Below are 56,330 nucleotides of genomic sequence, written 5' to 3'. Positions count from 1 at the left end.
CCACCAGGGTAAAACCTTCGATCTTGGCGGGATCGAGTCGAATATCACCTGCGGCGCGACCAACCACTTGCACCGAACGGATGTCCTCGCGAACCGCCGTAATCGGCACCCCCGTGAGCAGGAACTGCAACTGCTGGGCGACGGCATTCGAGGTCAGGCCCACCGCCTGCAAACGATCTTGATCAAGACTGAAATGCAGCGTCGGCGTCAGTGGCCCCCAGTCGGTATTGACGGTCCGCATCATCGGGCTCGCCTGCATGACGTCCTGTACCCGACCGGCGATCTCGCGCAACGTTGATGGGTCGGACCCCATGACCCGGTAGGCCACGGGGAATGGCGAATACGGACCAAACACCAGTTGAGTCACCCGCACCCGCGCCTCCGGGGCGAGCCCTTCGGCGACCGCTTCGCGAAGACGGAACTTGAGGGTTTCACGGGTCTCCTGGCTGCTCGTCAGCACCACAATCTTGGCGAAGGACGGGTCAGGAAGCTCCGGCGCCATCGCCAGGTAGAAGCGCGGCGCACCTTGACCGATATAGGCGGTGACGATTTTCGCCTCATCCTGTTTTTGCAACCAGGCCTCGACCTTGGCCGTGGCGGCGCTGGTCTGCTCGATGGAGGTTCCATAGGGCATCTGCACCTCGACCATCACCTCGGGACGGTCTGAGGTCGGGAAGAATTGCTTCTTGACCAGGCCCATGCCGAGAATCGCCACGACAAATGTCGCGACCACGGTGCCGGCCACCCACCATTTGCGCGCGATGACGCGGGTCAGGACCTGGCGAAAGCGATTGTAATGGCGGGTGTTGTAGATAGCCGCGTGACCGCCCTCGACCGGCTTGATGTCCGGCAATAGCTTCACCCCAAGATAAGGGGTAAAAGCCACCGCGACGACCCAGGAGGCGATCAGGGCGATGCCGACGATCCAGAACATGTTGCTGGTGTATTCGCCGGCGGTCGATTGCGCAAAGCCGTTGGGCATGAAGCCAATCGCCGTCACCAGGGTACCGGACAGCATCGGCGCGGCGGTGTGGCTCCAGGCATACGCGGAGGCTTTGATCCGGTCGTAGCCCTCCTCCATTTTTACCACCATCATTTCGATCGCGATGATCGCGTCGTCCACCAACAGCCCAAGCGCCAGGATCAGCGAACCCAGGGTAATCCGGTCGAAGTTCTTTCCGGTGGCCGCCATCACCACAAACACTATCGCCAGTGTCAACGGTACGGCGGCTGCGACCACAACGCCCACACGCCAGCCCATGCTGAGAAAGCAAACGAGCATGACAACCAGCAGCGCGACAAAAAACTTGACCATGAACTCACCGACGGCCGAGTCGATGTTCACGGCTTGATCGGTGACCTTGGTCAACGTCATGCCCAGTGGCATGCCTTCATTGATCTTGGTCGTCTCGGCGTCCAGTGCCTTGCCCAGGTCCAGGCCGTTCCAGCCCTCGCGCATTATGATCCCCAGCAGCAGCGCCTCTTCGCCGTTATTGCGAACCAGGAAAGTGGCCGGATCTTCATATCCGCGCTCGACTGTCGCGACGTCCGAGAGCTTCAGCGTGCGCCCCTGGATCGCAAGCGGTGTGTCGCGAATTTTCGCCAATTTATCGAAGGCACCGTCCACCCGCAGGACGACTTGCGGCCCTTTGGTTTCGATCGAGCCGGCAGGCGTGAGCAGATTCTGGCTGTTCAGCGCGGCGAAGATATCCTGGGGCGAGACGCCCAAGGTCGCCAGTCGATCATGGGAGAACGACACAAAGATTCGCTCGGGCTGCTCACCGATGATGTTGACCTTCTTCACGCCCGCCACATGCAACAGGCGCTGGCGCAACGCTTCGGCATCTCGCACCAGCAGGCGCTGCGGTTCGCCTTTGGCCTTCAGGGCGAACAGCGCGAAGGTAACGTCCGAATACTCGTCATTGACCATCGGCCCAATGACGCCCGCCGGCAGCCGAGTGGCCTCATCGTCGAGTTTCTTGCGCGCCTGATAGAACTCCTCCTGCACTTGCGAGGGTGGCGTGCGATCGACCAGCGAGACCATGGTGAAAGCCAGACCTGGACGGGTGTAGGTTTCCGTGCGGTCGTACCATTTCAGTTCTTGCAGGCGCTTTTCCAGCGGCTCGGCGACTTGGTCCTGCATCTCCTGGGCAGTCGCGCCCGGCCATGCAGTGATGACGGTCAACTGCTTGACCGTAAACGGCGGGTCCTCGGCACGCCCCAACTGGAAGAACGCCAAGGTACCCGCGACGGCAATCAGAAAGATCAGGAACACGGTAATGGAGCGCTCGCGAACGGCGAGTGCCGATAAATTGAGACTCATTGACGGCCCCCGGCAACCTTCACGTCACCCTGTGGGCTCAGTCGCACTTCCTCGCCATCGCGCAGTAGATGCGCGCCCAGCGCGACAATGCGCTCGCCAACCTTGAGCTCACCTGCAACTCGGGCAGCGTCGTCACTCAAGCCCAGGACCTGAACAGGCCGCCAGCTGACTTTCGCCGGTTCGCCGGCAATGACCCACACACCGGTTCCCTTGCCTGGGTCATAGAGGGCAGCGATCGGAACTTGCAGGACCGGCCCTTGCGCGGCGTCTTCGGCGATCCGAAGGGTGACGGTCGAACCCAGCGGCGCATTGGCCAGCCCGCCCGCCAATACATACCGCGCCTCAAAGGTGCGTGTCACAGGGTCAGCCGAATCCGACAGCAGCCTCAGCTTGGCAGTGACAGCAGCCGAGGTGTTGCCGTAAAGCGTCGCCTGCGCGGTGGACCCTGCGGCCGGACGCAAGGTTTCTGGCAATTGCACGATGGCTTCGCGCTGACCGGCCCGTGCCAGTCGAACCACCGGCTGCCCAGGGCTGACCACCTGCCCGGGTTCGGCGAGCGTCTCCATGACCACGCCATCGGCGTCTGCCAGCAGTACGGCATAGCCCGACGCATTCCGGGCCACGTCAGCCTGAGCTTGCGCGGCGCTGAGTTGTGCCTTCGCGGTATCGGCTGCGGCTTTGATCTGATCGTAACCCGATGCGGAAATGGCGCCCGCAGCCACCAGATCACGATAACGAGCCTCGTCATCTGCGGTCTGTTTGGCTCGGGCTTTGGCGGCAGCGACAGCTTCTTGCTGCGCTCGTGCTTGCAAGCCTAAGTCGATGGGATCCAGACGCATGAGCGGCTGACCACGCTTAACGCTCTGACCGGTATCGACCAGACGCTCAAGCACCTTGCCCGACACTCGGAAACCCAGGTCACTCTGGACGCGAGCCGCCACGACTCCGGTGAATGAACGCCAGAGGCCAGACGAATCCTGAACTTCGGAGACCCTCACCAAAGGGGCGAGCGTGCGCGGATCTTGGGCGGTGGAAGAGTCGCCACACGCCGTCAGGACGAGAGGCAACAAGCAAGCGGCAAGGGTGACAGGTCGAAGCCGGCGCATAGATTCCCTACTTGAAGAATAGAAACAGGTGTCACATTCTCTGGCGTGTGACCAATACTGTCAATGGTCACAACCATTGCGACCAAAGCCCGTATTGCAGTTTTCTCAGCACCTATTGCGACCAAAGCCTCCACGGATAGCACCCACCGATAAGGCGTTCATTGACAGGAAGTGACCAATATATAATATGGTCACACATCAGTCTCCACTTCAGGAATCTCCATGTCGCCACTGCACCCCGCTGCTCTGATACTGAGTGCCAGTTTGATGGCAGGCTGCGCCGTTGGTCCGGACTATCACCGTCCGGACACTGCGCTATCGGACCGTTTCCTCGGTCAGCCCTCTGTCGAACAGCGGCCCGCGACGATGCCGGCCAGTCTCGTAGCTTGGTGGGAAGGCTTTGATGACCCCGCGCTGACCGAATTCGTCGCCAAGGCACTTGAGCAGAACCTGGACCTGGCGCAGGCCTCGGCGCGCGTCGCGCAGGCGCGGGCCGGCCTGGGTGCGGCCAATGCCGCTTTGCTGCCCTCGGGCAATATCAGCGGCCAGGCCGCGCGCGCCTATCAGTCAGTCGAAACCCCACTCGGCCAGGTGCTGAATTCAACGCCTGGCTATGATCGGTATGGAAGCACTTACGAACTCAACCTCGGGGCCAGCTGGGAGGTCGATTTGTTTGGCAGCCTGCGCCGGTCACGCGAGGCCGCCCTGACCGAATACCAGGCGTCCGCAGCGGGCGCCACGGCCACCCGCCTGGCCGTCGCTGCGCAGACCGCCGACATCTACATCACTGTCCGCGGATTGCAGACCCGTTTGGGCATTGCGAACCAACAGGTCAAAACGCAACAGGAACTGCTGGAGAAGGTCCAACTGCTCTACAGCAAGGGCCTCGCCGCCAGCTATCAGGTTCGCCAGACCGAGGGCGCCTTGGCACAGGTCCAAGCGACAGTGCCGGTCCTGCAAATTGGCCTGGATGCTGCGATGAACGCACTGGACATCATGCTCGGCACGCCGCCCGGCACGCATCGCACACAACTGGCCAATGCGCGGAGCATTCCTCTGGCACCCCAGATAACCGCCATGGGAACGCCTGCCGATCTGCTGCGCCGCCGGCCCGATCTCATCGTGGCCGAGCGCCGTCTAGCGGCCTCCAATGCACGCATCGCAGAGGCCGTTGCTGAGTACTATCCAAAATTCTCCCTCAGCGCGCTGCTCGGTAGCGCCACAGCCGTATCCGCCGGCAACCTTTTTACCGGCGGCGCCAGTCAGTCGGCGGGTGTATTGGGACTGCGCTGGAGGCTCTTCGACTTTGGCCGTATCAACGCACAAATCGATCAAGCCAAAGGACAGGAAGCCGAGGCCCTGGCCGCTTATCGCCAGTCCGCGCTGCGTGCCAGCGAGGATGTCGAGAATGCGTTCTCCTCCTTGGTCAATCGCGAAGCCCAGGCAACCACCCTCACCGCAGCAGAGACGGCCCTGACTCAGGCTCGTCAATCCTCGTTCATTGCCTATGAGAAAGGCACCGCCAGCCTCATCGACGTCCTGCAAGCCGACGAAACACTGCTGCGAGCTTCCGATGCCCGAGCGCAAGCGCGAACCGAATCGGCACGAGCGGCGGTCGCCGCGTTCAGGGCACTGGGTGGTGGCTGGCAGCCTTCTCACGCCGAGCCTGTGGCAAGTCGATGACGTAACCAGGTGACGTGGCACCACCTGCGCGCCCTCCTCCTTCAGCTAAAACCAGCAGAGAACAGCAATATGAAAACGAACGATAACTCTTGGGTGCTCATCACGGGCGCGTCGAGCGGATTTGGCGAGGAATTTGCCCGGCAGTACGCAGCACAAGGGAAATCGCTGGTCCTGGTAGCACGCCGATTGGATAAACTTCAGGCGCTGTCGGCGCAGTTGCGCGAACGCTTCGGCGTTGAGGTGCTCGTCGAGCAAGTCGACCTGTCCTCGATTCCGGCGATCATCGAACTGCATCAGCGACTGAGCGAGCGTGGTGTCGTGATCGATGTGCTCATCAACAATGCCGGTCATGGCTTGCAAGGGCCCTTTCTGGATCAATCCGTAGAACAATCCCTGGCCATGATCGATTTGGACATTGCCAGCCTGACAGCATTGACGCGCCTTTTCGCGACTGACATGCGGGCCCGAAAACGCGGACATATCCTGATGGTTGCCAGCCTGCTGGCCTTCCAGGGCGTGAAGAATTTCGCCGTTTACTCTGCCGCGAAGGCCTATGTGCTTCGCTTCTCTGACGCGCTTCATCGTGAACTCAAAACCGACGGCGTCGTCGTGACCGCACTTTGCCCCGGGATGTCGGACACCGGATTTGCACAAAGCGCCAGGCAAAAGCTCACACCGGCCCTGAAAATGGTGATGATGCAGCCCCAGCCCGTTGTCGCTGCGGGAATCCGTGCGCTGCAAGCCGGACGCATGAGTGTCGTGCCAGGCTTTGGCAACAAAGCGATTACGGTCTTGACCTGGGCCACGCCTCGCCGGTTTCACCAAGGCATCATGGCGCACGTCATGGGCGTCTGAGTGGGCGATGTGAAGGCCTTCCCGAAGGGAAAGGAATGCCTACAAAAAGGCCGGAGGCAACCTGTGCCCCCGGCCTTTTCGTTATCGTAAAGCGGCAATCAATCAGAAACGATAGCTGACAGAAGCACCGAGGCCGCTGGCACTGTTCTTATACGTGGAGCTGTAGGCGCCCCGGGTCGCTGAGGTGTGATTGACCTGCACGCTCTCTTCCCACAGATAAGAATAGGCAACGTCGATCGTGACATCGTCCACCGGCGTCCAGCCTGCACCGAAGCTGATCACCGTCCGGTCGCCCGTAGGAATACGTGGCCCGCGGTCGGTGTTGTTGGCGGGCGACTGGTCGACTGACAAGCCTGCGCGAAGCACCCACTGGTTGTTCAACCGGTACGCCGTACCGATGGCGTGGGCCCACGTGTCATGCCAGTTCTGCTCTTCGGCAACGGTGCCCAGCGAGCCACTGAGCAAAGGAGGCAAACCCGAGTTCTGGATGACCAACTCCTTGAAGCGACTCCAGCGTGTCCAGGTGCTCCCCGCATAAAGCGTCCAGTCATCGTTGAGCTGATGAGTCACCGAAAAGTCCACCGACTCCGGTGTATCCACATCCAGCGAAGCGTCATAGCTCTGGCCGCTGACGCCCAGCAAGCTGAAGACTCCACCAGTAACCTTAGTCTTGGCGTCCAAGTGGTAACTGACTTTGGAGTGGTACGTCAGACCCAAGCGGGTTCGGTCAGTAGCCTGCACCAGGATCCCCGCGTTGAAACCCAGGGCCGTGTCGTCGCCGGTGCTTTTGAGTTTTCCATCATTGCGCCCAGGGCTGAGTGGATTGGGCACCATCCCGGACAACTCACCGCTGATACGGTTGATGGTAGGACCGAACCCGATCGACACTTTGTCGTTAAAGGCATAGCTGATAGTGGGCTGGAACGTGAGGGTCGTGACCTCGCTTTTGTTGGCGTAATAACGCCCGGCGAAACCGCTGCCATAGTCGGTAATCAGGCCGAAAGGAACATAAAAACCAACACCGAACGCCCAGTGCTCATCAATGGGTTTGACGTAGTAACCCATCGGCACCGTGGTCGTTGGCACCATATCGCCGTCCTGCTGGCCACCGAAGGTGCTGCGAGTCTGGCTGATGTCGGACTTGGCGAAAAGCGTCGCCGCCCCCAGACTGACCTGCTCCCTCTTCAAGCGAGACATGCCCGCCGGATTGCCAAAAACGGTGCTCGCATCTTCAGCAGAAGACGAGCGACCGGCAAACCCGGATCCCATCCCACTGATGCTTTGCTCATTGAGCGCGAAACCGCTCGCCAGCACATGAGAAGTGGCGAGCGCAACAGCGAGACCTAGCGGGGTCTTGAGCCATATTTTTTTCATTATTAGAACTCTTACAGCAGTAGCTGAGGTGAATGAAGCGGGTGGTTGTGTTATGTGAAAATTGCCACGGTCTGACGCGCCCAAAGCACTCGTCGACCGCTTTCGTCCCAGATTTCCATATCTTGCAATGAGTAACCTTCCAGAGCCTGCTGGCTGAAAGAACTGATGAGAAACCATTCACCAGCACCGGCCGGCTGCGGTAGATCAATCATCCAGGACGCAGAGCTGATGGCGGCGGGCTCGGTGAAGCAGGTCATGGCGGCTGGCGGCAAACTGTCAGCGAGCGCAACCAAGGCGACGGCGGGGTCCACGCCCTGTGCATCCAGGTGGCGCACCCACATCAACAGTTCGGGATTTTCTGCGCCAGATACTGGCAATGAACCGCCCGCCACGCGCATCTCGAAGTTATGGGCGCAGGCCGGTGCGACGTTGCTATCCAGAACCAGCGTGGAGTATTTGGATGGCCCCTCTACAAGCGGTCTTCCCCAGGAGTTGTGGCTGATTTTGCTTTCGCGCGGCTGAGCGAATAACAGCGTGGTGCGCAGCGCCAGGTCATCGCCCGACATACAGTCGACCGCTACCGAGGTGACTGACCGCCCTTGACGCAACACGCTGGTTTCGAATGTCTGGGCCTGTGTGACAGGGCCAATGAACGACACCTGGGCTGACCTGAACGGCGGAAAATCTGTCGGACACTCACGCAAAACCGCTTGCAGCGACAGCGCCGCAGACAGGCCCCCAAAGACCGTGCGCCCCTGTAGCCAGTTGGGTGGTGCAATAAAAGGTGAGTCTGGATCGAATTGCTGCAGCATCTGGGCAAAGCTGGTCATATCAACGCTCCCCTGAACTGACCGGTCGTGATCCCCACCAAGCAGCACGCAGGCGTCGCCCTCTCCCAATCGAAACGGTGGATGGAATCGGTGAAGACCTAAGCTGAAGGCGGCGCTGGATCATGGCGATCTCTTGAGAACAGATGCGCCATACTTATTCATGTGACCATTTGTGTCAACAGTCACAATCCAGACAAATAGACACCTTCATCAGAAGGTAAAATCGCAGGGACCACGGGGATAGGTTGCAACGGCAATGCGGCCCTCAGCCGAAGCTCAGGGCATGAGGCTACGCAGGATGAGATTGGAGGTGAGCGTCGGGGCATCCTCGATGCGATCGAGGTTGTACTGCAACAGCAAAGGATTGACGAAAGGCTGGAGCGCCAGATGTATCGCGTCTACCGTCTCGTCCAGTGGCGTCCTGCGCTCGAACTCACCGAGTTCTCGCCCCTCTCGTACGATCTGCAGAACAAAGTCTTTGATCCGGGCATTATAAACCTGCGAGCTTGGCCAACGCTCCGAGGCCGAGAACGCGGCGATGTCATAAAGCTTGCGGTCGTTGAAGAACAGGTCCGCGCCCGTGACCATCAGTGTTTTGACCATGCGTCTAAAGCGCTCCGTAGGTGAGAGGCCTTCCACGTTGATGGCCTGCTCCACGGCGGCAACGATTTGCGCCAGACAATTTTTGCAAATGGCTTCGCCGATTGCCTGCTTGGAATCAAAGAACTTGTAGATGTAAGCCTTGGAAAACCCGATGGCCTTGGCCAGGTCGGACACCGTGGTCTTGCCGTAACCGTATTGACTGAAATGCTCATTGGCCGCCGCGACAATCTGGTCTCGGATGTCATGGTCGACTGGGCCACGGACGCTGGGGGATATTGGCTGGTTCATGCGGTCAGCTTACTCACCTCAAAGGCGGTTGACAACTTGTGACCACATTGTAATTAAGTCACATATCTGGCGATTTGGCTGGATAGCCGTTTGCATGTCAGGAGCTGCCATCGGCGCAACTGCCCTGCTGTACCGGGCGTATCTGGGACTCGCCTCCAATGCTTTTCCTCATCGCTGCGCAAGCTGACGTAGCACCGGGTGCTAACGTCAATTACGATAATCCGCACCGCCCGCCCCCCCCCAAAAAAATAGTTGGAAGGTCAATCTGTGCATCTGAACCGTTGGAGTTACACCCTATTGGCCTGTCTGCTGCCGCAGTTGAGCTCGGCCAGCACACTGCACATAGACCCTCGAGCCGAGAGCCTTTACCAAAAAGCTGTCCCCTACCTACTACAAGCGAATTCCAAGCTCGAAGCAGTGACCGCTGATACTCCAGCTACAAGCGAAGAGGAGCGGCAGCGCTCCCTGACCTTAGCGGAAGAAGGAGGACTATTACTCAAGCCCGCGTTTGCTCTTCTTGAACAAGCAGCGGTCCTTGATCATCCCGTAGCTCAATATCGTCTCGGACTGATCTACGTGATGCTGTCTCCAAGCGAAGTGATCAAAGAGAAAGCTTGTCCCTTGTTTGAACGAAGCCTCGCCCAAGGCTTTGCTCCACCGGCACTTGAAATTGCCTACTGGTGCTTGGCATTCACCGATACGCCCGAGTACCAAAAAGCCTTGAAGGCCACAGAAACCAGCATGCCACTTTACGAAAAATATTTTCCTCAGCCTGTTGTCAGGCTTGAGTGCAGGCGTGAAGAACCTGTGGGCTTCGCCATGCAGTGGGGCGATGGTCGGGATTACCAGGCAGAAATCTACCGGCTACAAGGCGATAGCAATCGCGCACAGCGCTTGGAGTATTACCAGAAAGCTATCGATATCAATGACTGTTACAGGGCAAAAAAACGCATGGAATATCTTAAATAGTCTTTCGTACGCAACTGTGCCGGTTCGGTGTTCATCACTTAATCTGCGGAGCATCAAGGGGAACATCAAGGATGAAGGTTGCGCCCTGTCCAGCCCCGTCGCTGTACACGGTCAAGCTGCCCCCCATTTCCTGCGCGGCCAGCGCGCAGCTGTGCAGGCCGAAACCGTGACCGTCTTTGCGAGTAGTGAAGCCATGGGAAAAGAGCCGCGCCAGATGCTCTGGTGCAATCCCATTGCCGTTGTCGGTCACGGTGATACGCAATGCTGGCCCGTCAGCCAGGAAGGCGCTGAACGTGATGCACGGGCTGCGATCGATCACGCCGTTCATTGCTTGTTTGGCATTGCGGATCAGGTTCACCAGAATCAGCAGCATCCGGTGCCGGTCCAGCGGCAGCAAGGGCAAGTCGGCAATGTCCTTGACCACCGTCACCTCCTGGCGCGCCAGTGATCCAGCACTCATGCGCAAGGCATCATCGATCAACTCCGGGACCGGTACTGTCTCGACGATACTGACAGCAACGGCATAGGACTGCTGGGCAGCGACAATGGTTTTGATGTGGTCAATGCCCTTGGTGAGTTGCCCGAGCTCTTCGATGATGCCCTGTTGCTCTATCGCCACCACCTCCGCCAGCTTGAGCAGGTAGCCGGGCAGCATCTTTCCTTTGTGGTCTGTGGTGAGAAAATCGCTCAAGTCATGGACGTGTTCGTTCATCATCTGAGCCACCTTGCCCAGCCCCTGGGCTTTGGAGGTGCGCATCAGGCTGCTGACCAGTTCTGCCGATACGTTCACGCTGTTAAGGACGTTGCCGACGTTGTGCAGCACAGTCGTGGCGATTTCGGCCATGCCCGCCTGACGGGATTTTGCATGCAGTTCGGTTTGCACGTGACTCATGCGGAGCGCCGCGCGCACGCGAGCCATGAGCTCCAGCGGCGAGAAGGGTTTGGCGATATAGTCATCGGCGCCACTCTCCAGCCCGGAGACGCAGGCCTCGCTACCGCCACGGGCGGTCACCAGGATCACCGGTAAATGGGCAAAGCCGGCGCTGGCTTTGATTCTGGCTGTCAGGCCAAATCCATCGAGTTTCGGCATCATTACATCCGAAACGACCACATCGATGGGTCGACGCTGCAGGAGTGCCCAGGCCTGCTCGCCATCAACTGCGGTGGCGACGATGTAATCGTTTTGCAAAAGTTCTCTGAGATAGCTGAGCATTTCCGGGCTGTCGTCGACCACCAGCACTCTGGATCGCAAGGCGTGTTCCGGGTGCTGCGCGTCGCCTGCGCCTTGCGTCGCGACTTGGTCGTTGCGACTGCCTTGGTGGCCGTCGTCGAAACGCAAGTGGCGCTGCTCAATAGTGCTTGTTGTGCTCGATGACGATCGCTCCTGCATATTGCTGGCTTCGCTCGGCACGGTGTTTTGCTCGGCCCCCAGCGGAAGTCGAACAAAGAAGCACGAACCCCGTCCAGGCTCGCTGTTCACGCCCACTTCGCCCCCCATCAGTTCGGCCAGATCCTTGACCAGGGCCAGACCGATGCCTGTGCCGCTGTAGTGGCGCGTGGCGGAATTGTCGATCTGGGAAAAACGCTGGAACAGCAACGGCAGTTTGTCAGGCGCAATGCCGATCCCCGAGTCTTGCACCGCGAGTTCAAAACGCTCGCCATCAATCAGCGTCACTGCCAGGTGCACGGTGCCGCCAGCGGACGTGAACTTGATGGCATTGCTCACCAAGTTGAGAAGAATCTTCTCGAAGTGTCGGGGGTCCAGGAACACCGTGCCGAGCGCAGGATCGATGCTGCTGGTCAGGGTGCAGCCTTTTCCCTCGGCCACCATGGCGGCATCCTCGGCCAGCACACCCACCATCTTGTTCAAGTCAATTGGCGCCGGACACACCTCAAACTTGCCCGCTTCGGCTTTGGAGAAATCGAGAATATCATTCACCCGGTTCATCAAGCGCAGTGCGTTGCGTTGGGCGCGGTCGATTTGCACATGCCAGTCCGCCGGCGGGATGGTCGCCGCCGAGAGCTGCTCCAGGGGGGCGAGAATGAGGGTCAGGGGGGTGCGCAGTTCGTGGCTGACGGTGGCGACGAAATCGCTCTTTGCCTGGTTGGCCGTCTCGGCCTGGTTGCGCGCCTGAATGAGCTCGACGGCCTGCGCCTCCAGCACCTCGGTCTGTTGATGCAGCGTGTCGGTCCGTTCGGCGACCATTCTCTCCAAGGAGGCCTGCACTTGCTGTCGTTCGGCTTCAGCCTCAGCCTCCAGCACCCGGATGCGCAGGGCATTCTCCTGGAACACCCGTACGGCGCGGGTCATGATTCCAATCTCGTCACCGCGTCCGGCACTGGCGATCTCGGCGTTCAGGTCGCCGGCCGCAAGCCTGCGCATGACCGAGGCCAGGGCCACGATGGGCTGTGCGATAAATCGCGACGTGCTCCAGGCGATGGCGCCGGCTAGCAGGATGGCGACGGTACCTGCAATTATCGTCGCAAGCATGCCGCGATCATTGTGGACCAAGGCGTCGGAACGCGCTTGACCCGCGAAGCGCGCAACCAACTGGCCGGCGCTGCGAGCCTCGTCGCGAACCTGATCGCGTGCATCGCTCAAAGCGTTGCTCGCCTGATGGAACCTGGCGAACGCCGCCCGGTAGCCGGCAATCTGATCGCTGACCGTCAGGGGCGTAGCCTTGGCTTGTAGCCCCACGGACGAAGGCAGAACGCGCGCGAGACGGGAAAGTTCATCAAGGATGTGGCCGACAGAGCTGGCGACCTCCGCTGACGGTGACAGGCGAAACGACAGGGTCTGCGCCTCCAGGGTGGCAACACGCTCGGCGAAACGCTTGGACAACGCGGCGGCATTGTGCAGCAAGCCGGTGGCAGCCTGAATGTCGCTTGCATCATGAGCAACGCGCCCATCCACCTCACTCAACATTGCCTCGAGGTGCTCGACCACATTCCCGACGACGGCGAGCTGCCGCAACGCCTCGCCTCCCCGCAACTTGGGCGCCTCGCCAAGGTGCTCTACCGTCACACAGGTAGCAACGACCGCTGTCGCCAACTGGTCCAGGGGCTCTCTCTCCTGCGGCTCCCCCATCACCTCGCGCAATTGCTCGACCACCGGCGGGAGTGCCGCGCAAGCGCTGTGCGCCGCGGCCGCCCCATCACCGGTCACCAGCATCTTGGCCACATTGGCGATGATGATCCGTTCGCCGTTGCGCAGGATATCCAGGATGCGATGGGCGCTTTCAATGTTGCTCACCTGCGCCTGGTGCTCAGCGGTGCGGGCGTCAAGCCCCTTCAGCCCATCGGCGATGCCCTGTTCGACCAGGATCGTCGCCTCTCGCATCCGGCCGTAGTGGGCTGTCATGTTCTCCGTTTCGCCATCCATGGTCAGGGTCGCCGCCCGCAAAGCGGCGATCGCCGCGGCGAGCCTGTCCAGACCGCCCTTGAGCGATTGCGCCTCTGCCACCGCAATGGCGGTAAGGCCGGCAATAGCGGTCGCCACCATGCCTTCGGCTTGGGAGAGGCTTTCCTGGTCGCGGGTGGCGATGAAGTTTTCCACCCGCTCGGTGGCCCCGTTGACCGAGGCCAGAATTTCTGCGGAATGGCTGGCCGAATCCACCGAACGAACCATGCCTCGCAGGCCATAGAGGTTGACTAGCGATACCGCCAGCATCAGAAACACCAGTGCGGCGACTGCCAGCCCGATCCTGACGGCAATGGGCCTGTCCGTGGTGGGTCTGAATGTCAGCACCGCGCCTCGCCTCCTCGCTCCCCGCCCACCACTACTGCTTCGTCACCTCCCGCAAAGGCGCCGGCGGCGCCGTATGGTTGATGGCCGCGTCGATCATCGCCGCAACAGAAGCCTGGCTGTAGAAAGGATTGGCGGCGCCGCCCACCGGCATAGTGGCGAGCCAAGCGTCCAAGTCCTTCGCATCGATGCGTACCAGCGGCACCTCGACGAACTTCGGCACTTGCTTGCCCGCCAGAATCTGCTGGGCCACCCAGAACCCCACCTGGGAAACGCTTGGGGAGGCGGAGACCGAGACGGTCTCGTAGCCATTGGCATCGCGCTCCTGCTTCCACAGGGCAAGTTCGTCCTGACGGTTCCCCATCACAATGATCGGCAAAGGGCGCCCCGCCGCCTTGAACGCCATGGCCGCGCCATAACCGTCGCCCCCCTGAGTCGCGACGGCATCAATGCTGGGCAGCGACGGCAGTGCCAGCGCCACCTCCTTGCGTGCGACGGACGCCGTCCAGTTCCCGTACACGGTCTTGGCGAACCTCAAGCCCGGGTAGTCGCTGGCGGCCTTGCGAATGCCGTCGCTGATGTTTTTATCGGTGGCATCGCCGGCAATGCCGCGGATCTCCAGCAGTGTTCCGTTCCCCTTGAGACGCTCGGCGATATAATCCATTTCCACGCGGCCCATGGCGGACCAGTTGTAGTCCACGGTATAGACGCAGCTTTCGGTGACCAGACTGGCCATGACGACCACCACGATGCCAGCGTTGCATGCATCGCGAATCACCCCGTTGAGGGCCGTGTCGGACGCGGCCAGGATGACGATGGCGTTCACGCCTTTGACGATCATGTCCTGGATATGGGCCGCCTGTTCCGCTGCGGAGTTATTGGCGCTGACCACCGGAGCCTCGCGGACCAAGCCATCCTTTTGTGCTTGGGCCGCCACCTCCTGCCAGTTGCGCACCATCACTTTGCGGAAATCACTGCCCGCGTAGGAGTTGCTGAAGGCAATGCTATAGCTTGAGGTAGGGCCGCCGGCGATGCCGCCATCGGCAGCTTGGGCTGGATTGGCGACAACCATCGCCAGCCCGGTCACGCAGCCGGCGAGGCGCCATAAGATTTTGTGGAGTGGTTTAGTGTTCATGCGGCTCTCCATGTCCTTGGGATTTACCAAAAGTAATCCACCTGCATTTGCCGACAGTCTGGATCGACTGCTCGACCTGGTTGGAGAAGTCGGCCTTCAGATTGGAGATCGTCGACCCTGTGAATGAAGCGCCCAAACGCTCACGAACTGAGGAGATATTGCCCATTGATCAAGCTGCGCCCCTGGGCACCGGTTACCGGATTGCTCATTCGGTCATTCCAATCATAGAACCGGGCACGAAGAACCAGAGACATACAGACTCCTTTCCTTGGCGGCTGAAAACCGAAATCAGTACATTGCCTGCAGTGACACTGAGCATAGTCTCAAGGTGCCCACTTCGCTCGCGGCCATGAAGGATTTCAGCGAGACTCTGCTTGTCGTGATGGGCGGGAGTCGACCAACAGAGCAGATCCTAACCTTCCTCCTTGGACTCAAGCGCACGGTAGTGGTCAATCTTGACTTGCAGTGCAGCAACGGCCTTTTGCATGGCAGCAACTTCGGCCTGTACATCCTGTAAATGGCTCTCCAGCATCTGGCGGCGTTCGGCAATCGTTGAGTCCCCAGCGCTGCGCAGCTTGGCGAATGTTTGCATTTTGCCGATGGTCATGTGAGTGGTGCGTAAACGCAGCAGAAACTCCAGCCACGCCATATCAGTCGGCGCATAAAGCCGTTGCCCGCCGGCCGCACGGGCGACCGGCGCCAACAGGCCGATGCGTTCGTAGTAGCGCAGGGTATAGGCCGTAAGGCCAGTGCGCTTGGCGACCTGGTCAATCGTCTGGTAGGCGTTCATAAGCACAATCCTTGGCCATCGGTGTTCGGTAATGCACCCGTCCCGCTCACTCGGGAGGTGCGGCAACAACTTTGATGCCTCGTTTGGCAAACACTTCCCGCGCTGCGCTGATGCCATTCAACGCGCTGGGAAAACCAGCATACACCGCCATCTGGATGATGATTTCAACGATCTCCTCAGGTTTGCAACCCACATTCAGCGCCCCCTCTATATGCACTTTGAGTTGAGGTTGCGCGTTCCCTAATGCGGTGAGGGCCGCGATGGTTGCCAACTCGCGTGTGCACAGAGCAACACCAGACCTGGAAAACACATCACCATAGGCGAAATCGACTATCCATTCACCCAGCTCGGGCGATATATCGCTAAGCGACTTGACCACGTTGTTGCCGGTGGTCCCGGTGATTCTTTCCAGGGTCTCTACCCCTTTCACTCGTCGACTATCCGGTTCAGTTGCCGACGCCGGAATTGCGATTGCTGAAAGCACGAGCCCGGTTACAGCGCTCAGTTTTTTTAATGTCATGACCTGTCTCCTTGTTTAAGCCGCGCAACGGACCTGGCCGTTTTGGCGGTGCAACAAGGAGGCTATTGGTTAGAGTGCGCTCTAAGTCAAGCGCCAGTTGCTTTCAGCTAAAAGGGCCAGCAGCTAAAGGGAGCCCCCCCTCACATCATCGTCACACCACCGCAGTTGCAGCCGTTCTGGAACGCCAGGCAAAAGCCAACACCATCAGCAGCCCCAGACCCGCCATTGCCGCTCCAGCCAGGGAAATCGCCGGATAACCCAGCCCGGTATTGATCACCGCTCCGCCCAGCGCCGCACCCATCGCGTTACCCAAGTTGAAGGCGCCGATGTTCACCGCCGAGGCCAGATTGGGTGCGTCCTTGGCGGCTTCCATGACGCGCATCTGTAGCGGCGGCACCAGGGCGAAGCTGGCGATCCCCCATATCAGGATGGCAACGGCGGCCGGCAGCGGCCAACGCATCAGTACGGTGAATGCCAACAAGACCAGAATCAGCACGCTCAGCGAAACGATCAGGGTGCGATCTATCGAGCGGTCGGCGGCCTTGCCGCCCCACATGTTGCCCAGCGTCAACCCCACACCGAACAGCATCAGCATGGCGGTGATGTAGGCGGTTGATGCATGGGTTTCGCTGCTGAGGATCGGCGCGATGTAGGTGAAGACGGTAAACATTGCACCCGAGCCGACTACGGTCAGGGCCAACGCCCCCAGCACCGGTCCACGACCCAGCACCCGAATTTCGGCCAGTACACCGACGCTTTGTGGCGCCTGCAGGTTCGGTAGCGCGAACCACAACGCGGCCATGGTTACCACGCCGAGTCCGGTAATACCCCAGAATGCGGTGCGCCAGCCGAACAGTTCGCCAAACCAGGCGGCCAGCGGCACACCGCCGATGGTGGCCAGGGTCAGGCCCAAGAACATGGCCGCAACCGCCCCGGCGCGTTTCTCCGGGGCGACCACGCTAGCGGCGACGATGGAGCCGACGCCAAAAAACGCACCGTGGTTCAGTGAGGTCACCACTCTGGCAACCATGAGGCTGTAGTAATCGGTAGCCAGGGCTGACATCAGATTACCCAGGGTAAAAATCGCCATGAGTCCGATCAGCAGATAGCGCCGGGGAATCCTGCCGGTGGTCAGGGTCATCAGCGGCGCGCCGAGCAATACGCCCAAGGCGTAGGCACTGACCAACAAACCTGCGGCGGGAATGGATACGCCGAGATCCGCAGCGATGCCCGGCAACATGCCCATGGGGGCGAACTCGGTAACGCCGATGCCAAAGGCACCAATGGCGAGTGCGACAAGCGGTGGATTGATACGCATGGAAGGCTCCTTATCTATGCCGCCAATGCTACGATCCAACTTTTTCAGGCGGTAGATAGCATTTCTGGCAATCACCTTTGCGTACGGAGCACAAATGGACTTCAACGGCAGATCAGGTGAAATGAGCGTGTTCGCCACCGTGGCGCAGGAAGGCAGCCTGTCAGCCGCCGCGCGTGCATTGGGGCTGACCCCCTCGGCGGTCAGTCGGATCATCGCGCGTACTGAACAACGTCTTGGCACTCGCCTGTTGTTGCGCACCACCCGAGCGATCACCTTCACCGCCGAGGGCGAGGCTTACCTGCGCGGCGCCCGCCGTATCCTGGCCGACATGGCCGAGGTCGAAGAAGCCATCGCCGACCAGGGCGTGCCCCGGGGCCGTTTGCGGGTCAGTGCCGCCCTCGGCCATGGGCGCCAGACCATCGTTCCCTTGGTGGCAGCATTCAGCGCCCGCTACCCGAACATCGTCGTCGACCTCACCCTCGGCGACGAAGTGGTCGATATTCTCGGCGGCCAGGCCGACGTGGCGGTACGCTTTGGCCATCTGCCCGACAGCCCGCTGACCGCACGAAGGATCGGCGACACCGGCCAGGTCGTGGTGGCATCGCCCGAGTATCTGCAGCGCCACGGCATCCCCCGGGAACCGGAAGACCTGCTACGGCACAACTGCCTGCGCTTCAACTTCCGGCGTGCCGAACCCAACTGGCCGTTCATCCGCGAGGGAAATGAGTTTTCCCTGAAGGTCAGCGGCAACATCGAATGCAGCAGTGGTGAAGCGCTGGCACAACTCGCACGGGTAGGCGCTGGCATCGCGCGTATCGGCGATTTCACCGTAGCCGAGGACCTGCGGCGCGGCGATCTGGTACCGCTGCTGGAAGCCTGGAACCCCGGAGACCGGGAGCCGATTCATGCGGTGTTCGTAGGTGGTTCGGCAATGCCGGCGCGGGTGCGGTTATTCGTGGACTTCTTGCTGGAACATCACCGGATGTAAACGGGTAACGTCACTTGCCCCTTCCGGATGCTCGTAATGCTGTGGGAGTTTTACCTGACTGGAACAATCGGGAGCTATAGCCGAGATTGGCCGGTGGCGATTGGCGAGAGGCGGCTTTCGGCTAGAAGCGGACGATAGTCAGCTCAAACGTCTAGATCTAAACATCTAGGGCCTTTCATAGAAGACTTCAAACCCGGCACCTAGTCCCAGTTCAAGCCCCTCAAGGCGCCGGCAGCATCCATGCCGACGGCATTGTTGGAAGCATCATGTTCGTCAGTCCTAAAAGCTCCCCCCCTCAATATGGTAGACCTTCGGTTCTTCCGAAAAATATTCCTCCAGGCCCATCATGAACAGCCGATGGTCTTCACTCGCCTCGAAGCCCGGCGTGTGATCCTCAAGTGAAGCCCAGCGCACGATCAGGTTGAATTGCTGGGGGGTTTCAATCCCTTGCGCTAGCAAGTGGCCGCCGTAACCCTTTGCGCGGGTGAGCAAAGGGGCGACCTCGGCAAATGCGTGTCTGAACGCTTCAATGCGTTCTTTGTGAACGGGGAGCAGAGCGATTTCATAAATCATGGCATTCCTCCAACAAGCTCAGTTGATTAAAAGTACGCACTCACGAGATGAGCGATGGCTCGACTGCAATCGCGATTTTTCCCTGAAGGCCGTTGTTGGGGCTCTCCAGTCGAGCGTGGGCAAGCCCAATGTCGGCCAGCGAATAGACCGCGCCAACGTGCGGGCGCAGTTGGCCGCGCTCTACCAATGCGCTCAACTCATCAAGTTTGCCGCGGTTTTGTCGGGTAAAAACGAAGTGATAACTCGCGTTCTTGCCCCACGCCTGAACAAGGTTTTGCGGCTGGGCAATGTCCACAATCGAGACTAGGCGGCCGAGTTGGGCGAGCACGTCGGGGCTACGCGTCAGTGTGTTGCCGCCGATGGTGTCGAACACCACATCCACGCCGTGACCACCGGTTTCGCGCATGATCGCGTCGACGTAATCCTCCTTTTCGTAATCGATGAGCACATCGGCACCCAGGCTGCGTGCGAACTCAAAGTTTGCTTCGCGCACGGTCGTGAAGACCCGCGCTCCAATGGCTTTTGCCACCTGGATCGCGACATGCCCTACGCCTCCCGCGCCGCCGTGTATCAGAATGCTCTCCCCCACTCTGAGCGCCGCTCGCACGGTCAGTGCTTCCCACACTGTCCCGCCAACCAGGGTCAGACTTGCTGCCTCAAGGTGGCTCAGTGATTGCGGTTTACGCCCGATGATGCCTTCGGCCGCAACGTGGTACTCGGCATAACTGCCTGGGCCGTCGAAAATTTGCGGGGTGTACCAGACTTCGTCTCCCGGAGCGAAGCTGGTCACACCCGGCCCGACTTCTTCGACAACGCCCGATACGTCGTGTCCGGTAATGGCCGGCAGTGGCACCAGGTCGGCATAGTCGCCACGTCGAACCTGATAATCCAACGGGTTGATCGAGGTTGCGTGTACCCGGACCAGGACCTGTCCCGCGCCCGGCACGGGCTTGGGCACGTCGCGGAGTTCGAACGACTCAGGACCGCCAAATGACTTCAGTATCATCGCTTTCATGGTAAATCCTCGCATCTATAAAATTGAATATCGAGATATCTCGATATGTTACGGTAAAAAAATTACAAATCTTTCCCTATGACCTCGGCAAGCGCGCTGATGGTTGCTTCATTGCGTTTGTAGTAGGTCCACTGACCGATGCGCCTGACTTCGACCAGGCCCACTCGTTGCAACGTGGCAAGATAACCCGACACCGTTGACTGCGACAGTCCGATACCCTCTTGAATACTACTGACGCAGACGCCGACCGTGAGAACGTCACCCTCATCCTGCGGAGGGAAGTTCTTTACGGGATCCTTCAAACCTTTCAGGATTTGAAGACGCGTAGGGTTCGAGAGGGCTTTGAATATTTCGATCAGTTCCATGCGCTCAGGATATCGAGATTTACCGATATGTCAATACGAAAGGTTAGAATAATTTGGGGGTTCGCATTGCCAACGGTTTCACAGGTTGGAGCGAGTGCCTGCTTCTAGCCGAAAGCAGCCTGTGGTCATGAGTGAAGGCTTTTCTGAAAAAAACCACGATAACGGGCCAAGCAGGTCAAAAGCGTCAAGGGCGAATTCACCGCCCTCTTTGACGCTACCCATGACTGGTTCTGGTGCGATCGCAGCAACGACGACAGAGGCCGCGAATGCAGCCTCTCGGAGCGTCAGGTGAAATCGTCTTTAGCGTATTCACACAGCTTGCAAACGGCGCCCTCCTTATCGAGGGTAACTTCAGAAATCAACGGTGGCCGACACTTTGAGCGTGCGCGGCGCACCTTGAGTCAGGTAGCCACCGTTGGCAGAGGCCCAGTAGTGCTCGTCGGCGACGTTCTCTAGCATCGCGTTGAAGGTCAGTGCGCGGCCCTCCAGTTGCGTCCGATAGCGTGCGCCGAGGTCGACACGGGTCCAGGCAGGGATGCTGTATTCGTTGGCGCTGTCGACGAACTGACCGCCGGTGCGCAGCAGCAGGCCGTTCAGGCTCAACCCGGGCAAGCCGGGCACATCCCAGTCGGCGCCCAGATTGAACTGGAACTGCGGCACACCCACCGCCTGGTTGCCATCGTCGCGGCCGCCGGCTGTGCCGCGCAGCTCGGCTTTGGTCCAGGTGGCGCCGCTCAGCAGGCGCAGGCCGTCCAGCGGCTCGCCGAACAGACTCAGTTCCACGCCGCGATTACGCTGCTCGGCATCCACCCGGTAATAGCCGTCGCCGCCGAGCACGCCCTGCGGCTGTTCGATGCGGAACAGGCTGAGACTGCCGCCGAAGGTGCCCCAGTCGAGCTTGGCGCCCATCTCGATCTGCTTGGAGCGATAGGGCGCGAACATCTCGCCGCTGTTGAGCGCGGCGCCCGGCGCGGTCGGCCCCTGCTGCAGGGACTCGACGCGGTTGGCATAGAGCGACAGGAACTCGGTGGGCTTGATCACAAGGCCATAGGCCGGCGTGGTGATGCTTTCCTGATAGTTTGAGGTGCGGGCACCGCTGGCCGCGCTCCAGGCATCGGAGCTGATGGATTGGCGACGTACGCCCAGGGTCAGCAGCACGCGGTCGTCGAGCAAGCCCAGGGTGTCGGACACCGCCAGGCTGCGGTTCTGCACCTTGGCGGTGGTGTCCGGGTCGTGAATATCGCCGGAGACGCTGGTAGCCGGCGGCTCGGCGATGGGCTGGCCCTCATACAGATTGCCGAAGCCGCGACTGCCCGCCGCGGTGGACTCGAACGCGTTGCGCTTCTCCTGCCAGATGCCGTTGCCGGCCAGGTTGATGCGGTGACTGACCGGCCCGGTGGTGAGTTCGCCGCGCAGCCCCGTGACGGCGCTCAGGGTCTCCTGGTCCAGCGGCGAATAGAGACGACCGATACGTGCGTCGCCGTTCGCGCCGTAGACATAGTTGGAGGCGTAGATACCGTTCTCCCGCGTGTATTTGCCGCCTGCACTTAGGTATGCAGTCCAAGTGGGCGACAGGTCGTATTCGGCGCTGAACATGCCATAGGTATCTTCGAGCTGCGACCAGCTCCAGGGTTGCGCGTAGTTGTGGTCGGAGTCGGGTGCCGACGGCGTCTTGCCGTTGAGAGTGCTGGTAGGCCCCGTCGTGGTCAGATAGACCACCGAGCGCCCCTCGTTGACCCGTTGCTTCTGGTAACCGAGATCCGCAGACAGTCGCAGACGGTCGCCGCGGTAGTCCAGGCCGAGGGTGGCGAGACTGAAGCGCGAGTGCTCCTCGTCCACCGCTGTCTCGCCCTCGCGCTGGGCCAGGTTCACCCGTACGCCGAAGCGGTTTTCCTCGCCAAAGCGCTGGCCCAGGTCGAGGTGCCCACCCACTCGGTTGTCGCTGGCATAGTCCAAGGTGGCGCGGCGCGTGGGGCTGTCCTCGGCACGCTTGGAGACCACGTTGATCGCCCCGCCGACACCGCTGCCCGACGGCGACACGCCATTCACAAAGGCGTTAGCCCCCTTGAACACCTCGACCCGCTCGACCGACTCGGTGGAGATGATCTGTCGCGGCAGAATACCGTACAGCCCGTTGAAGGCAATATCGTCGCTGAACAGCTGGAACCCGCGCACAACGAACACCTGGGAGAAGTTACCGAAGCCGAACGACTGACGCACGCCCGGATCGCTGGCCAGCACCTCGGCCAGGGTCTGCGCCTGGCGCGTCTCAATCAGCTCGGAGGTGTAACTGGAGAAGGCGAAAGGCACATCTTGCATGTCCTGGTTGCCCAGCACGCCGATGCGGGCACCCCGCGCCGTCTGCCCACCGGCGTACTCGGCCGGCAGATCGACACGGCCGTCGGCGATCCCGCTGATGGTGGTGGAGCCCAGCTCCAACACACCTTGCTCGGGCAGCGGCACCAGAGTGATGGTGCCGTCGTCGCCAGTCTGGAAGCTCAGGCCACTGCCCTCCAACAACCGCTGCAGGCCGTCGACCACCGAATAGTCGCCCTTGAGCGCCTGCGCCACACCACTGCCACGGGTCAGGCCGGCCTCATAGAGCAGACGTACGTCGGCCTGCTCGGCGAAATCGATGAGCGCCGCGTCGAGTCGCTGGGCGGGCACGTCGAGCTGTACGGCTTGCGCCTGTGCGGCAGCCATGGCCAGGGGGAGAACGGCTAGCGCCGCGAGGAAGGGGGTCGACCGCATGCTGATGTCCTTGGCTATCAATGCGAAGAAGTCGCATTTGCAGGAACAGAAGACGAAGGGGCCGATGATTTCTGAACCATCGCCGCCTAAATATTTTCTGTTTTCTTGAAGGCCCGGGCGTGGCGCGAGTCTCAGCGGCGTGACGCGACCAGAATCAACCCCGGCAAGCGCACCAGACGCACAGGCAAGGTGGTTTCAACAGCACTTAACACCGCCTGTGGATCGTCAAGGGCGAACACGCCGGTCACCTGTACCCTGCGAGCGGCTTCGTCGACAAACAGCACGCGCGCAGACTGGCTGCGCTCAAGTTCGGCGAACACTTGCTCCAGTGGCCGGTCGCGGAATATCAGCTTGCCGCGCTGCCAGCCCAAGCGCTGGCGCGCATCCAATGCCTGCGGCGCCTGCAACTCCCCGTCACGCCACTGCACCTGCTGCCCACCGACCACCGGCAGCGGCTCGTGCCCATTGCTAGAGGCCAACACCCGGCCCTCGATTACTGCGAGGTCGACACCGCCCTCCTCCAGACGCACATCAAAGCGCGTGCCGGTGACGCGTATGCGCGCTTCGCCGGCAGTGACAGTGAACGGCCGAGCCGGGTCATGGGCTACCTGGAAATCCGCCTCGCCGCGGTACAGCCTGACCTCGCGGCGACCGTCGACAAACTGCCAGTCCAGCGCCGAATCACCGTTGAGGGTCAACAGCGAACCATCTGCCAGACGCAACTCGCGCACCTCCCCCGGCTGGGTGCTGATATCGGCATACAGGCCAATCCAGGTGCCGCGCGGTAGCCACAGGGCGAGCAACAGCATCGCGGCGCAGGCCAGCGGAGTCGCCCAACGTCGATGGCGACGCATCACGCGCCCCTGAGGCTGCTCGGCCGGACGTTCTATCTGGCCGAGCAACGACCACAGCCCTTCCACCTCACGAAATGCGTGCTCGTGCTCGGGCGCCGCCTGGCGCCAGGCCTGCGCGGCCTCACGATCGGCAGCGGTGGCGCGACCAGAATGCAGCAGCACGTGCCATTGCCGGGCCTGATCGAGAATCGACGGATGAGTCACGGCTGCGGGTCCATCTGCTGCTGGCAGTGTTCGAGGGCCTTCAAAATATAACGTCCGGCCATGCTTTCCGAGACACCCAGGCGCTCGCCGATCTCACGCTGGGTCAGCCCGTCCAGGCGATTCCACAACAACGCCTGACGCAGATGCGGTGGCAAATTCTGGACTACGCGCTGCAATAGCTCCAGGCGCTGGGCGTCGCTTGCCGCTCGCTCCGGACCAGGCTGGGCACTGACCAATTCGACGGATATCTCCTCTTCGACAGGGCGCGATTTTTGCTGACGGCGGTAGTCAATGATCAGGTTGCGCGCGATGCGATAGAGGAAAGCACGAAGATTGCCGATCTCCTTCCCGGACTCGCGCCGGCGAAAGCGCAACCAAGTCTCCTGGCGCAGGTCGGCTGCCAGTTCTGCGCACTTCACCTGCCGCGTGAGGAAGCTCAGCAGCTCGCTCGAATGGCTCTCGAACTCGCCGTCAGCGGAATGAGGATCAGGTGGCCAGGACACGCAAGCGACTCAAGCGAGGAAGAACCGCGAGAATATCTCAAATGATAATGACTTTCAATTAATGAGGCGTTTGCGATATTTCGTTGGTTATGACCAACAGTGGAACAATCAGGGGCAACCAATCGGGAGACTACGATAGGGATCGTTATTGAGAGACCATACTCTAGGCCAGAAGCGGGCAAACGATGGTCGCTGGGGCAGTAAGCTGGCTGGTCACCCATGTACCAAATTGGCGTCTGGACAATTGCGCCCCGCGCGCTCACCACGGTTCGATCTGCATCAGCTAGCGGCGAGCCGCCGATAGATCGCGCACGTGCCGCAAGACAGCATCACTGCTGGGATCGAAAGCAAAATGCAATACAAAATGCCAACTGCCAGTAGCGGCCCCGCTCCAGATGTCATCATCACACACGGAATCTGCCCGAACATTACGATAGGGCCTGCCAGCCATCCGCGTTTTTGAAACAGCAGACCAAGCGTCAATGTCAGCGCCAGGGACGCAGGATATAGAACAGCCCAATAACATTGCGCGTCCCAAGGCTCATTCACTCCGGCCAACCATGACGCCGCCAGCCAAAAGCTCACACTGATGACGCAAGCAACGATCGTCGCCAGCCACATACTTTTCAATGTAACCGTCCGGGCATCCCACCTTGCGCTGAGGGACTAACGATTTGCTGATCATTGCGATCCAACGATCCACCGCAATTACTTACCAAAAAATCAGCTAAGTCCTCAGCAGTTTCCTCCGCCAGTAAGCCGACAACGACTGTAATGCCTGCATCTCGTAGCATTCTTATGCCCGCTCCCGAGTTTCTTGGATCGGGATCAAGCAATCCAACAAAAACTTTATCGACCCCGCTGTTTACCAGCACGCAACCTACTGGCGGGTTTGGAAGGCAGTCAGGTAAGGCCAAGCGCCCTTGGGCAAGGGCAAGCTGCATGAAATCGGCATTGGAGGTCAGAGTAGGCATATTCGATGGGTACTCATCCTTGGTGGCCGAATCTTGACACATTGAATTAGGTATCGCGTTACCCGCGAAACGATGAGCTTACCGCAGCCGAAGCCCTGACTCGCAGCCAACGAGAAGCAAGCCTTCGGGTGCTGACTCAATCCATGGGGCTGCCCGAAGCCGTGATCGCTCGTTACGTGGATAATCGGCAGCCGTCACCGGTACTGCCCATGGATGAAAAACTCATCGAAGCGCAGCAGGCCACAGCAGATCTGTTTTATGCCAACAAGCTGTTGCCTAAACGGTTGGACGTGAAGAATGCACTTGCCGCATCGACGCCTATCTTCGGAGGGCTGCCCTCATTCGCCAGCGGGACGCGCAAAAGCCTTAAGCGTGCCGCGAAGAGCTTCCAACCCATCCTCAGTCAGTTGACAGGCGGTCTTGATCTTGTCCGTGACGGCCCAAAGCTCTTCGCGCAGGCCTTCCCCAGCGTCGGTAAGCGCAATCAGCACGCGGCGTTCATCGCTTTTGTCGCGGGCTCGAGTCACCATGCCCGACGCTTCAAGACGCTTGAGCAAGGGCGTGATCGTCCCGGTATCCATCCCAAGTGCAGCGCCTAAATCGCCCACAGTCCTGGGCGCGTCCGTGAACAGTTCCAGCATGACCAGGTACTGGGGGAACGTCAGCCCAAGGGGCTCCAGCAAGGGTTTGTGCTGGCGAATCATCCGATTGGCGGCACCGTACAGAGCAAAGGACAGTTGGGTTCCGACTTCCCGCTGCACGACAGCCTTTTTGGCAGGAACTTGCTTTTGTAGCCCAATATTATCTAGCTCACTAGATATTTTCCGGGCTACTGGTCGGCTGATGTCGGGGATATTGTCCAAGGCCTGTACTGCTGCTGCCCCAGCCTGCTCACCCGCAAGCAGTTCGTCACGTGTCGCTTGAAGAATGCGGTCGGACAGCGGTTGATCGTCGACCGCTCGGGCGAGCACCATGGCGCCGACTATCGCCGACATGAAACCGATCGCCTGGTCTTCCCTGGATCGGTCACGCCGCCAGGGAAGACTGGCGCTGAACGACTCGATCATTCCGGCGACCCGGCCCGTGAACGAACGCCGCATCCCCGGTTCCCGTGCGACATCAATGGCCAACGCAGGCATTGCGCAGCCTGCTTCCGGGTGGTCGCGGTGACCCTGACTCAGGTACCTGTCCAGAAAGGCTTGCTTGGGCGTATCGCTGCTGGAGACAGTGTCGCGCAGACGTAGCGCCAGCTGGTCCATCGCATGTTCAAGGCTGGCACAAGCCAGCGCATCCTTCGAATCGAAGTGCGCATAGAACGCGCCATGAGTCAGGCCCGATGCCTTCATGACCTGCGCAATGCTCGCCCCTGCGATGCCCTTGCCGCGAAACAACCGGGAGGCCTCCTCAAGGATTTTCTCGCGCCGTTCTGCAGTCTGGCTTGCAGGATATCTCATCGGTGGACCTCGATATTTATGCTTGACGAATAACATGATGATCATCATGCTTGGCTGAAAATATGACAACCATCATACGCCGTAGCCAGAGTGCGGGCCGACTTCCGCCTGACGGCCAATTCCACGACTACCGCTTCCATAAGCGCCAAGGGATGTAAATCCATGACGACAACTTTTGTGAATGCCCCCGTCCAGGCCATCCAGCCATTGACCGGAAAAATCGTGGCACTGCTCGCTGGCCTGGCTGCTATCGGTATGCTCTCCACCAACATCATCCTTTCGGCATTCCCCGTCATCGGTGAAGACCTGGGAGTGGACGCCCGCGCGCTTGGCCTGACGCTATCCAGCTTCTTCATCACCTTCGCACTGGGCCAGTTGGTGGTCGGGCCACTGGCTGACCGCTACGGGCGCCAGAAGCTGGTGCTGGGCGGACTCGCGATTTTCGTGGTGGGCACCGTCGTCGCAGGCCTCGCCAACACCCTCGATACGCTGATTGCAGGACGCGTCATCCAGGCATTGGGCGTGTGTGCCGCCTCAGTGCTGTCGCGCGCAATTGCACGGGATCTGTTTGAGGGAGAGGCACTCGCTCGCGCGTTGTCGCTGACCATGATTGCCACCGCCGCTGCGCCAGGTTTTTCACCGCTGGCGGGTAGCCTGCTGTCGGTCACGCTTGGATGGCGGGCGATTTTTATCCTGGTAGGGCTGGCCGCCGTTGCGCTCGCCTTCTTCTACGTTCGCGGCCTTGGCGAGACCCATCCCGCCGACCGCCGCGCGCCGCATTCAGCCAAGAGCGTGGTGCTCGCATATCGGCGGTTGACGCTGGATAAGCGCTTCATCCTGCCTGCCCTTTCGATGAGCCTGCTGATGAGCGGACTGTTCGCATCATTCGCCGCCGCCCCCGCTATTCTGATGAAAAGGATCGGCCTGACGTCGTTGCAGACTGGCCTGTACTTCGCTTGCACGGTGTTCGTTGTGTTCGCAGCCGGCATGGCGGCCCCGCGCCTGGCGCACCGCTACGGCCCAAGACTCATTACCACGCTGGGCATTGCCTGTGCCATGGCGGGCGGAGGGCTCCTGCTCGCAGGCCCGGCCGATCCGAGCCTTGGGTGGTATGCCCTTTCAATGGTCACGTTTCTTTGGGGCATGGGCCTGGCCAATCCGCTGGGCACGGCCATCACCATGGGACCTTTTGGTAAGGAAGCCGGGATGGCTTCCGCCCTGTTGGGCTTTGTTTCCATGGGGGCGGCTGCACTGACAACCTGGCTGGTTTCGGTGCTGACGCTTGCACCGGTTACAGCACTGGGCGGTGTCCAGACGACAGCCTGTCTGATCGCGCTGGCGCTGTTCCTTCTACGGGGCAGTCTCGCGAAATAAACACGCTAAAGCGCTGAGGCGTCGTTTCTTGTTTGCGTCATGACCAACAACTGGAGAATCAACATGCAGATCAAAGGTAGCGTGGCGCTGGTGACCGGCGCCAGCCGTGGGTTGGGCAAGGCCTTCGTGCAAGCACTGCTCGCGGCGGGTGCCGCGAAGGTCTATGCCGCGGCACGTGACCCCGCCACTCTCGAAGCCCAGGCCAACGTGGTGCCAATCAAACTCGACGTGACCCGTCCCGAAGATATCGCGGCGGCGACTGAACAGGCACACGACCTCACGCTGCTCATCAACAACGCCGGCATCAGCGGCGAAGCGCATGACAGCATTAGCCTGGAAACCCTTCGCCACGAGTTCGAGACCAACGCGGTCGCCCCGCTCGCCATCAGCCTGGCTTTCGCACCGATCCTGGCCGCCAACGGCGGTGGTGCAATCGTCAACATGCACTCGGCCCTGAGCTGGATCAACCTGCCCACCACCGTTACCTATTCGGCAAGCAAAGCGGCGGCCTGGTCGCTTACCAATGGCCTGCGCCTGCGATTGGCAAGTCAGGGCACCCTGGTCGTGGGCGTGCATGTTGCGTTCGTGGACACCGACATGACGCGCGGTATCGAAGGCGTGCCAAAGGCAAACCCTCACGATGTGGTCCAGCGCGCACTGGATGGGGTTGCCAACGACCAGCCGGAAGTGTTGGCGGACGAGACGAGCCAGCAGCTCAAGCAAAATCTGAGCAACGGTATCTACCTGCGACCGATATCGTAAAACCGAGTGACCCGAAAGATCCGGCAGCTTTCATCGCCGGCTCATATGGGCTTGGCAATCTCCTTATCGCATTGGCAGCCACGACCGCAATGAACCATGGGACGGTCAAAAGCCCACGGCATAAAGCGGATCATGCGACCAAACGCGCTCAATTCAGCTCATCAACAGGCAACGCTCCTCCTCTGACTCTTCCAACCCGATAAACCGTCGCACCCGTTGGGCGCCATGCCCTTCGCGGATTGCCTGTGGCGAGGCATCCAGCTGCACGTTGCCGTTTTCCATGAAAATCACCCGGTCAGAGATCGACAGGGCAAATTCCATTTCGTGAGTGACAATCAGCAGGGTCATGCCTTCGCGAGCCAGGTCGGCGATCACCGTAAGTACCTCGCCGACCAGTTCCGGGTCCAGCGCCGAGGTCGGTTCGTCAAACAGCAGGATGTCCGGGTCCATGGCCATGGCCCGGGCGATCGCCACACGTTGTTGCTGGCCGCCAGACAGTTGATGCGGATATTTGTGAACGTGGGCCAGCAGGCCGACCTTGTCGAGCAACTGGCAGGCCCGTTGCTCGCTCAGTGTGCGGCTGACGCCATGATAACGAGGGGCGAGGCTGATGTTGTCCAACAGTGTCCGGTGCGGAAACAGGTTGAAGTTCTGGAACACCATGCCGATGCGCTGCACGCCCTGACGAACCCGAGAGCCATCCGGTTTGTCCTCGGCATTAATGAAGCCCTCCCCGAACAACAGGATTTCACCCTGATCGATGCGTTCCAGGCCATTAATGGTGCGGATCAACGAGGTCTTGCCGGAGCCGGACGGGCCGATGATGGAAATCACCTGGCCGCTTTGCACCTTCAGGTCGATACCTTTGAGCACATGATGATCGCCGTAGCGTTTGTGCACGTCCTGCAGGTGCAGGGCCGGGGCCGCACCTTTCGCTGGGAGGCTGACCTTGCTCGATACCCTAGGTGCCAGACTGTCGCGCAGCACTTGTGTCGAGGCGCTCTCCAGGGTTTGCGGTGTACGCAGGTTCAGGTCCAGGTAACGTTCCAGACGCTGCAAGGCAAAGCCAAACACTGTAACGATTAGCACGTAGTACACGCCCACAGCCGCCAGGGTCTCCATAACCAGGAAGTTCTGGGCATACAGGCGCTGGCCGACAGTCAGCAGTTCGGTCAGTGAAATCACCGAGATCAACGAGGTCAGTTTGACCACCGTGATGTATTCGTTAATCAACGTCGGCAGTGAGATACGAAACGCTTGAGGAATAACGATCAGCCGTTGCACGCCAAGCAGCCCGAGTCCCAGGGCACGGCCCGCTTCCTTCTGGCCCTTGGCGATCGAAATCAGCCCGCCACGATGAATTTCTGCCATGTAGGCGGCCTCAGTGACCACCAGCGCCAACAGGCCGGAATAAAATGGCACCGACAGCACCGGCCCGGCACCGGGCAGCAACTGCGGCAGGTTGTAGACGAAGACCACCAGCACCAGCAGCGGAATGCTGCGAAAGAACCAGATGTAGAGTGATGCGGGTATGCGCAGCCAGCGCACGCTCGACAGTTTGGCCGATGCCAGGACGAAACCCAGCAGCATGCCCAGAAACCAGGCCAGGGTGCTCAGTTCGATGACGGTCAGGCTCGCCGCCCAGAAGTCAGCCATGGAGAACAGCGAAAAAAAGTAAGCCCAATCGAATTGCATAGACACCTCGCGCAAGCCGCGCCCCCGATTGAGGGCGCGGTTTCAGGCATTACTCAGAGACTGGTTCCAGGTCATACGCCTTGAGAATGGCGGCGTACTCGCCGTTGGCCTTACTCTCAGCCAACGCCTTGACCAGCGCCTGATAGGTCGCGTCGGCGTCTTTCTTGACGTAGATGCCCAACGTTTGCGGGTAAACCAACTTCTGCGAGCTGACGATCACACGGCCGTTGGTACGCTGAGCGATCATGTGCGCGGCGCCGGCAATTTCCACTTGAGCCTGGATGTTCTTTGACAGCAGCGCCTGCGTCACCTCGGGTGCCGAGGGAAACTCACTGACGGTGATGGCACCCTTGTTGTTCGGGACGCAGTAGTCGCTGGACAACTGACGGAACTTGCCGACCCAGGTGGTGCCCTGCTCCAGCCCGACTTTCAGGCCACACAGGTCTTCAGGAACCTGCGGGTTCAACTCACTGCCCTTGGGCACCATGATCGCCGCGCCGGTGTTGGCATAAGCAATGGTCCGGGCCTGGGCCTGGCGCTCCGGGGTGATGTACATGCCGGAGATGATTGCGTCGTAGTGCCCGGCGTTGAGGCCGTTGAGCAGATTGGGAAACTTGGTATCGACGAAGTTGGCCTTGACGCCCATTGCCTTGGCCAGGGAATGGGCCAACTCCGGGTCGGAGCCGACCACATTCTTGTTGGCGTCATAGGACTCGAACGGTGGGTAGGTGATTTCCATACCGACCTTCAATACACCCGGGGTCGCGGTGCTGGCGAAGGCGGCACTGGCACAGAACAGACTAGCGGCGAGCAGACTCAGTCGGGTCAAGGCGTAGGGGGTTTTCATGTTGGGAAGCTCCGTTGGTTTTTTTAGGAATGAGTGGCAGTGTTTTTCAAGCGACCGAAGCTCGATGGCTTGCGGGCTCGGGACGGCAGTTCAAGCTCGCCGTTCTCGACGCGTTTGCGCAGGTATTGATAGGTCTGCAGGGCTTGACTCCACATGTGTTCACCAATCGTCAACGCCTCGTAGACCTGAGCGTCATTGATGAATGCCGGCAACGGCTTGATCAGCGTGTGGTAGTCGCAGGCGTAAAACAGCGGGAAGCTATAGCGCTCCTGAGCCACCTTGCGCACTCGGTGAGCGGTGGCCACAAAGGTCCCAGCGGTCATGACTTCCAGCATGTCGCCGATGTTCACCACAAACGCATCGGGCATTGGCGGTGCATCGATCCACTGATCCTGGTCGTTTAACACCTCCAACCCCGGCTGATCGGCGTGCAGGATGGTGAAGCACTCGTAGTCGGTATGCGCGCCGATGCCGGGAGCATCCACAGCAGTGGCGTCGAAGGGGTAATGGATCAGCCGCAGCTTGGAAGGCGGCCGGGTGACCAGTGCGTCGAAGTAGCCCTCTTCCAGGCCCAGGGCCAGGGCGAAGCCATCGAACAGTCGGCGGCCCAGGGAAAACACGGCCTGATAGTAATTTTGTACTGCAGCCTGAAAACCCGGCACGTCGGGCCAGTGGTTCGGGCCCAGCAGCGGCGTTCGACTCAGGAATAGCGGATCGTCCACCGGTACTTCGAAACCGATGTCGAAGGCCTCTTTGTGGTCCGGCTTGCCCTTGGAGTACACCTCCTCACCTTCGGGCACGAAGCCCTTGTGGCTTTCCGAGGCACCAATGTAATGGCGCATCTTGGTCTCCAGGGGCTGCGCGAAATAATCCTCGCTCGCCTGGCGCAGGTCCTCGATCAGTGCCGGATCAATGCCGTGCCCGGTGATGTACAGAAACCCCACATCGCTGGCGGCACGCCCCAGTTGCTCGGCCACGGCGAGGCGATGCTCCAGTTCGATACTGAAGAGGCCGGCGATGTTCACCACCGGAATGCGATTGAAGTTGGCCTGGGTCAGCGAAGTCTTATTCATGGTGGGCTCCTTCACAGGTAAAACGGTTGAAGTGTTCGCGCTCGGTTCGCGCCATCCACTGGTTCAAGGTCCAGAGATCGGCCACTGGCATGTTGGTGAAGGGCAAGTGATGCAGATACCCGTCGGCACCGAACTCCGGGGTCAGGGTGCTGACTGCATAGCCGCGCTGAAATTGAGAAGCCCAGACGGCCTCCCAGTGACGCTGGTGAAATACCAGTTCACGGGCATATTCCGGGGCGGCGGGATGGGAAACTTGCGGGCCCTGGTCATAACCGACCCGAGCTTGAATGTGATGAACGCGCTCGACGAAGGACGACAGATCGTCGGCCGGGTCGTCCAGTAACCGCTCACAGCACACCACCCAATGGCTGATGTCACTGGTGAAACGCAGTTCCGGCAGTTGGCGAATCAGTTCCAGAGTTACCCAAGGGCTATACAGGGAGCGGGCGCGGTGAGTCTCGAAACTGCAGAACACCCCATGCCTGGCGGCCAGCTCCAGGGCCTGACCGAAGAACTCGACCTGCTGCGCCAGAGGCCAGCGATCATTGCCTGCAAGCAGATTGACGAAACGGGGTGTCAGCTCCGAGGCCCAGCCGAGCTTACAATCGATGTCGACCAAGTGCTGGGCAGGCGTGGCGCGCTGATCAGGCAAGACATCGTAAGCACTAAACAGGGTGCAAATGTAGGGGACGTGATTGCTGTGCAGGAAAGCGCCGAATTCGCCACGCTCATTGGCCTGCAGTGGCAGGCGTGCTTCGATCCCATCAAAACCGGCGGCGAGCAGTTCATCCAGGGCGGATGAATGGCCGGCGGTATAGCCCCATAAGGTACGGAAAATCTCTAGCTTCATGCATTCCTCTCGACTGCGTCGGGCCACTGGCGGATTGGGCTGGTGGCGTTGCTGGGCAGTCGAAAAGGGGCTGCTGCGGGCTGCTGCTCTGATGGCGGCGGTCCCGTGTGGAGGATCCTAAGGCCATCGTGACAAATGATTGAATAGGCTGTAGCAAATAGTTAGTTCAGAAATCCATGAACTAACATCGACCTGGTGCGTGAACCCGGGACGCCGGTGCACGTCTATCGTGCGTTTCCTAACGACGCCTGGACCAAAGCCGACCAGCCCACCGCCTGACATGTTCCTGTCAGCCTCCGGTCACTCTGACGTCAGATCCTTGCCCCTAAAGTACCCCCAATGACTGCCCTACGGTGCCAGCGTTACAGGCACCAAGGACACATCGCTTTAGCTGGACCTCTTGCCATCCGCCGGAAGGAGAAACGCAATGAGCCATCCTGATGCGCACGCTAGTGCTCTTGATCCATTTACTTGGCAATCGACGCTCGACAGCAATCTGGACAGAAAAGGCCTGTTGCTCCGCCTGTTCGCCGAACAGCGATTCATGGCCGCGCAGGTGCGAACCTGCAAGCTGGATCACAGGGACTATCTGCTTTCGCTGATTGATCCGGCATCGACGGTGAACGATGGCACTCGGCACTCATCAAGCGTCGACGGCCATCGAATGCAGAGCGTCATCACCGAAGCGGCAAAGAAAGCTCATTGGGGCAAGCCCCCAAGACATGGTCGGGCGCAAGGCATCGCTGCCCACTATGACGCGCAGACCTGCATGGCGGTCGTTCTCGATATCGAAGTGAGCGACGAAGGCCGCTTGATCATTCATGAAGCGGTCGTTGTCGCGGACTTGGGTTTCTTGAAAAATCCTGGTCGCGTGCGCTCGCAGCTCGAAGGCGCTTGCCTGATAGGGATAGCGTTCGTGACATCCTGCGATTTTGAGCCGACCCTCGGAGATACCCGACCTAAACCTGCCTATCGCACCCGTTGGCCACTCGTCTCATGGCTGCCAGGACAGATCGCGGTGCACCTGATCAATCCCACCGGGGCTCCCGAAGCCGGCCAGCCCAGCCAGACCAGTTACGCACCTGTCGCCCGGGCCTTGTGCAATGCGATTTTGAAGGCCACGGGTAACGGTTCGGTCCGGAGCCAGCTAACCGTCGCCACAGCAAGCCAGCTAAATTAAAGCTTCCAGATCAGATGAGGTTCTGCGCCATGCCTTCAGGATCCAATGTTTTTTTCAACAGCCGCGGGCAACGCGGCGCGGACCTGTTCGTAGAAGTGCTTCGCAGCGAGGGGGTACGTTACGTCTTCGGCAATCCGGGGACAACCGAACTGCCTTTGCTCGACGCCCTCTCAGGCGCCTCAGACATCCAATACATCCTCGGCCTCCAAGAGGCCTCAGTCGTAGCGATGGCCGACGGTTATGCGCAGGCATCCGGTCGCCCCGGCTTCGTCAACCTCCATACGGCCGGTGGACTCGGCAATGCAATGGGCGCAATTCTCAACGCGAAGATGGCGAATACGCCGCTTGTCGTCACGGCGGGCCAACAAGACACGCGACATGGCGTGACCGACCCGCTGCTCCACGGAGACCTCGTCGCTCTCGCCCGACCGAGCGTCAAATGGGCGGAAGAAATTCATCATCCCGAACACATCCCGATGCTGCTGCGTCGTGCGTTTCAGGACTGTCGCACAGGGCCGGCCGGTCCGGTTTTCCTTTCCCTGCCGATAAACGTGATGGAGCAACACACGGATGTAACGGCCGGCCCGCCATCGCGAATCGAGCGCGGTGCCGTGACCGGGGCGATTGAGGAATTGGCCGCTGCCTTAGCGGCAATTACCCCCGGTTGTCTGGCGATTATCGTTGGAGAGGAAGTGTTCCAGTCGAGCGCGGAAGTTGAAGCCGTGAAGCTCGCCGAAGCACTCGGCGCGCCGGTCTACGGGCCATCCTGGCCCGGGCATATTCCGTTTCCGACGGCTCATCCGCAGTGGCGGGGAACGCTGCCTGCGAAGGCTTCCGATATCAGAGAGACGTTCTCTGACTTCGACGCAGTCTTCCTGCTCGGCGGCCATTCGTTGATCAGCTATCAATATTCCCAGGGCCCCGCTATTCCCTCTCACTGTCGCCTTATCCAATTGACCGGCGATGGACACCAATTAGGCAGAGTCCACGAGACAGCGCTAGGGCTGATCGGAGATTTAAGACTCTCCTTGCAAACGCTGTTGCCGATATTGGACAAGAAATTGGTCCCACACAGCGAGGCAATCGCAACGCTGCGAAACGTCGCAGGCCAAGAACGCGATACACGTCGTGCCGACGTCGTCGCTCGCGTCAGTCGCGAATTCAACACGCCGGTGACAACGCCTTTCGTGGCTGCCCACGAGGCTATCCGGGCAATCGGGCCGGACGTCTGGATCGTCGACGAAGCACCTGCCACGATTCCTCATGTCCGTGCCTGCCTGGACTCCCATTCGGCCCGCCAGTATCTTTTTACCCGAAGCGCCATCCTGGGCTGGGGCATGCCGGCGGCTGTTGGTACGTCGCTTGGCCTGGACCGCAGCCCGGTAGTCTGTCTGGTCGGTGACGGCTCGGCAATGTACTCACCGCAAGCACTCTGGACGGCGGCGCATGAACGGCTGCCGATCACGTTCGTTGTCATGAACAACGGCGAATACAATATTTTGAAGAGTTACGCTCGTAGCCAGGCGCACTATCTGAGTGCAAGCACTCACCAGTTCATCGGCATGGACCTCTGCGACCCGGCGATCGATTTCCTGGCCCTCGCCTCTTCCATGGGGATCCCTTCCCGCAGGATCGAGCGCGCCAGCGATATTGCAGGAGCTGTCGAAGAAGGTATTCGCTCAGGCTGCCCGAATCTCATTGAACTACCGATCATGCCCTGAAGGAATGGGCGCACCTTGTCCCTGCTGACACTCACCCCAAACACCCCGCATCAGTTCCTTCAGCAGCAGCGCCTCGCCCCAGCGATCCGTTATGTCGCGCCCATCACTCCCTGTGATCGCATAGGGTGGCGGGCCAAGTTCACAGGTGAAGGACAGGCTCGCAGGAGTGTTCGGTCGCGCGAGCCAATCCTTGATTCCGTAGCGCCACCAGCCCAGAAACCGGTCCAACCAGGGGCGATGCTGGGCAAAGGTCAAGGGCACCTGGACCTGCTCACTATTAGCGACTCGCCCGTGAAAACCCCAACTGTGTCGTAGGATGGTGTGAATCTGTTCGTCGTCTTCGACCGCGGCCGGCTCAGGCAATTCGCGGCCCACAACGTAATGGGACAAGTCAGCCAACAACTTGAGGTCGGGCATCTGCGCGAGCAAGTCGAGGGTGAACAACAGGTCACTGGTGAGACGATAGCGGTGGGTTTCCAGCAGGATCGGAAAGTCCACCTGCTCGGCCAGACGCTGCCAGCCTTCGATCAGAGTGATCGCCTGTGCCAGCGTGCGCGGCCGGACGTCGGCTTGCAGCGTGAGGTGGTGGCAGCCGTAGCGGGAGGCCACCTCAAGCGCTTGCGCCAAGTCACTCACGGTGCGGGGAAACAGCTGACCTTCGATTTGCAGGCCTTGCGCCTTGGCAGCGGCATGCAGACGTTCGGCCTGTGGCGCGACCCAGAAATGGTCGGTGACCCCATCGAAGCCAGCAGCGGCAATCTTCTCCACCTGCGCCTCCAGGCAAAGATCGCATTGACCCCGGTGATCTTGCATGGCCCACAGGGACTGAAATACCAGGAACTCACGCATGTCAGGGCCTTAGCAGATGTTTGAGCGAGACATCGGCGTCGGCCAATGCGTCCACAGAGAGTGGAGTCAGGTTGGCAATCAGCCGTTCACACAACTTGATGTCCTTGGCAACGCTGTTGCCCTGCCCCCAGCCGCAGGCGCCTTGCAAACGTTGCTCGGTGTCCAGGTAGAACAGCAGCAGACCACCGCCTGCCAAGGTGCGAACAGCCGAAGGTGGCGTCGGTGGGATCACGCCCACCGTCTGTAAGCCCCAGTCGTACTGATCAGACCAGAAGCCGGGAACACCCTCGAACGGCAGCTCGCCGCCCAACAGATTCAATGCCGCGTGACGGCCCTGGGTCTCGGCATTGCGCCAGGTTTCCTGGCGCTGGAATAACGCATCGGCGTGCAGGCGAAACTCACACACATCGCCGGCAGCAAAGATGTCTGGCGCGCTGGTGCGCAACTGGGCATCGACTCGAATCCCCTGGCCCACTTCCAGCCCCGCCGCCGCGGCCAATTCAATGTTGGGTTGCATGCCGATACCGACTACCACCCAGTCACAGGGCAGCACCTGGCCGTCCACCAGTTGCACCGCCTCAGCGCGTTCGATGCCTTGTACCCTTTCAAGCGCTACGTTCAGCCGCACGTCTACGCCCTGTTGCCGATGCAATTCCAACAAGGCCTGGGACACAGCTTCAGGCAATACTCGCCCGACCAGTCGTGGCCCGGCTTCCAGCAACGTCACCTGACAGCCTAAGGTTCGGGCCGTTGCCGCGACCTCAAGGCCGATAAAGCCCCCGCCGATGATCACCAGGCGCGTGCCGGGGATCAATGCGCTGCGCAGGGCCAGGGCTTCGTCATGGGTGCGCAGGTAAAGCACGTTGGCCAGTGGTTCAGGCACCAGGGACAAGCGACGCGCTCTGCCCCCGGTCGCCAACAGTAATCGGCTGTAGGGCAACCAACATCCGTCGGTCAATTGCAGGCGGTGGTGCTGCGGATCCAGGCTTTTTACCGGGTTGCCCGCCAGGTGTTCGATGTTCAGTTCAGTGAGCCGGCTATCCCTCCACAGGCGGCAATCGTCCAGGTCCATCGTGCCCTGCAGCAAGCCCTTGGACAGCGGAGGACGCTCGTACGGCAAATGGAGTTCATCGCCGATCAGGATCAGCCGACCGGTATAACCCTGCTCGCGCAAGGTCAGCGCCGCGCGGCCACCGGCATGGCCGGCGCCGACGATAATCAGTGGAGCATTCATGGCGTGCACTCCTGGCGGTCAAGCCGAAATGGCGAGCAGAACCCGCCCCGCGTCGACCCGTACCGGAAAGGTCTTGAGGTTGACGCACACTGGCGCCCCCAAGGCTTTGCCGGTGCGATAGTCAAAGCGCCCGTTGTGCTTGGGGCACTCGATGACGTGGTCCATCACCAGGCCGTCAGCCAGGTGGATCGACTCGTGAGTACACAGGCCAGCGGTGGCAAAAAACTCGTTGTCAGCAGAGCGGTAGATGGCATAGGTATGCGGACCGTGGTCGAAGCGAATGACGTCTTCTTCATTGATTTCGCCCACGGCGCATACATCGATCCATTGATCGTTCATGGCGTTTTCTCTTGTTCGGGGTACAGCCGGAAGGTGTCAGCCCAGGGTGGCTTCAGCCTTTGGATGAGCTTCGGTGGCAGGCCTTGAGCTACCGACGGGGCGGCGCACGAAATACGTCGGGTCCTTGCGCTGCTTCAAGAGGGTCGGAATGATTTCCTTGAAGGCCTCACCTATGTTGGCGTAAGGCGGCGGGCAGTCGTGGCGGATCTCTTCATGGAGTTGCGCCAGGGCGTGGTACGGCACCATCGGGTACATGTGGTGCTCAAGGTGATAATTCATGTTCATGTACAGAAAGCGCAGTACCCGGTTCATATAGATGGTGCGGCAGTTGCTGCGGTGGTCCAGCACGTCTTCCGCCAGGCCTACATGTTGGGTGAGGCCAAACAGGTAGGACAACCAGCCGCCATACAGGATGGGCAGGCCGATATACATCAGTGGTAACCAGCTGTGCAGGTAAAGCGCCGCGCCAAAGATAACGGCGTAAATCACGAGCCAGATACGGGCCGCCAGGAACACCTTGGGCCATTCGGACTCAGGAATGAACGTCTGTTCCTGGGCATCCATTTTGCCAACCGCGTGCCGGCACACGCCCCCCATCGTCTTCAGCAGCAACGGGATCTGGAACAGGCTCAGCAGCATCATGAACAAGCTCGGTGGACGCGGTTCGACGATTTCCGGATCGCGGCCGACGACGATGGTGTCGGTATGGTGCCGGGCATGGCTCCAGCGCCACACATGGGGCTCGAACATGCACATGAAGCTCGCCACCTGGTAGAGCGCATCATTCATCCAGCGAGTCTTGAAAGCTGTGCCGTGGCCGGTTTCATGCCAGCGCGGGTTGGAGGCGGTGGCGTACAGAACGCCATACGCTAGAAAAAACGGCACACAAGCCCAAGTGCCCCAGAACCAGTAGCCGCCGAAGCCGGTGGTCAGCAGGGCCAACAGCCAGATGGCGGTGTCGAGCAAGGCCGGACCGTCGCGGCGCTGCATCAGTTGCTTCATGCGTTGACGGGAGATGGGCGACTGGTACCAACTGGCCGATACAAGGCCTTTTTCAGCCGCGCGTGCGGCTTCAGGGCCGGTCAGGCGATAGTCCCGAGTAGAGGCGGTGTTGTCTTGAGACATTGTTATTGTTCTCCGCAAGCGTGAGATGTCAGGTGCTTTGCGTAAGAAAATATAGAGAGCGTGGAAGACCCCCTCAAGGGCTTGAATACATTCCCTATCAAGCTATCATCCAGCTCGTGCGGGGCTTGATAGTTTTCTATCAAGACGCTTTGAAGGTTCATCATGAATAACAATAAACGCCCCACCATCGCCACGGTCGCCGAACACGCAGGCTTAAGTGTCGCCACCGTCGACCGCGTGCTCAACGCTCGCGCCCCGGTTAATCCAGCCACTGCCGAACAGGTGCTTCAGGCCGCCGAAGCCGTGGGTTATTTTGCCGCGCGGCTGATCGGCCAACGCATTCTCGAACGTCGCCCCACGTACCGTTTCGGCATCCTGCTGCTGGGCACCGCCCAGGCGTTCTACGCCAACCTGGCCCAAGCCATCACCGAGGCCGCGCAGCGCCAGGCCGGAGCCAACCTGACCTGCCAATTCGAATACGTTTTTGATCGCACCCCCAGCGCCATCATTGCCCAGATCGAACAGTTGGCAGTGCAATGCGACGGCCTGGCGGTGGTCAGCTTCGCCCACCCGCTGATCAACGCCGCCCTTGCCCAGATTCGCGGGGCCGGAGTGCCCGTGGTGGCACTGCTGTCGGGCATTCATGAGGCGGCGACCGAGCCCTATGTCGGCCAGGACAATCAAGTAGTCGGGCGCACGATGGGGTGGCTGCTGGCCCGCACCTGTGGTGCGCGCAAAGGCAGCATCGGCATTCTGCTCGGTGGCCATCGCTTTCTTGGCCACCAGGAGCGGGTCGAAGGCTTGCACAGTTACTTGGCCGAACACGCACCTGGGTTGCGCCCGCTGGAGCCGCTGATCAATCTGGATAACTGCGACATCACCGAGGAAGCAACCCTCGACCTGCTGGTTCGGCATAGCGATTTGCGCGGGTTATGCGTGGTAGGCGGCGGTGGCGACGGGATCATCAACGCGTTGGCGCAACTGCCCAAGCGCCCGACGCTGTGCTGCATTTTGCAGGAGTCCACCGAGCTGTCACGCCAAGCCCTGGCTCAGGGTTTGGTCGACGTGGTGATCGACTCTCAGCCGCGCCAGACCGCAACGGCGCTGGTGAATCTGTTGGTGGAATTGCAGACTGCGCAGCAGTTCGATCCTGTGCGTCACCGGGTGCATATTCCGCTGCAGATTGTGACATCGGAAAATACCTAAAGCTGATGGGCTGGCGGTACAACCTGCTCGGTCTTTGATGGCACGGCCTTCCTGCTTATGCCTGTCGGATCTACCTCCGGGCTAAACCGTTGGTACTGTTCCGCCGTCGATCACAAACTCACTTCCCGTGATAGATGCCGCTCGCGGCGATGCCAGGAAACCGATCAGGTCAGCAACTTCGCAAGGCGTCGATGGGCGGCCGAGCGGGATACCCCCAAGTGCTTTCATGATGATCTCTTTGCCACCTTGGTAGTCAGTACCTGCCTCCTGCGCGAGTCGCTCGGCCAATGCGACCGACGCTTCGGTTTCAACCCAGCCCGGCGAAACCCGAACCACGCGGACGCCTCTGGGCGAAACCTCTTTCGATAAACTTTTGCTGTACGTCGAAAGCGCGGCCTTGGCCGCCGCGTAAGCTGTTGTAGCCTCCGGCAGTGGCAGCCGACTCTGGATGGAGGTGACGTGGATGACGACCCCTTCCCTGCGCTCCAGCATCCCCGGGAGCAAAGCGCGATCGAGGCGCACCGCCGGCAACAGGTTCAAGCTGAGCTCTCGTTGCCACTGTTCCTCATCCAGCGCAGCGAAACCGCCGCCGGGTGCCGACGAACCACCCAGGACGTGGATCATGATGTCCACGCCACCCAGCCGCTGTTGGATCGCGGCGATCAGTACATCACAACCTTCCCGGGTCGAAAGATCAGCCGCAATCAGAAGAGCGCCCGGCATTTCCACGTCCACCTGCCTGGCCGAGGTAATGACCTTCGCACCCTCGGCCAGTAACAACTCGACGACAGCCTTGCCGATGCCTTTGGTGCCACCGGTGACGAGGACCCGCTTGCCAGTCAAACCTAGATTCAGCATGGCGTGATCTCCAGGGAACGGATTAGACCGTCTTCCAGTGTGAAGAGGTAACTCAGTTGAACCGGGCTACCGGGGAAATTCCCAACAAGGCGCGCAATGACAGTCAGCTCGCCCTGCCCTTGCAGGGCTTGCAGTGGTTGGACCTGATAGATGAAGGCTATGCGTGCCTCCTGTTGCCAGGCTTCGATGGCAGCCGTTCCTTCGTACGTTTTTCTTTCATCGCAAACCGTGGCGTCAGAGCGGAAGCAGCTCGCAAGTTGCGCTGTATCGCCACCATTGCTGATTGCAAAGTACGTCTGCACGACGTCGGGAAGCTGAAGGGTCATTTGCCGATCTCCTGGATGAATGTCCTGGAGCAATCTTGCTGCCTGACGGATAGTTTGTTCAACTGGGACAAACCTTTATGACCAATCCCGAAATTCAGGACAATCCATGCCACAAGATCGTTTAGGCCTCAGTGAGCTGGACGCTGTTATAGCGGTCGCACGCAGGGGCTCGTTTCGGCAAGCCGCTATCGATCTCGACGTCTCCACCACCGCGCTGAGCAACACCATCGCGCAACTGGAAACCCGCCTCGAATCGCGGCTGTTCAATCGCACGACCCGTAGCGTGGCCATCACCGAAGCCGGCAAGATATTTCTGGAGCAGGTGGGGCCAGCCTTGCAGGATCTGCGTGCTGCACTCGATGCAGTGCGATCGCATAACGCCGGGCCCTCAGGCACGCTGCGTATCAATGCGTTCGCCAGCGCTGCCCGATCGGCGCTCCTGCCACTGGTGATGGAGTTCTTGCAGCATCATCCGCAAGTACACATCGACCTCGTCACCGAAGGCCGTCTGGTGGATATCGTGGCTGACGGCTTCGATTTCGGCGTGCGCTCAGCAAGCCTCGTTCCGAACGACGTGATTGTCGTCCCGCTCGGCCCTCCGCAACGGTACGCGGTGGTCGGTTCGCCGGCGTACTTCGAAAAACACGGTAAACCGCGAACGCCATCCGAGCTGCTCCAGCATCGCTGCATCCGCGTTCGACTACCGAATGGAGCGATTTTCCCGTGGCATTTCGAGCGGGACGGGGAAGTGACTCGCCTCGATGTGAACGGGCCGCTTACGCTGGATGAATCCAGCGTGGTCAAGGTGGCGGTGCAGGAAGGCATGGGGCTCGGTTTTTTCATGGAGCAGGACGTTCACAACGAAATCCGCACCGGACAGTTCGTGCGGACTCTCGAAGACTGGACACCGCCCAGAGACAAGCTGTGCCTGTACTACCCGAACCGCCGCAACCCCAGCGCGGCAGCCAAGGCATTCATCGACCTGGCACGCGCCAGTCAAGCCAAACTGGACGGGCTCGCCTGATTCAGGCTTGACCTTGACCTGGCTCAGGCAATCAACCCCAGTGTCAGCCCCTTCAAGGTAGCGGCTGCCCGGGTCGAGCATTCCAGTTTGCGAAAGATGCTTTCCATATGCGTGCGAACCGTGCTCGGACTGATGTCCAGCAGCCGCGCCACCTCCTTGTTGCTGGCGCCACGGCTGATCTCCAGCAGGATGCGGCACTCGCGAGACGTGAGTAACGAAGCCTTCGGTTGCCGCATCCGCCGCTCGCCACCTGCGGCGGCAATGACTGCTTCGCAAACATCGTTGTCGAACAAGCCATTGCCAGCATCCTGTTTGAGCAGCCTGGCTGCATCCGCTTCGCCGTAAGCCGATCGCCATGGCCTGGCTTCCCTTAGCGCGACCCAGGCTACCGATGTGGCGAACAGGCGATGCTCGGCACTCAGCGCATCACCCGCCACGCCTCGAAAATAGCCACTGCCGTTGAGCCGTTCATAGGCATGGGCTGCAATCTCTGCGGGCACAGCCAGTTCAGTGATAGGTCTAAGCGCCTGTTGCGTCCAGTAAGGGACAAGGCGCACCCGCTCCGCAGCGCTGTATGGCAGCGTTCCTGCGGTATTCCACAGGTGGTTCGAAACAGCTGCCCGGCCGAGACCGTAGATGAGCGCGGACTTGCCAATGTCTGTCAAAGTCGGTTCACGCAGCCCCCACAGGCGTGCAGCTTCCACGGCGACATGCGCGACCTGCCGCGAATGCCCTGCCAACCACGGCAGCTTCAAGTCGATTATGTCTCCCACCAACGTCAGTGAGACGCAACGCTGCTCATGCCCGTGGTCAACGGTTTTCCACAGCGTTTCCAGATCCGCCAGCCAGTCCTTTGCGTTGTCCAGAAGCAACGATACCAGCGACGCTGGATAGCGCCGATCCGACTGTTCTCTGATCCAGCGTAGCGCCGCATCCAGGCCGTGTGCACGACTGAGAATATCCAGATCGCCTGCAAGTACTACCTGATAGGCGACCTCCGGAATGTGCTCATGGGTCAGGCCCAGCGGCCGGCCAGTGCCGTCGTAGGTTTCGAACACGCGACACAAGCCCGCCTCGACGGCGGCACCGAGCTGGAGGGTTTTGGCGATGGCTCCAGACACCTCACAGTGCACGACGGCAAGCGGGGTTGCCTGATGCACCGCGTTCATTTGCTCATTGCCCAGCGTCAAATCGAGCATCGCGCGGCGGCCATCGACGTCGTCGCCCAGCAGATCCGCAAAGCCTTCGGCATTGGCGGTGCAACCCGACCAGCGCAGCAAGGCAACCTGTTCCGCTACCCTCAGGTGCTCACCGTCGCCGTGCTGGGCCTGCGCAAGCATCCGCGCCAGTGCGGCAACGCGCCGGGAATGACCGAGAGGTTGTCCCATGCTGAGGTCACCGACCTGGGCGATCGTCGCCAGTGCCCCACCCAGGGAGATGTCCAGTTGCAACTCACTATCCATGAAAAATGTCCCGGGGTCGGCTAATTGACCGAGGCCCACATCGCAGGCCGGTCAGCGGAATTTGAACTCCCGAACAGGAGCTCATCCAATGAAAACAATCAAATCGAAAATCGCTACCGTCGCTTTTGCCCTGGCCGGTACCTTCACCGCAAGCGCCAGTCACGCGCAGGATACAACGCCCTCCGTGGTGATCGTACACGGCACGTTCGCCGACGGCTCCGATTGGGCCAAAGTGGTGCCACTGCTCCAAGCCCAAGGGGTGGCCGTTACGGTGTGCAAAACCCGCTCACCTCGCTTGCCGACGATGTTGCCGCGACGCGCCGCGCCTTGAACAACCAGCAGGACGCTCGGTAACAGCGAAGCCTTCACCGGGCTGGTCAAACGCGAAGTTGTGCCCGGCCCGAAAGAACATCGCGTTATGGAGCAGTTTATCCGCCGCTCGGCCGTGACTTACTGGCACCGATCATGCCGCAAATTAGCGTGGGCAACACAATGGCGCCGTGCGTGGTCATCGGCGAACGCGCGGCAGATATTATCCTCACTGCGCAGGGTGTGACGGCTGCGGCCACAGCGCTGCACGGTAATTCATGAGAATACTGATACAGCCCAAACTCAGTGGCAGAAATGGGCCGAAAGCAATCTGTCGATATGAATGGAGGCAATTCTCAAGCACAAAAAAGCCACTCATCTGAGTGGCTTTTTTTGTGAGTTAGAGCGGGAAACGTCGCCTTTTGGGCAATACCGTATGTTTGGTCCCCCTGCGCCATCCACCCGCAGTTAGTTGACAGTCATCGTCTTCAAGCCAATCGCAAGTACTCGGGCATCATCGCCCAAGCCGAGCTGCTGCGGGCTTATCGCGTCTGCAAATTGCAATTGCATCCTCAAGAAGCCTTGATCGGCGATGCGTTGTTGCATTGAGGGCGTAACGGGTATTTCGAGGACGTTGCCTTCTGACTTCTCAAGCGTATGGGCCGATGCCAGTAAGCCATTGATAAGAACAGTGACTTTCTGCTGTGCATGCCCCGGCACAAGAAAGGCTGAGGCTTCCAAGCGAATGGAATGTACGAGGGTTGTCGCTCGCAATACTATTTCCGCATCGGTTCCCTCGGTCCAGGTGCCCCATTGTCCCGCCTCAGCCCACCCCTTTGCCAAATACGCAGTACCTGAATCGCGTTGATCGAATCGCACGGTATGCCCAAGCTCAAGTGGGGCGGCTGTCGGCGCCTGTTCATTTGTCAACTGCGGGCATTCGCTGCACTGCTTCCAGCCAGGCGCAAGCACGGTAAAGCCATCGATTCTGACGAAAAGATCAGCGGAGGTATCGACGGTACCCAACGCACGCAACATAGCCCGGTTGTCCATCAAGTACAGCGAATCCGGTTCGTACTTTCCCGAGGCTAAAGCCAGGGTTGTTTTTTCGTCAGCCTGTCGCCATTGCTTCATACTCACGCGCCCAAGGTAAACGGCGTCCGTTGGTAAATGATGGAGACCTGCAAAGGCAGAAACAGAAAGCCAATGTGGGGATAGATTTTGCGGCACGACCCAACGAACTTTCTGGTAATGAGATGCAGCGCTTTTCCAAAATGGATCGACAAAAGGTATTGCCCATTCGGATGCGGGCTTGACCATGAATGTTTTTCTAACGTCCGACCAGCCACTGTGCGTGTCGAAAACTTGTATCAAGAGCGCCATCCCCAATAGATACGCAGCAATTCTTGGCGTATGGGCACGAACGATCAGGAAGATAATCGCAAAAATCACAATGTAGTAAATCGGCCAGACCATTCGCCCGGAAGCACGGAAAATGTTCGCGATAGAAATCACTTGTGGGGGCAAGGAATAGCCAAACTCGAACGAGCCGATTGCGACATGGTTCGAGAACGAAAAAATGGCCAGGCCGATGAGCGCCAACCCCAGCATCGGACGTTTATACAGCGCCGAACCAAGCCCCGTGTTACCACGCAACCATCCTGCAAAGGCACAGATCGATAAAATAATCAGGCCTGTCCCCAGGAAAGCGAAACCGTCACCGTCCCCCAGCGCGCCTGGAAGATTTTTCAACGCATACGACCAATCCTGAGGGTTGAACAGCGTCAGGACGTTTGCCCGGTAAAGACCGAATCCATCAGAAGTAACGCCTGCGCGCTCGACGGCAACGAATCCAGGGTGAAACGAGCGGCGACCTCGGCCACGCGCTGGGCACCGCTGGTGACCACCACGTATTGCACCACCACCAGGATCAGGAAAATCACAAAGCCGATCACATAGTTGCCGCCCACCACATGGGTGCCCACCGCCGCGATGACCAGCCCGGCATCGCCATCGGTGAGGATCAGCCGCGTCGCGGAGATATTCAGGGCCAGGCGAAACAAGGTGGTCATCAACAACAGCGACGGAAAGGTCGAGAAGCTCAACGGCTTGTCGATGTCGAAGGTCACCAGCAGCACCATCAACGCGACGGCAAAGTTGGTCAGCAACAGCAAGTCCAACAGCCACGTGGGGATCGGCGTGAACAACACCAGTAAAATGCCAATGACCGCCACGGCCAGCAGCAGATCGCTGCCCTCGGAAAGCAGGCGCGATAACAGTGGCTTCATGGCGTAAGCACCTTATTGCCTGGCAGCGCGATCACCCAGCGATAGATACGCGCGACATCGGCCTGAGTCGAATCCGGAATCGCCGAATCGACCCGCGCCAGGGCGTGCAGCGCCCGCGCCAAGGGCGGACGACGCAAAATCGGCACCTGGTGCTTCCGCGCAACATGACAGATACGCCGGGCATGCAAGCCACGCCCCATAGCCAGCACCTTGGGCGCGAGCATGCTGGAAGGCCGGTACTGCAAGGCCACCGCGTAATGGGTCGGGTTGGTGATGATGACATCAGCGTCCTTGACCTGGCCCAGCGCAGCCGCTTTTTTCAGCAGCGCCTGCTGGATACCTTTGCGCTTGGCACGCACTTCAGGATCGCCTTCGCGGCGGCGATGTTCGTCCTTGGTTTCCCGACGACTCATGCGCATCTGCCGGCCGAACTCGCGGCGCGAATACCAGATATCAAACAGCGCCGCCGCCGCCATCACCGCCAGCACAGTAAAGCCCAACTGCATCAGCAATTGCTTGCCGGCCTGCGGCAACTCCAGGGGCGATATCGTCGCCATGCCCAACAATTGCGGCAACACGCTTTGGAACAGGTAATACAAAACCAGCGAGAACAACGCGCCCTTGACCAGCACCTTGATCAGCTCAACGAACATGCGTCGCGAAAAGAGTTTCTTGAGGCCCTGGATCGGATGGAGTCGTTTGAAATCCGGCTTCAAGGCCGTCATTGAAAACACCGGGCCGCTGAACAGCAGATTCGTCAGGATCGCCATCAACACCAGCGCACCAATCAACGGCAACAACCCGTACACCACCTGTCGCAGGCTATAGCCGCCCTGCTCGCCCAGGTAACCAAAGCCTTGCCCCAATTGCCCGGCATTGCCCAGCCACCAGTGGGTGTGAGCGGCAATGACACTCGCCAAGGGATAAGCAATGGCCGAAAAAACCATCAGGAACGTCAACAACATGATGAAGGACAACAGATCGGGGCTGCGAGGCACCTGCCCTTTCTTGCGGGCCTCTTCGAGTTTGTAGGGCGTGGCCTCTTCGCTCTTGTCCTGCTGATCGCTCATTGAACACCCGCCGGCGACAGGGCAAACCGCAAGGCGTTTTCAATCAGCAGCGGCAAACGCTGGACGATCATCGGCAAGGTCAGGATAAAAATGAACATGCCCACGCCCAACTTGAGGGGCAAGGACAGGAAATAGACATTGGCCTGGGGCATGGAACGGGACAAAAACGCAAACGCCACATCAATCAGCCACAACCCGAGGATCACCGGCACGACAATCATGAACGCCAGCAAAAACTGCTGCGTCATGACCGTCGCCAAAGACACGGACAACGTGGTCAGCGACACACTGCCGGGCGGAACCGCCACCAGCAACTGAGCGAACACCCTGAGCAAGTCGTGATGCAAATTGAGCACGACAAACAACGCACCCAACGACCAGACCAACAGCTCGGCCATCAGGCCCATCATGTTCGAAGTGCCCGGATCAAACACCCCGGCCGCATTCAAACCGATTTGAGTGTCGATCAACTTGCCGGCCATATCGACACCGGCATGGGCGGCATGAAAACCGAACGCCATCAATACACCCAGCAACAACTCGCCCAACACCACCGGCAGTGTGAAAACAGGGGCCTGGGTGAGCGTCATGCTGCTGACCAGCACGGCGGCCAACGCCAGTGCCAGGATCAACCGGACGGTCAATGGAATGCGCGAAAAAAACAGGACCGGCGAAACCACCACGAGCGGAATCAACCTGACCGACACGAGAAGCGCATTGAGGAAGAAGAATGTCAGCACACTCACACCAAAAAACGCGGCTAGAAGCTAGCGGCCTGAGTTAATGCACTGAGTGCGAATTGTTTGAGGACCGTCAACATCCAGCCACCAAACACCAACAGCATGACCACCGTCACGATCAGCTTGGGGATGAAGGTCAGGGTCATTTCCTGGATCTGGGTCGCGACTTGCAGGATGCTGACCAGCAGGCCGACGATCAGGATGGCCAGAAGTAGCGGAGCAGCCACCACCGCGGAGGTCAGCAGCGCTTCTTTGAGCGCGTAGAGCATGAAATCCTGCGTCATCCATAACCCCAACTGAGCTAGATCCAGGGTGCGCATTGGGCGCGCCATAGTCCGAATGGCAGATCGCCATTGTTTTGCCATGATGGCGATATAGTGTCAGCGGATGCAACAGGATGTTACGGGGTGGGGACGAATGGTGGCGGGGCGGGCTTGGATATCGAGGGAAACCCGGGGGACAGACCACGACTTGAGTTCCTGTAATCGGTCCGCCCCATAATCGTGGTCTACCCCGTTTTTTACCCGTTCCGGCGACTCGAATGTTTGCTGTCTCGGTGAGTCGTTAGCTATTGGAGTGTTTTGATTCCTCAGGTCTAACCGTCATGACTTTCACTACATCGTCAATCACAGCTTTGCTCATCTCCATTAAATAGTGAGCGGCCCAGGCATGGCGGTCCGTTTTCCTTTCGAAGGTTGCGTCCTCTGCAAGTCGGTAGGCGAGATGCAAGAGATCTGATGCTTGTTGCAACGCTTCATTCAACGGGACACCGCCATTAACACGGAACAGCGGACGATCGGAGCAATAATGGAATGGGGTGTAGCCGATGGTTTTTGCTTCTGCTCGTTCGGTCATTTGCGATCTCCACTGACTGAGATGCAGCAGGACCGCGATACAGAGCGGCGGAGTAGATGAGGCCGTTTTCTTGATCTATTGATATGCATTGTTCAACTCCCTTGATTCGAAGAGCTGCCGCATCCGTTACCAAGCGAATGGGTGGCAGCTGTGCGCAGGTTGGTAAACCGGGGAATCAAGGAAACCGGCACGTCAGAAGACGTCCCACGCACAGCTGCCATAAAACAAAATCGCAGGCCTGAAAGCCTGCAATCCTGTCTGTGCACTGTTACGCCTTATTCCACCGGGTTACCAAGCCCGGTCGCTGAATGTGCAGCGACATCCAGAGCGTAACGCGACAGAAAACCTCCGGCGAGAGGCTTAGGGCCAGAATAGTGCTTTTGGTGGGATTTTCAGAAGTTTCCTACGCGAGGACCCGATGCTCGCAGATCCCTCCGGGACAGACACGTTTTGCGGACGCAACTCAAATTCTCGAAGAACCTTGGAGAGACTTGAGCGCGTCAGTTACCAGGATGGGAATACAACCGTCAGGCAGTCGTTCGGCCAGTGTATTAAGCAAGCGTTGTTGGTAGCTCGGGCAACTCTCGCGCTCATGCACACTTTCATAAATGGGAAATGAGCGTCCGGCCAGCGGGATCGCTGCTCTCAACAAAAAAGCATCCCCTGGAGCATCAATTCGAGACCAGTCGACCAAAATCAACGGATGTTTTAGCGAGCCCAGCAACGCTCGTAACATCACCCAGTAGAACAGTGGACGCTCTGCTCTGAGGTGTTGATTACCCAGCAATCGGTCGACTCGCTTGATGGCATGCTTGGGGGTAAGCCCGGCCAGGCAGAGACCGCCCTAGGCCTGTCAGCGTCAGACGACGGCCTTGCAGTAACGAACTGACACAACTCATCAACGTAGTCAGACGGCGGGAATGGACAGAGGGAAGTGCTTGAGCGAGCGCTCTGTGTACAAATCGGATGGCCTGCATGGGTTCGGGATCTTGTTTTTGTGTTGTACAAACCAAGTTGCCGACTCATGCAGGTCTCTTCAATATTCCAACTTCTTGATTTTCTGTAAGAAAATTCGGGGATCCCTCAGGGTCGGCCCCCACTTTTTCTCCTCCCTTTCATTCATCAACTACAAATTCGAAGGACTCTGCTAAAACATCCCAATCAACCCAAGCAACAGGCTCGTCAAATAAACCCTCAAAAAGATACATTCGACAGACACCAGAATCATTGGATTGGGGAGGTAAGTCTTCCACTGAATACTCGTCCTTGAAGCCGTCTGGACTTTTTGGATCCCCTATGTATTCGGTCAAATCTCTTCGCGATGTAACAACACCTCGAAATATCAGCCTTCCGGATAATAATCGCGGACCACCGTCCATCAACGGATGTCCCATCATCGGAAGCAATCCATCCACAGGAATACACAAGGTTCTTCCTTCGACTACAGGATTACCTAGCCGAGACTCCGTAAAGTGAAGCTTGTCAAAATTTTCAGGAATTCGTCTCATGCGCCTCACCTTTTTTCAAGAATCGTACTTTGGACCTTCCAATTCGGAATCTTGACTCCATCAGTTGTTCTGAAAACATTCTTTTCAAACTGAGGCAATAGCGATCCAGATTCCCGTATCACACGAAGACCTAGACCATCTAACACCTCGACACTCGGCAAAATAGCTGTTGTATTTCTAGATGTAGCGTTAATGATGAGGTGACCACCCGGCTTTAACGCATCTGCTGCGCCGGGAAGCCAAGCCTCGCTTGTCAACCCTTTAATATATGGATTGCTTGCAACAACCTGATCTGCAACACCAGACTTTATTGGAAGTTGCAGAGCAGATGCTCGAATCCCCTGTTCCGCCACAATATCGATATTAATTGCTCCAGGGATCTGAGATGTTCGACCACCGAAGAGATCAATGACTACGGGCTCCCTCCCACCGATTGGGCCAATTTTATCATCCATCCGCATCGCATACCGCTGGGCTCCTTTCACTGCAGCCCCGACCTCGCCGATAGCAACCTCGGCACCAAATACGGTACCACTCGCAAGAATTCCAGCATTGTCGGTGCTAACACCCTTGGACTGGTAATAGTCGCCAACTCGTTCTATCGCGTAATCGCGTACCTGGCTTTTCGCTGCCCCAAGGACCGCCTCGGTCGCGATGCTGAGCCCAGCCCGCATCCACCCCATCAACGCATAGCTGACCGTCTCTGCCGCAAAACTAAGCAGCTTGGTCGCCCCCTCATGCTCAGCAGCGAACTGACCGAAGCCGACCAACCTTTCATGGACGACTGGAGTGAAGTCGTTCGCCCAGTCTACCCAAGTGCTGCTTCCGTTGAGGCTCGTAATGCCTTCCAGATCACCCACCGAGTATGTGATCGGCTCTTGTGGCGGCGGGACGCCTACCCATACACCGTCGCCCTCATAGCTCATGAAGCCGCCATTCTCGCCAGGTCGCGTTGGGTGAAGCGCAACCTGTCTTGTTCCAGGATGGGTATAGAACTCACTCAACTGCTCAGGAGGGACTCCATTGGCCAGCGCCCGCCTGAAGTCGTCCCTATATACCTCATCATCCGGCAGCCCAGCCAACTTCATTCCCCGCTGCACTGCCTCATCCGAAGATTCACGGAATTGATCCACGAAGAAGTTGCCCAGCGTATTACCAAAAGCATCCGCCGCGATCTGACCGTGATTAGGTCGTGAGCCCCCTAACCACTTATCGCTTATCACCGCCGAGGCGTATGCGCCGGCTTGGCCGCTCACGATCTGACCGGACAGTTGGTTGCCAAAGCGCCCATTCAAACCGCCGCTGACGTTGGCAGCCACCACTGAGGATGCCAGGCGATTCCAACTGAAGGAGGTGTCAAGGCCAACGATGCGATTGGCCACTTGGCTGGCGGCGTAGTTAAAAACGCCTTGAGCCGAATAGGTTCTGGCGGCACTGGCCGCGATTTGGGCCCAGGAACCTGGCTGAGCGCCTTGGGCCAATGTACCGACGCCGGAGGTGATTCCGTAAGTGAGGCCCCCGGTAATTCCGCTGGCGGCTACTTGCCCCCAGGAGAATTTATCCACTGCGCCCATGCCCATGCCAACCAATTGGGAAGCCGCGCTACCCACGGCGGCCCCGACGATTGCACCGCCAAGACTAATAGTGGCAGCCGTTCCTGCCGCGGCGGCGGACAGTGCAGCAGTACCTGCAGCGGCCGCACCGCCAAAGGTTGTGGCTGCTCCGCTGATCACCGCTGTGGCGGCCCCCGCCGTAAACACCGTCGCAACCACCGCCACCACCACCATCACGACGCTGGCTAACCCTTCGAAAACGGGGACAGACCACGTTTTCCAACTAAGACAGTGATCGCTTTCCAGGACGTCCCGGATGGCCTCGCTGAGCTCGCCGTCCGATCACTGCTTCAATTTCATTAGCAAATCGAGAGCCACCAAGCACATAGTTACCATTAGTGGCGGCCCGAATCTGGTCAACCAGCCCCACCCCCAGCTCGTTTCTAAAAAGCTCCCTGTAAGCTTCGGCAGTCGATTTGTTTGGCCCTCCAAGCGACAGATACTGAGCATGCGGGGTAATAAAATACGAAAACTCTGATTGTGCGTTAGCACGATAACTCGACCAACGATACTCCGCCGGATGCGTTACCATTCTAGCCCGGACAGGATTCATTTCTATATAACGATAGCAGGCCAAAACATAGCTTTCACTTTGAACAAGGCATGAACGAAAGCGCCCCTCCCATAGGGTTCCACTGCGTCCATATGTACGATTCACGTACTGCACATACCTCTGCCCTATCCCCTTCATAAGCGAACCCGCACTACTTTGCTCTTGAGGGCTGACTAACAAATGCACATGATTACTCATCAAACACCACGCATGAACTTCACACCCACTTTTACTGGCTTGCTCAGCAAGGAGTTCTATATAAAAAAGATAATCATCGTCCGAGAAAAAACAAACCGATCGATTATTCCCTCGTTGAATTAGATGCAAGGGTACGTCCGGTATCAAGACGCGTGCTCTGCGTGGCATATGGAGAGTCCTTTCATACAAGTCGGACCGAAAGCTTAGCCAACCCAAGAAAAGACATCACCTATTTCTATTTCCTACTGTTTCAGTCACTCAAAATATTTCACAGAAAACGTGGTCTGTCCCCGTTTCCCCTTCAATCATGATCTGTCCTGAACCCCAAAATTTAATCAATTGAAACCTGGTCAACAAGAGCACCAGGGGGAAGCCCCCTGACCTTTTGCATAACTTGCGCCATTAAAGCCCAATAAACATCTAGATCAGACAACTCTAAATTATTCACTGCATCTGCCCCCCCAAGAAACAAAGGCCTCTTGTAACCAATGCATTGTGACAGGCTCGGCGAAAGACCTCCTGCAGCAAGCCAGTCACGATAGAAACTTTCTGCAAGTGCTTCTTCGCGATAATTAAGCAACTCATCCTCATGAAAGCTTTCAATATTGCAAGGAATTTCTAAAGACTCGCCCGTTCCTGGTTCAAACATAACGACGCCAGGTCGTTTATCTTCGAGCCTGAAAGCATCGAGCGCGAAGATTCGACCAAGCCAATCGAAACCAAAGCAAGTTATCTTCCCAGCAAAATCAGGGAACATGCTTTGGATACGTCTATTCCAGGATTCAACAGACGAAGGAGCAATAATTCTGTAAATTCCCTTATTGAAAGATTTACCTCCAAAGTTATTCAACAACTCTGCAACGTCACCATCACCAACGGCAGCAACAGTCTCGTTTGCGGCATCAAGAGAAAGCCCCTCGTCAGGCAAGAACATCATACCGAACGCATTGAACATATTCTAATCTCCAATCGTAACGCGATTGATAACGGTGCCCGGTGGCAAATTTTTTATTTGATGCTGAACTTGGGAGCCAAGACTACTATTCATGCTAGCGTCAAGTGGCCACAAATTATCGATTGTTTTGGCGCCTCCCAACTGCAAATCGACCATATGATCAATATCACGTCCGGTTGGGGTCTGCTCTGTACGACGATAACAATTCATTGCTGCCGCTATTCCTGATCGTTCAGAAGCTGTTACTACAGTCGGAGCATCATTGAGAATTTTAGCTTTTGCGGCGGCCTCAACTCTTTGCTCATCGGTCCAACCAGTTTTGTGCTTAAGTGCGAGGTCAACTGCTTCACTACTTTGAGTAGCTTTACCGCTTATCTGCATGGCATAAAGCTTGGCACCATTCACCGCAGAAGTGACCTTCCCAGCAACGGTTTCTACACCAAACACCGTACCCTTAGCAAAAATAACGGCATTATCAGCTCGCACCCCTTGGACTGATAGTAGTCACCGACTTTCTCTATCGCGTAATCGCGAACCTGCCCGATCGCCGACCCGAGGAAGGCCTGGATCGCGATGTCGCGCGAAGCTGCCGCCAGCCCCATCACAGCATAGCTGACCGCCTGTGCCGCATAGCTAAGCAGCGCGGTTGCCACCTCATGCTCAGCAGCGAAGTTACCGAAGCCGACCAACCTTTCATGGACGACTGGAGTGAGGTCAGTCCCCGCCACACCACTTCCCCCCCAATATCCATCATTACCGGGGTTAAGCCATGAGTGACCTCTTCTACAAAACCTTGCTCAAAGATCTTTCCACCACCCTCGAGATGCAGCCTAGCGTTCGATGCCCGAGGGATGTGCGGATGGCGATACCGATCCGTTCTGCCATATCCAGTACCGTGTCATAGGTATGCGGATCTTCGATCAACGCTGCCATCAGCCAAGACCGCACTTCGATTTTTTTGCCCAGCTGTGTTTCTCGGAGAAATAAAAAGACCCAGCGGTGGCCTAGCCCCGGAATGGGTAATATGAATCGCCCTTCCTGCGAATACCGAAAGTTTCAACGCTGAGGCAGGGCTCACCAACAACAAAATGCAGC

General features: G+C 59.0%; 49 protein-coding genes and 8 pseudogenes (1 of these 57 running past the window's edge). 12 read left to right on the top strand and 45 right to left on the bottom strand.

All coding sequences use genetic code 11. The features are described 5' to 3' along the window. On the bottom strand, positions 1-2,323 hold the 5' portion of the coding sequence (locus tag PSEUDOMOFG3G_RS09475) for an efflux RND transporter permease subunit (protein WP_139049743.1). Its footprint begins 758 nt before the window's first position; the window shows 2,323 of its 3,081 coding nt (coding positions 1-2,323); the start codon lies at positions 2,321-2,323; the stop codon falls past the left edge of the window. Further along, positions 2,320-3,429 carry an efflux RND transporter periplasmic adaptor subunit gene (locus PSEUDOMOFG3G_RS09470; protein WP_139049742.1) on the bottom strand — a complete coding sequence of 370 codons (1,110 nt, stop codon included), beginning with the start codon at positions 3,427-3,429 and terminating at the stop codon, positions 2,320-2,322. Before PSEUDOMOFG3G_RS09470 ends, PSEUDOMOFG3G_RS09475 begins: the two co-directional genes overlap by 4 nt. Positions 3,430-3,651: 222 nt before the next feature. Here PSEUDOMOFG3G_RS09470 and PSEUDOMOFG3G_RS09465 point away from each other — a divergent pair, with 222 nt between their 5' ends. Together PSEUDOMOFG3G_RS09465 and PSEUDOMOFG3G_RS09460 are read left to right on the top strand one after the other, a co-directional pair. Continuing rightward, a complete protein-coding gene (locus PSEUDOMOFG3G_RS09465) occupies positions 3,652-5,112 on the top strand; it encodes an efflux transporter outer membrane subunit (protein ID WP_139049741.1) in 1,461 nt (486 codons plus the stop codon). Positions 5,113-5,181: 69 nt separating this feature from the next. After that, positions 5,182-5,967: an SDR family oxidoreductase gene (locus PSEUDOMOFG3G_RS09460; protein WP_139049740.1), complete on the top strand. Its 786-nt coding sequence runs from the start codon at positions 5,182-5,184 to the stop codon at positions 5,965-5,967. A 102-nt stretch (positions 5,968-6,069) separates the two neighbouring features. Here PSEUDOMOFG3G_RS09460 and PSEUDOMOFG3G_RS09455 read toward each other — a convergent pair whose 3' ends face one another. The 3 genes from PSEUDOMOFG3G_RS09455 to PSEUDOMOFG3G_RS09445 form a co-directional block, all read right to left on the bottom strand. Beyond that, positions 6,070-7,341 (bottom strand): OmpP1/FadL family transporter, encoded by a 1,272-nt coding sequence (locus tag PSEUDOMOFG3G_RS09455; RefSeq protein ID WP_139049739.1) that lies wholly within the window; start codon positions 7,339-7,341, stop codon positions 6,070-6,072. A 50-nt stretch (positions 7,342-7,391) separates the two neighbouring features. After that, the gene (locus PSEUDOMOFG3G_RS09450; RefSeq protein WP_139049738.1) at positions 7,392-8,171 is read right to left on the bottom strand and encodes a thioesterase family protein; all 780 of its coding nucleotides are present in this window, start codon (positions 8,169-8,171) and stop codon (positions 7,392-7,394) included. Between the two features lie 276 nt (positions 8,172-8,447). Then, on the bottom strand, positions 8,448-9,062 hold the full coding sequence (locus PSEUDOMOFG3G_RS09445; protein ID WP_047230136.1) for a TetR/AcrR family transcriptional regulator: 615 nt from the start codon (positions 9,060-9,062) through the stop codon (positions 8,448-8,450). Between the two features lie 267 nt (positions 9,063-9,329). On the opposite strand from PSEUDOMOFG3G_RS09445, the gene PSEUDOMOFG3G_RS09440 reads away from it, so the two are divergent. Further along, positions 9,330-10,031 (top strand): hypothetical protein, encoded by a 702-nt coding sequence (locus tag PSEUDOMOFG3G_RS09440; protein ID WP_139049737.1) that lies wholly within the window; start codon positions 9,330-9,332, stop codon positions 10,029-10,031. Between the two features lie 34 nt (positions 10,032-10,065). Here the strand turns inward: PSEUDOMOFG3G_RS09440 and PSEUDOMOFG3G_RS28355 are convergent. The 7 genes and pseudogenes from PSEUDOMOFG3G_RS28355 to PSEUDOMOFG3G_RS09415 all read right to left on the bottom strand — a co-directional run. Beyond that, positions 10,066-10,404: pseudogene (locus PSEUDOMOFG3G_RS28355) on the bottom strand (ATP-binding protein); the annotation flags it as partial. 519 nt (positions 10,405-10,923) lie between these two features. Beyond that, positions 10,924-11,259: pseudogene (locus PSEUDOMOFG3G_RS28350) on the bottom strand (response regulator transcription factor); the annotation flags it as partial. 213 nt (positions 11,260-11,472) lie between these two features. Further along, positions 11,473-12,522: pseudogene (locus PSEUDOMOFG3G_RS28345) on the bottom strand (sensor histidine kinase); the annotation flags it as partial. A gap of 1,288 nt (positions 12,523-13,810) precedes the next feature. Then, positions 13,811-14,911 (bottom strand): ABC transporter substrate-binding protein, encoded by a 1,101-nt coding sequence (locus tag PSEUDOMOFG3G_RS09430; protein WP_257220699.1) that lies wholly within the window; start codon positions 14,909-14,911, stop codon positions 13,811-13,813. A gap of 412 nt (positions 14,912-15,323) precedes the next feature. Then, positions 15,324-15,701 (bottom strand): MerR family transcriptional regulator, encoded by a 378-nt coding sequence (locus PSEUDOMOFG3G_RS09425; protein ID WP_139049735.1) that lies wholly within the window; start codon positions 15,699-15,701, stop codon positions 15,324-15,326. A gap of 46 nt (positions 15,702-15,747) precedes the next feature. After that, the gene (locus PSEUDOMOFG3G_RS09420) at positions 15,748-16,221 is read right to left on the bottom strand and encodes a carboxymuconolactone decarboxylase family protein (RefSeq protein ID WP_139049734.1); all 474 of its coding nucleotides are present in this window, start codon (positions 16,219-16,221) and stop codon (positions 15,748-15,750) included. 151 nt (positions 16,222-16,372) lie between these two features. After that, positions 16,373-17,539, bottom strand: a complete 1,167-nt coding sequence (locus PSEUDOMOFG3G_RS09415; RefSeq protein WP_139049733.1) for an MFS transporter — start codon at positions 17,537-17,539, stop codon at positions 16,373-16,375. A 94-nt stretch (positions 17,540-17,633) separates the two neighbouring features. Here PSEUDOMOFG3G_RS09415 and PSEUDOMOFG3G_RS09410 point away from each other — a divergent pair, with 94 nt between their 5' ends. Then, positions 17,634-18,527, top strand: a complete 894-nt coding sequence (locus PSEUDOMOFG3G_RS09410; protein ID WP_076384106.1) for a LysR family transcriptional regulator — start codon at positions 17,634-17,636, stop codon at positions 18,525-18,527. Positions 18,528-18,806: 279 nt separating this feature from the next. Here the strand turns inward: PSEUDOMOFG3G_RS09410 and PSEUDOMOFG3G_RS09405 are convergent, their stop codons facing one another. From PSEUDOMOFG3G_RS09405 to PSEUDOMOFG3G_RS09375, 7 genes are all read right to left on the bottom strand, one after another. Beyond that, positions 18,807-19,100 (bottom strand): antibiotic biosynthesis monooxygenase, encoded by a 294-nt coding sequence (locus tag PSEUDOMOFG3G_RS09405; RefSeq protein ID WP_139049732.1) that lies wholly within the window; start codon positions 19,098-19,100, stop codon positions 18,807-18,809. Between the two features lie 40 nt (positions 19,101-19,140). After that, positions 19,141-20,115, bottom strand: coding sequence for a zinc-dependent alcohol dehydrogenase family protein (locus tag PSEUDOMOFG3G_RS09400; RefSeq protein WP_047230143.1), 975 nt, complete (start codon positions 20,113-20,115; stop codon positions 19,141-19,143). A gap of 62 nt (positions 20,116-20,177) precedes the next feature. Beyond that, positions 20,178-20,480, bottom strand: coding sequence for a helix-turn-helix transcriptional regulator (locus PSEUDOMOFG3G_RS09395; RefSeq protein ID WP_047230144.1), 303 nt, complete (start codon positions 20,478-20,480; stop codon positions 20,178-20,180). 351 nt (positions 20,481-20,831) lie between these two features. Beyond that, a complete protein-coding gene (locus PSEUDOMOFG3G_RS09390) occupies positions 20,832-23,231 on the bottom strand; it encodes a TonB-dependent receptor (RefSeq protein WP_139049731.1) in 2,400 nt (799 codons plus the stop codon). 131 nt (positions 23,232-23,362) lie between these two features. After that, a complete protein-coding gene (locus tag PSEUDOMOFG3G_RS09385; protein ID WP_139049730.1) occupies positions 23,363-24,289 on the bottom strand; it encodes a FecR family protein in 927 nt (308 codons plus the stop codon). Further along, entirely contained in the window at positions 24,286-24,792 is a 507-nt protein-coding gene (locus tag PSEUDOMOFG3G_RS09380; protein WP_139049729.1) for an RNA polymerase sigma factor, read from the bottom strand. The genes PSEUDOMOFG3G_RS09385 and PSEUDOMOFG3G_RS09380 overlap by 4 nt, the downstream gene beginning before the upstream one ends. Before the next feature lie 626 nt (positions 24,793-25,418). Next, the gene (locus PSEUDOMOFG3G_RS09375) at positions 25,419-25,766 is read right to left on the bottom strand and encodes a hypothetical protein (protein WP_139049728.1); all 348 of its coding nucleotides are present in this window, start codon (positions 25,764-25,766) and stop codon (positions 25,419-25,421) included. Positions 25,767-25,837: 71 nt separating this feature from the next. On the opposite strand from PSEUDOMOFG3G_RS09375, the pseudogene PSEUDOMOFG3G_RS28000 reads away from it, so the two are divergent. Continuing rightward, positions 25,838-26,071: pseudogene (locus PSEUDOMOFG3G_RS28000) on the top strand (aliphatic sulfonate ABC transporter substrate-binding protein); the annotation flags it as partial. A gap of 33 nt (positions 26,072-26,104) precedes the next feature. Here PSEUDOMOFG3G_RS28000 and PSEUDOMOFG3G_RS28340 read toward each other — a convergent pair. After that, positions 26,105-26,470 (bottom strand): MarR family winged helix-turn-helix transcriptional regulator, encoded by a 366-nt coding sequence (locus tag PSEUDOMOFG3G_RS28340; RefSeq protein ID WP_139049790.1) that lies wholly within the window; start codon positions 26,468-26,470, stop codon positions 26,105-26,107. A 588-nt stretch (positions 26,471-27,058) separates the two neighbouring features. Beyond that, a pseudogene (locus PSEUDOMOFG3G_RS28335) lies at positions 27,059-27,220 on the bottom strand (TetR/AcrR family transcriptional regulator); the annotation flags it as partial. A 162-nt stretch (positions 27,221-27,382) separates the two neighbouring features. Here PSEUDOMOFG3G_RS28335 and PSEUDOMOFG3G_RS09365 point away from each other — a divergent pair. Both PSEUDOMOFG3G_RS09365 and PSEUDOMOFG3G_RS09360 read left to right on the top strand, forming a co-directional pair. Then, entirely contained in the window at positions 27,383-28,594 is a 1,212-nt protein-coding gene (locus tag PSEUDOMOFG3G_RS09365; RefSeq protein WP_139049727.1) for a multidrug effflux MFS transporter, read from the top strand. Positions 28,595-28,657: 63 nt separating this feature from the next. Next, positions 28,658-29,356: an SDR family oxidoreductase gene (locus PSEUDOMOFG3G_RS09360; RefSeq protein WP_139049726.1), complete on the top strand. Its 699-nt coding sequence runs from the start codon at positions 28,658-28,660 to the stop codon at positions 29,354-29,356. Positions 29,357-29,509: 153 nt separating this feature from the next. Here the strand turns inward: PSEUDOMOFG3G_RS09360 and PSEUDOMOFG3G_RS09355 are convergent, their stop codons facing one another. From PSEUDOMOFG3G_RS09355 to PSEUDOMOFG3G_RS09340, 4 genes are read right to left on the bottom strand one after another with little or no spacing between them, the layout of a single operon-like run. Next, positions 29,510-31,051 carry an amino acid ABC transporter permease/ATP-binding protein gene (locus PSEUDOMOFG3G_RS09355; RefSeq protein ID WP_139049725.1) on the bottom strand — a complete coding sequence of 514 codons (1,542 nt, stop codon included), beginning with the start codon at positions 31,049-31,051 and terminating at the stop codon, positions 29,510-29,512. A 49-nt stretch (positions 31,052-31,100) separates the two neighbouring features. Next, complete coding sequence (locus PSEUDOMOFG3G_RS09350) at positions 31,101-31,898, bottom strand: transporter substrate-binding domain-containing protein (RefSeq protein ID WP_139049724.1); 798 nt, start codon at positions 31,896-31,898, stop codon at positions 31,101-31,103. A 23-nt stretch (positions 31,899-31,921) separates the two neighbouring features. Then, positions 31,922-32,971 carry an isopenicillin N synthase family oxygenase gene (locus PSEUDOMOFG3G_RS09345; protein WP_139049723.1) on the bottom strand — a complete coding sequence of 350 codons (1,050 nt, stop codon included), beginning with the start codon at positions 32,969-32,971 and terminating at the stop codon, positions 31,922-31,924. Next, on the bottom strand, positions 32,964-33,821 hold the full coding sequence (locus PSEUDOMOFG3G_RS09340; protein ID WP_139049722.1) for a sugar phosphate isomerase/epimerase: 858 nt from the start codon (positions 33,819-33,821) through the stop codon (positions 32,964-32,966). Before PSEUDOMOFG3G_RS09340 ends, PSEUDOMOFG3G_RS09345 begins: the two co-directional genes overlap by 8 nt. Before the next feature lie 427 nt (positions 33,822-34,248). Between PSEUDOMOFG3G_RS09340 and PSEUDOMOFG3G_RS09335 the strand changes: the two genes are divergently transcribed. Further along, positions 34,249-35,001, top strand: coding sequence for a hypothetical protein (locus tag PSEUDOMOFG3G_RS09335; RefSeq protein ID WP_171061351.1), 753 nt, complete (start codon positions 34,249-34,251; stop codon positions 34,999-35,001). A gap of 29 nt (positions 35,002-35,030) precedes the next feature. Continuing rightward, positions 35,031-36,722: a thiamine pyrophosphate-binding protein gene (locus PSEUDOMOFG3G_RS09330; RefSeq protein ID WP_139049721.1), complete on the top strand. Its 1,692-nt coding sequence runs from the start codon at positions 35,031-35,033 to the stop codon at positions 36,720-36,722. On the opposite strand, the gene PSEUDOMOFG3G_RS09325 is transcribed toward PSEUDOMOFG3G_RS09330, so the two are convergent. From PSEUDOMOFG3G_RS09325 to PSEUDOMOFG3G_RS09310, 4 genes are read right to left on the bottom strand one after another with little or no spacing between them, the layout of a single operon-like run. Next, a complete protein-coding gene (locus PSEUDOMOFG3G_RS09325) occupies positions 36,705-37,571 on the bottom strand; it encodes a sugar phosphate isomerase/epimerase (RefSeq protein ID WP_139049720.1) in 867 nt (288 codons plus the stop codon). The genes PSEUDOMOFG3G_RS09330 and PSEUDOMOFG3G_RS09325 overlap by 18 nt on opposite strands. A 1-nt stretch (position 37,572) precedes the next feature. After that, entirely contained in the window at positions 37,573-38,805 is a 1,233-nt protein-coding gene (locus PSEUDOMOFG3G_RS09320) for an NAD(P)/FAD-dependent oxidoreductase (protein WP_139049719.1), read from the bottom strand. Positions 38,806-38,823: 18 nt separating this feature from the next. Continuing rightward, positions 38,824-39,144, bottom strand: a complete 321-nt coding sequence (locus PSEUDOMOFG3G_RS09315) for a MocE family 2Fe-2S type ferredoxin (protein WP_047229685.1) — start codon at positions 39,142-39,144, stop codon at positions 38,824-38,826. Positions 39,145-39,180: 36 nt separating this feature from the next. Then, positions 39,181-40,269: a fatty acid desaturase family protein gene (locus PSEUDOMOFG3G_RS09310; protein WP_139049718.1), complete on the bottom strand. Its 1,089-nt coding sequence runs from the start codon at positions 40,267-40,269 to the stop codon at positions 39,181-39,183. Positions 40,270-40,431: 162 nt separating this feature from the next. Between PSEUDOMOFG3G_RS09310 and PSEUDOMOFG3G_RS09305 the strand changes: the two genes are divergently transcribed. Then, a complete protein-coding gene (locus tag PSEUDOMOFG3G_RS09305) occupies positions 40,432-41,475 on the top strand; it encodes a LacI family DNA-binding transcriptional regulator (protein ID WP_139049717.1) in 1,044 nt (347 codons plus the stop codon). An 81-nt stretch (positions 41,476-41,556) separates the two neighbouring features. Here PSEUDOMOFG3G_RS09305 and PSEUDOMOFG3G_RS09300 read toward each other — a convergent pair whose 3' ends face one another. Together PSEUDOMOFG3G_RS09300 and PSEUDOMOFG3G_RS09295 are read right to left on the bottom strand one after the other, a co-directional pair. Continuing rightward, positions 41,557-42,333 carry an SDR family oxidoreductase gene (locus PSEUDOMOFG3G_RS09300; protein WP_047229688.1) on the bottom strand — a complete coding sequence of 259 codons (777 nt, stop codon included), beginning with the start codon at positions 42,331-42,333 and terminating at the stop codon, positions 41,557-41,559. Continuing rightward, positions 42,327-42,659 (bottom strand): nuclear transport factor 2 family protein, encoded by a 333-nt coding sequence (locus tag PSEUDOMOFG3G_RS09295; protein ID WP_139049716.1) that lies wholly within the window; start codon positions 42,657-42,659, stop codon positions 42,327-42,329. Before PSEUDOMOFG3G_RS09295 ends, PSEUDOMOFG3G_RS09300 begins: the two co-directional genes overlap by 7 nt. A gap of 106 nt (positions 42,660-42,765) precedes the next feature. Here PSEUDOMOFG3G_RS09295 and PSEUDOMOFG3G_RS09290 point away from each other — a divergent pair, with 106 nt between their 5' ends. Next, positions 42,766-43,683: a LysR family transcriptional regulator gene (locus PSEUDOMOFG3G_RS09290; RefSeq protein ID WP_139049715.1), complete on the top strand. Its 918-nt coding sequence runs from the start codon at positions 42,766-42,768 to the stop codon at positions 43,681-43,683. A 23-nt stretch (positions 43,684-43,706) separates the two neighbouring features. Here the strand turns inward: PSEUDOMOFG3G_RS09290 and PSEUDOMOFG3G_RS09285 are convergent, their stop codons facing one another. Further along, entirely contained in the window at positions 43,707-45,146 is a 1,440-nt protein-coding gene (locus PSEUDOMOFG3G_RS09285; protein WP_047229691.1) for an HD domain-containing phosphohydrolase, read from the bottom strand. An 88-nt stretch (positions 45,147-45,234) separates the two neighbouring features. Here PSEUDOMOFG3G_RS09285 and PSEUDOMOFG3G_RS09280 point away from each other — a divergent pair. Then, positions 45,235-45,488: pseudogene (locus tag PSEUDOMOFG3G_RS09280) on the top strand (alpha/beta hydrolase); the annotation flags it as partial. A gap of 435 nt (positions 45,489-45,923) precedes the next feature. Here the strand turns inward: PSEUDOMOFG3G_RS09280 and PSEUDOMOFG3G_RS09275 are convergent. The 13 genes and pseudogenes from PSEUDOMOFG3G_RS09275 to PSEUDOMOFG3G_RS09220 all read right to left on the bottom strand — a co-directional run bounded on the left by PSEUDOMOFG3G_RS09275 (position 45,924) and on the right by PSEUDOMOFG3G_RS09220 (position 55,963). Then, a complete protein-coding gene (locus tag PSEUDOMOFG3G_RS09275) occupies positions 45,924-47,369 on the bottom strand; it encodes a DUF6311 domain-containing protein (protein WP_257220703.1) in 1,446 nt (481 codons plus the stop codon). Next, positions 47,354-47,743, bottom strand: a pseudogene (locus tag PSEUDOMOFG3G_RS09270) (FHIPEP family type III secretion protein); the annotation flags it as partial. The pseudogene PSEUDOMOFG3G_RS09270 and the gene PSEUDOMOFG3G_RS09275, both read right to left, overlap by 16 nt. Then, positions 47,740-48,813 carry a flagellar biosynthesis protein FlhB gene (locus tag PSEUDOMOFG3G_RS09265; RefSeq protein ID WP_139049714.1) on the bottom strand — a complete coding sequence of 358 codons (1,074 nt, stop codon included), beginning with the start codon at positions 48,811-48,813 and terminating at the stop codon, positions 47,740-47,742. The pseudogene PSEUDOMOFG3G_RS09270 and the gene PSEUDOMOFG3G_RS09265, both read right to left, overlap by 4 nt. Continuing rightward, positions 48,810-49,559: a flagellar biosynthetic protein FliR gene (locus PSEUDOMOFG3G_RS09260; RefSeq protein ID WP_257229552.1), complete on the bottom strand. Its 750-nt coding sequence runs from the start codon at positions 49,557-49,559 to the stop codon at positions 48,810-48,812. The genes PSEUDOMOFG3G_RS09265 and PSEUDOMOFG3G_RS09260 overlap by 4 nt, the downstream gene beginning before the upstream one ends. A gap of 14 nt (positions 49,560-49,573) precedes the next feature. After that, on the bottom strand, positions 49,574-49,873 hold the full coding sequence (locus tag PSEUDOMOFG3G_RS09255; RefSeq protein ID WP_257220696.1) for a flagellar biosynthetic protein FliQ: 300 nt from the start codon (positions 49,871-49,873) through the stop codon (positions 49,574-49,576). Between the two features lie 244 nt (positions 49,874-50,117). Beyond that, complete coding sequence (locus PSEUDOMOFG3G_RS09250; RefSeq protein ID WP_139049712.1) at positions 50,118-50,408, bottom strand: DUF3077 domain-containing protein; 291 nt, start codon at positions 50,406-50,408, stop codon at positions 50,118-50,120. 496 nt (positions 50,409-50,904) lie between these two features. Further along, positions 50,905-51,385: pseudogene (locus PSEUDOMOFG3G_RS27995) on the bottom strand (IS4 family transposase); the annotation flags it as partial. 138 nt (positions 51,386-51,523) lie between these two features. Then, the gene (locus tag PSEUDOMOFG3G_RS09245; protein ID WP_139049711.1) at positions 51,524-51,916 is read right to left on the bottom strand and encodes a hypothetical protein; all 393 of its coding nucleotides are present in this window, start codon (positions 51,914-51,916) and stop codon (positions 51,524-51,526) included. A 5-nt stretch (positions 51,917-51,921) separates the two neighbouring features. Beyond that, the gene (locus PSEUDOMOFG3G_RS09240; RefSeq protein ID WP_139049710.1) at positions 51,922-53,706 is read right to left on the bottom strand and encodes a hypothetical protein; all 1,785 of its coding nucleotides are present in this window, start codon (positions 53,704-53,706) and stop codon (positions 51,922-51,924) included. Between the two features lie 46 nt (positions 53,707-53,752). Next, positions 53,753-54,409, bottom strand: a complete 657-nt coding sequence (locus PSEUDOMOFG3G_RS09235) for a transposase (RefSeq protein WP_257220695.1) — start codon at positions 54,407-54,409, stop codon at positions 53,753-53,755. 202 nt (positions 54,410-54,611) lie between these two features. Then, positions 54,612-55,235, bottom strand: a complete 624-nt coding sequence (locus PSEUDOMOFG3G_RS09230) for a T6SS immunity protein Tdi1 domain-containing protein (RefSeq protein ID WP_139049708.1) — start codon at positions 55,233-55,235, stop codon at positions 54,612-54,614. Positions 55,236-55,238: 3 nt separating this feature from the next. Beyond that, complete coding sequence (locus tag PSEUDOMOFG3G_RS09225; protein ID WP_139049707.1) at positions 55,239-55,640, bottom strand: hypothetical protein; 402 nt, start codon at positions 55,638-55,640, stop codon at positions 55,239-55,241. A 29-nt stretch (positions 55,641-55,669) separates the two neighbouring features. Next, entirely contained in the window at positions 55,670-55,963 is a 294-nt protein-coding gene (locus PSEUDOMOFG3G_RS09220; protein ID WP_139049706.1) for a hypothetical protein, read from the bottom strand. Between the last annotated feature and the right edge of the window lie 367 nt (positions 55,964-56,330).

The sequence above is a fragment of the Pseudomonas sp. FG-3G genome, from assembly GCF_901007645.1.
GTDB classification, from domain to species: domain Bacteria; phylum Pseudomonadota; class Gammaproteobacteria; order Pseudomonadales; family Pseudomonadaceae; genus Aquipseudomonas; species Aquipseudomonas rhizophila.
The sequence above is the reverse complement of the archived record's forward strand: the minus strand, read 5'-3'. Positions and strand labels throughout refer to the sequence as shown.

Bases quoted from the DNA above. Each gene is read 5' to 3' on its own strand.
- PSEUDOMOFG3G_RS09470 (WP_139049742.1), bottom strand. From the start codon at position 3,429: ATGCGCCGGCTTCGACCTGTCACCCTTGCCGCTTGCTTGTTGCCTCTC.
- PSEUDOMOFG3G_RS09465 (WP_139049741.1), top strand. From the start codon at position 3,652: ATGTCGCCACTGCACCCCGCTGCTCTGATACTGAGTGCCAGTTTGATG.
- PSEUDOMOFG3G_RS09460 (WP_139049740.1), top strand. From the start codon at position 5,182: ATGAAAACGAACGATAACTCTTGGGTGCTCATCACGGGCGCGTCGAGC.
- PSEUDOMOFG3G_RS09455 (WP_139049739.1), bottom strand. From the start codon at position 7,341: ATGAAAAAAATATGGCTCAAGACCCCGCTAGGTCTCGCTGTTGCGCTC.
- PSEUDOMOFG3G_RS09450 (WP_139049738.1), bottom strand. From the start codon at position 8,171: ATGACCAGCTTTGCCCAGATGCTGCAGCAATTCGATCCAGACTCACCT.
- PSEUDOMOFG3G_RS09445 (WP_047230136.1), bottom strand. From the start codon at position 9,062: ATGAACCAGCCAATATCCCCCAGCGTCCGTGGCCCAGTCGACCATGAC.
- PSEUDOMOFG3G_RS09430 (WP_257220699.1), bottom strand. From the start codon at position 14,911: ATGAACACTAAACCACTCCACAAAATCTTATGGCGCCTCGCCGGCTGC.
- PSEUDOMOFG3G_RS09425 (WP_139049735.1), bottom strand. From the start codon at position 15,701: ATGAACGCCTACCAGACGATTGACCAGGTCGCCAAGCGCACTGGCCTT.
- PSEUDOMOFG3G_RS09420 (WP_139049734.1), bottom strand. From the start codon at position 16,221: ATGACATTAAAAAAACTGAGCGCTGTAACCGGGCTCGTGCTTTCAGCA.
- PSEUDOMOFG3G_RS09415 (WP_139049733.1), bottom strand. From the start codon at position 17,539: ATGCGTATCAATCCACCGCTTGTCGCACTCGCCATTGGTGCCTTTGGC.
- PSEUDOMOFG3G_RS09410 (WP_076384106.1), top strand. From the start codon at position 17,634: ATGGACTTCAACGGCAGATCAGGTGAAATGAGCGTGTTCGCCACCGTG.
- PSEUDOMOFG3G_RS09405 (WP_139049732.1), bottom strand. From the start codon at position 19,100: ATGATTTATGAAATCGCTCTGCTCCCCGTTCACAAAGAACGCATTGAA.
- PSEUDOMOFG3G_RS09400 (WP_047230143.1), bottom strand. From the start codon at position 20,115: ATGAAAGCGATGATACTGAAGTCATTTGGCGGTCCTGAGTCGTTCGAA.
- PSEUDOMOFG3G_RS09395 (WP_047230144.1), bottom strand. From the start codon at position 20,480: ATGGAACTGATCGAAATATTCAAAGCCCTCTCGAACCCTACGCGTCTT.
- PSEUDOMOFG3G_RS09390 (WP_139049731.1), bottom strand. From the start codon at position 23,231: ATGCGGTCGACCCCCTTCCTCGCGGCGCTAGCCGTTCTCCCCCTGGCC.
- PSEUDOMOFG3G_RS09375 (WP_139049728.1), bottom strand. From the start codon at position 25,766: ATGCCTACTCTGACCTCCAATGCCGATTTCATGCAGCTTGCCCTTGCC.
- PSEUDOMOFG3G_RS28340 (WP_139049790.1), bottom strand. From the start codon at position 26,470: ATGATTCGCCAGCACAAACCCTTGCTGGAGCCCCTTGGGCTGACGTTC.
- PSEUDOMOFG3G_RS09365 (WP_139049727.1), top strand. From the start codon at position 27,383: ATGACGACAACTTTTGTGAATGCCCCCGTCCAGGCCATCCAGCCATTG.
- PSEUDOMOFG3G_RS09360 (WP_139049726.1), top strand. From the start codon at position 28,658: ATGCAGATCAAAGGTAGCGTGGCGCTGGTGACCGGCGCCAGCCGTGGG.
- PSEUDOMOFG3G_RS09355 (WP_139049725.1), bottom strand. From the start codon at position 31,051: ATGCAATTCGATTGGGCTTACTTTTTTTCGCTGTTCTCCATGGCTGAC.
- PSEUDOMOFG3G_RS09350 (WP_139049724.1), bottom strand. From the start codon at position 31,898: ATGAAAACCCCCTACGCCTTGACCCGACTGAGTCTGCTCGCCGCTAGT.
- PSEUDOMOFG3G_RS09345 (WP_139049723.1), bottom strand. From the start codon at position 32,971: ATGAATAAGACTTCGCTGACCCAGGCCAACTTCAATCGCATTCCGGTG.
- PSEUDOMOFG3G_RS09340 (WP_139049722.1), bottom strand. From the start codon at position 33,821: ATGAAGCTAGAGATTTTCCGTACCTTATGGGGCTATACCGCCGGCCAT.
- PSEUDOMOFG3G_RS09335 (WP_171061351.1), top strand. From the start codon at position 34,249: ATGAGCCATCCTGATGCGCACGCTAGTGCTCTTGATCCATTTACTTGG.
- PSEUDOMOFG3G_RS09330 (WP_139049721.1), top strand. From the start codon at position 35,031: ATGCCTTCAGGATCCAATGTTTTTTTCAACAGCCGCGGGCAACGCGGC.
- PSEUDOMOFG3G_RS09325 (WP_139049720.1), bottom strand. From the start codon at position 37,571: ATGCGTGAGTTCCTGGTATTTCAGTCCCTGTGGGCCATGCAAGATCAC.
- PSEUDOMOFG3G_RS09320 (WP_139049719.1), bottom strand. From the start codon at position 38,805: ATGAATGCTCCACTGATTATCGTCGGCGCCGGCCATGCCGGTGGCCGC.
- PSEUDOMOFG3G_RS09315 (WP_047229685.1), bottom strand. From the start codon at position 39,144: ATGAACGATCAATGGATCGATGTATGCGCCGTGGGCGAAATCAATGAA.
- PSEUDOMOFG3G_RS09310 (WP_139049718.1), bottom strand. From the start codon at position 40,269: ATGTCTCAAGACAACACCGCCTCTACTCGGGACTATCGCCTGACCGGC.
- PSEUDOMOFG3G_RS09305 (WP_139049717.1), top strand. From the start codon at position 40,432: ATGAATAACAATAAACGCCCCACCATCGCCACGGTCGCCGAACACGCA.
- PSEUDOMOFG3G_RS09300 (WP_047229688.1), bottom strand. From the start codon at position 42,333: ATGCTGAATCTAGGTTTGACTGGCAAGCGGGTCCTCGTCACCGGTGGC.
- PSEUDOMOFG3G_RS09295 (WP_139049716.1), bottom strand. From the start codon at position 42,659: ATGACCCTTCAGCTTCCCGACGTCGTGCAGACGTACTTTGCAATCAGC.
- PSEUDOMOFG3G_RS09290 (WP_139049715.1), top strand. From the start codon at position 42,766: ATGCCACAAGATCGTTTAGGCCTCAGTGAGCTGGACGCTGTTATAGCG.
- PSEUDOMOFG3G_RS09285 (WP_047229691.1), bottom strand. From the start codon at position 45,146: ATGGATAGTGAGTTGCAACTGGACATCTCCCTGGGTGGGGCACTGGCG.
- PSEUDOMOFG3G_RS09265 (WP_139049714.1), bottom strand. From the start codon at position 48,813: ATGAGCGATCAGCAGGACAAGAGCGAAGAGGCCACGCCCTACAAACTC.
- PSEUDOMOFG3G_RS09255 (WP_257220696.1), bottom strand. From the start codon at position 49,873: ATGCGCACCCTGGATCTAGCTCAGTTGGGGTTATGGATGACGCAGGAT.
- PSEUDOMOFG3G_RS09250 (WP_139049712.1), bottom strand. From the start codon at position 50,408: ATGACCGAACGAGCAGAAGCAAAAACCATCGGCTACACCCCATTCCAT.
- PSEUDOMOFG3G_RS09245 (WP_139049711.1), bottom strand. From the start codon at position 51,916: ATGAGACGAATTCCTGAAAATTTTGACAAGCTTCACTTTACGGAGTCT.
- PSEUDOMOFG3G_RS09230 (WP_139049708.1), bottom strand. From the start codon at position 55,235: ATGTTCAATGCGTTCGGTATGATGTTCTTGCCTGACGAGGGGCTTTCT.